Origin of the sequence: Shewanella olleyana, assembly GCF_023283825.1 — a bacterium.
Taxonomy (GTDB): Bacteria; Pseudomonadota; Gammaproteobacteria; order Enterobacterales; family Shewanellaceae; genus Shewanella; species Shewanella olleyana.
This window is the reverse complement of record NZ_JAKILD010000002.1, coordinates 115344-173014: the sequence shown is the minus strand read 5'-3', so window position 1 is coordinate 173014 and position 57671 is coordinate 115344. Positions and strand designations below refer to the sequence as shown.

The window sequence follows — 57671 nt, the reverse complement described above, 5'->3', positions numbered from 1 at the left end:
TGATGTGAAAAATAGCCAGATGAATAATGGTACTACATATCAACAAGCTAGCTGTAATACTAACGACAGTGATCAACAATTCAGTTTTACCCAACTTTCAAATGGTTTTTACACAATTAAAGCTAACGTTAGCAATCTATGCATGGATTTAGCAGCAGGGTCAATGGCTGATGGCGCTAAAATTCAACAATGGGTTTGTAATAGCAATAATCAAAATCAAATGTGGAATCTTATCGACAAAGGCAATGGTCAATATGAAATTCGAAATAAAGTCAGTAATAAGTGCTTAGACATCGCAGGTAAAGCGATCACAGATGGTGCATCCCTCACTCAATGGAGTTGTTATAACGGTGATAATCAGCGATTTTCGTTGAGTAATTAACGTAGCGCTTCACTTAAAACACCCAATGTTAGGGTATTAACATTGGGTGTTTTATTACTAAAACTTCTTTAGCCAACATAACTCATCATCATATTCTTTAAGTCGAGGATACGTTTGGCTACCACTGGTTTGACATAAAGCTACAAATAACAAGCTTTTAGACCGTTTTAATAAGATTTAAATAACTATTGATTAGTAATTTAGTATTTACAATAAACCGCTAGAATAGTGATGCTTTAGGTTCAAGTTATACTGTTAGCTAGCTGAATATACTGAAAATATACAGCCTCTATAAAACCCATAGCTGGATAGGTTTTCTGGCTTGTAGGTCATAAGCAACGACAAATAATGTTTAACCGATAAGATTTATAGCTTGTCAGGTTATATGTAGTAGCTTACCCCAATCAGCATAAAAAAATGATCATTCTTACTAGTTAAAATTGTTTATAACTTCGTTAGAAATTTTGTAGGTAGAGCAACTAGCTAGCTACAATTTCTGCCTTGTTCTAAGTGATTTTGCCTACACAATATCGATCACTTATTTATCCCGATAGTTATTACATAAATCATTCGGTTTGTTAAATTGCAATCAATTTTCAGATGCACTATAGATAAGTCCCGCAGAACTGAAAAGCTAACCTTCATTTCGCATAGCAATCATTTTTTGTATTTGCCCCATGGAACCAGCTATTAAATAACAGGCTTGTAAGTATCCATTTTGATGAAGCTGATTTAATAAATCCCCTGATAAAGCAGCTAATTTTTGTTCATTAATCACGTATAAACCATCAAAGTTTATTTTTTCAATTTGGCGATCACTTTCATTCATGCCACGCTGCAGGCGTTGTTTAATCGACACCCCAAGTTGTATTGATTCAATCAGGTCGTGTTCAACTAAAACAGCAACAAACTGCTCTGTTCTAACGATCCCCTGGGCTAAGTCAAATACCATCTTATTCATTTGCTTCAAATATTCAGTAGGTTGACCATTTCCATCAAATAACAAATGAGCGGCATGCTGTTGCATATCAGTATCAGTATCAATATCAGTATCAGTATTGACCACTCTTTTATTATCCATATCGATAGTTAATACAGTATTTTTAGCATTGGGAGCATCTTCCATACTCGTGTAACCTACCATAAAAGGTTGACGTCGAATATGCAGTGGGATGTATTGACTAGACCATCCTTTATCATTTAGAAATAAATTTTCGCCTGGCTCAAATCCCAATAAAGCATGTAAGCCAAACTGCCCTGTTTGGTTGTTTTTCAACAAACAACATGGGTACTCAAGCATCAGTTGACGTAATTCATCCGCAATGACAGGTACAAAATGAACGTTCTCTCCAAACTCACTGCCATGTCCTCTTATCACTGAGGTGTTTTTATGAATTTTGCTATCTACAATGACATTATTCATGCAAGTTCCTTTTATATTTTTTGTAAACCGTACTGATTAATTAAATTAATTAATTCACGTTGGGAGGGTAATGAGCGAGTTAAGTGTTTCTGTTGCTCATATACACCATTCGATATTTGTTTACCTCTTTGCAATGAAGCTGCTGAATAACCTAAATGTGAAGGCTCAGTTTTAAACCCCATACCATACAAAATATATTGATAGCTCGCTGCTGGGAATACTTCTGTTGCATGAACAAAATCATCATCACTGGGCGCTTGATAACGCCATAACTCTAATAAGCGCTTAAGACTGTCGGGAATCGAGTCTGGGTTACGATTATCAATCCAAAATTGACTATCATTTCGTTGATTTAACATGTAATGCAACTTTAAAAAATCAATAATCCTATTCCATCGATAAAGGAAGGTTTCATTGAAACGACGAGCGACAATATCCATTGAGCCACGATTTGCCGGTAATTGCTGTGCGATCATATTTGCGGATATTTCCACTAGTAATAGTGCTGACGCTTCTAAGGGCTCTAAGAATCCAGCAGACAAACCAATAGCGACACAGTTTTTGTGCCAAAACTTTTCTCTATGTCCAGGGTTTATTGGAATCTTTCTAAATTGAAGTTCATCTACATTTTCAACGCTATCAGTTAAGTAAGTCTTTAACTCTTTTATGGCTTGTTGCTCAGTAATATATTGACTTGAATAAACATGCCCCACACCGCGTCGGTGAGTTAAGCCAATATCCCATATCCAACCTGCAGACTGCGCGGTTGAAATAGTGTGAGATGCTATTGGGCTTTGTACGTTTTCATAAGGGACTTGAACAGCAATAGCATTATCCACAAATAGCACATCTTTGCAGCATTTAAATGGCACTTGATAATGCTCGCCTATCAGTAAAGATTTAAATCCGCTGCAATCAATAAACAAATCACCGCACACATCACCATTATTAGTGGTTGTTAGACTGTGAATATCACCGTAATTGTCATTATGTATCCCTATGACGTCATCCAAAACATGATTGACCCTTAGCTGCTCTGTACAATGCTTTTGTAAAAATGTTGAAAAAGCGCCTGCATCTAAGTGATAAGCGTAATTAGCGACAGCATCATATTCAGCTGTTGTGATAAATTTAGGCGCTAGCCCTGCCTCACAAATAGCTTCTTGTGGGCTAACACACATTGAAAATGAAGGTGTGGCATTATTTTTCACTTGTTGACTAGGTTGATAGGGAAATGAAAGCGAAATCCAATGGGCGGTTGTATCTGCTACTTCCCCTTCAGGTAACATTAAAGGATGGTAGTAATAGTCATCATTTGTTCCAGTTACCCATTTTGAGAACTTGGCACCTTGTTTGAAGCTTACGTAACATTGTTTGATAAAATCTGTTTCTCTAATCCCCATATTTTTAAGGGTTCGGCGCATGGTTGGCCATGTACCTTCTCCTACTCCGATCGGTGGGACATTAGCTGACTCAATTAGCGTTACGCTGTAATTTTTATCATGTTGTTTGTTCAATTTTGCGGCTAAGGTACCAGCGGTTATCCAGCCTGCAGTTCCACCACCAAGAATAACAATTTTGCTAATGTTTTTTTCATATTTTAAGTCTGTGATTGGATTTTTTTCTATATCACTGGTCATATTAACTCCAATTCTTGTTATGAATTTTTTTGTTTGAAAAACTTAGTGGGTCAATAGAAATGGAAAAGCTGCTACATAAAATGCAGCAGCTTGCTTATTCTAATGATGAAATAATTGAATCACATCTAAAAGTAATGCGTTCAAATCAGCATTAAAACTTAGCACTAATACCAACTGTGAATCGTGGACCATACTGCTCAGCTGCGAGCAATTGCTCTTCAAAACGCCCATAACGGCGAACAGTTTCATCAGTTAAGTTAAGACCATCAAGAGATACTGTAAGCATCTCATTAATATCGTAACTTAAGCTCATATCCAGCTGGCCATAAGCTTCCGTAAACGTCGGTTCATTGCCAAGCGCAAGCAAGAACTCATCACGCCAGTTATATGCAAGACGTGCTTGAAAACCGAAGTTTTCATAAAACGCGACCAAGTTTCCTGAATCACTTAAGCCCGTTAAAGCAATAGTTTGATCAAAATTGTAAGGATCAAAAGACTCATCACTGTTCACAATAGTGTAGTTAGCAACGGTACCGAAACCACTCTCACCAAACATGTATTGAGCATTTAACTCCCAACCATCAACTTCACGATTTTGTAAGTTGTCCGGTGTAGCCACTTCCCATGTTATTACTGGATCTGTTGACTGGCTTAGACACGCTGGATTAGGTACATCTGATGCGTCCGGACAACCCGCACGTGGATTTACACTTGGATCACGAAGTGGATCACCATTAACATCATTAATAGAGCGATTCTCGGTACCTGCTCCAATGAAGTTTTCTACATACTTTTTAAAATATCCAATCGATGCAAAGCTGCCGTCATCAAAATACCATTCTAGAGATAAATCAAAGTTATCTGAAGTCACTGGTAATAGATTTGGGTTACCCTGTGAGGCGTTAAATGGCCCCCCCGGACGAGCATCTACATTGGTTGCAGGGAACATTGCACTGATCCCTGCACGTGCTAATGTGCGACTATATGAAAAACGTGTAATAACGTCATCGGTTACCGACATATTAAAATCAAAGTTAGGTAAAATGCGCGTATAACTACCTGTAAGTTCGTCAGACGTTGGCGTATCGTTATACACAGGACGTAACTCTTGAGGATGACGGAAATTCATCGCAATGATGCCGTTTTGGACAGAGTATGCTGTTACGTCTGTATCCTCGTAACGTACACCGACATTCATTTTGACTGGCATATCATTAAATTCAGTATCAAAATCAAATGATAAATATGCAGCTAATGTTTCTTCATTTACGCCGTTAGTTTTAATATTAGGTTCAGCAAATTTACCTTCGCTTTTAACAATATCAATAAACTGATTGACGTCATACTGAGAAATATAAGGGAATAATTGGTCAGCACCAGGGAACTGATCTGCAGTGTCACCTAACGGAACAAAACCTAAATCTAAGTCATCAAGTGGTATATCAACAAAAGAGAAAACTTCACTTAATCGCGTATCAATGGTGTAGTCAGTATTCATCACACCGAAATTGATTTTAGTGAGAGCGCTATCTGATGCTGCGTTTTCCCAAGTACCCGAAATACGGTATTGCTTAACATTGTTTTCCATCGAATAGCCGCGCTTTTGGTATAAGTCAGAAACAATATTGTCTTTGTTATACGCGCCGCCAGGTAAGTTTGAATCATCAACAATAATTGATGGTATATCACCGATAAAATCTGCACCAATCAACCCAACCGACCCAGATGGATTTTTCAAGTTAGCTAGTGTTTCAGCTGTTTGACCGTCAGGGTTCGACTCTGACGTAGAATCATGAATATCCACTTCAAAACTTAGTGTATCTGTTGCTCGCCATTCAATATTGAGTCCTAACGAATCATTCTCTTTTTGTTCGTAGTACTCCCAAGCCCAAAAGTTTAGCTCATCGTCTTGATCGCGTGGGTTCCACAATGTACCGTTAGCATTTGCCGATCCACTTGGATTATCAAACCAGAATGCTGAACGGTTGGTATAACTGGTTTGCTCGAAACGCGATATGGTGTAATCCAATGTCGCGACAACTGATTCAATGGGTTGAAGTTGTAACACAGCCTGTGCATTTTGACGGGTACGCTCTGTATCAACATGTTCTGTTTTGGCAGTCCATGGAGTCCATATGGCCTGTTCAGGATTTCTATCTGTATCGATTGCGCTTAAATCAACATTGTCACGACTGCGGTTTCTAACCCAGCCATCTGTACCGACAATATCGGTATGACTATCCCGTTCTGCATGAGAGGCAGATAATAAAAAGCCAACTTTGTCATCGGCAAATGTTTGGCTGATCATGCCTGACACTTCTGGCGTGACCGAATCACCTTTATCAACACTGGTATCGTATATCCCTTTTGCAGTAACAAATGCTTTAAATCCATCGTAATCAAAAGGTTTTGCTGTTTGGATATCAATGGTCGCGCCAATACCACCTGAAGTAATGTGAGCTTTACCGGTTTTATAAACATTGACGCCAGATACACTTTCAGCAGCTATTTCTCGGAAGTTGAAACTACGTGAAACCCCTTCTGACTGCAGCGCTGATGAGTTTGGCATTTGGCGACCGTTTAACGTTACCAAGTTAAATTCAGGTCCAAAACCCCGGACAGTGACTTTGTTACCTTCATTATTTGCACGGTCAATTGAGACACCCGCTATGCGTTGAAGTGATTCAGCTAAGTTCGTATCGGGTAACTTACCAATATCTTCAGCACTAATGGCATCAACGACACCATCAGAATAGCGCTTTGTGTAAGCTGACTTGGTTAAAGAACTTCTAATACCTTTAACCTGAATGACTTCAGTTTCTTGCGCTTGTGAATCTGAAACTAGTTCTTCAGCTTGTGCCCCAACACTTGCTGCGACCATCATCGCACAATAAACAGTACTATATTTGAACGTTTTTTGTTTCATCTTGAAAAACCTTCTTGTAATGTGATTTTGTCCCCCCAAATCCGTACACCTATCCTTAAATACAATGTAGTTAACAATAAAAAACGTGAACGAATTGTTAACAATCTGCTATTTTTTAACCAATATGTCAACGTTTTTTTGGTTTAAGTTAATTGTTAACAATTCATGATTGGTTATTTATCTTGATTTACAAGGCCTTTAAATAATGAGGAACAATAATTAAATTTATTCAATTAGCTTCAATACACAAAGTAAATTGTACTTTTAGCATGTTTATTTAACGCGTCTTCTAAAGGATGTGCATTTGTTAATACGCTTTTGTACAACAAATATAAAAGGAAACTCCCCAAACATAAGTTCGGGGAGATGATGGATGGATTGTGCTGAGATGAAGATCGTAGTAGATAAAAAGAAAATGTTATGGTGTCTCTTGTGCACCTAGAGCAGAGTTAAAACGTTGATTGTATATATCACGATTAATGGCTTTCGCGGCATTTACAAGTTCTGTATAAGGTTGATCCGTTACCGATACAAAACCCACATTATAGTTTTCACCATCATAAGCCCGCCCCGTTAACGGCGAATCAATATATTGAAACCAGTGAGCCCCAACAAAGTATTTGTTATGGATAACGCTTTTCAAGTAGTCCTGATACATCACCCCTCTATCTTTTTGCGACTCAGCAGGGACAAGTCCTGGGTGTAATAAACCTGAGTCAACAGCGCCATTGTGAAATTCACCAATAATACTTGGACGGTCAATCTCATCTAAAAAGCGCCAAAAGCCTTTATCTAAACCTTCATTGTAATAGTTATAGCTCATTACATCTGCATATTTTGCTGCTGCAGCGCGTACTTCGGGGCTCATGCCCCAGCTGGCAAACCTGGCGCCCATATATAAATGGTTTGGCATATATTCCGTCAAGGCCGCACTCACCGTTTTAAAGTAAGCTTCTGCATATAACGACAACAACATTGATAAATCGACTTCAATGGCTTTATTCACTTCTGCCAATTCAACACCTTGTACTATTTCATCCCAAGAGAAGTGTTGTTGCCATGCACTGTTAAGTGACTCTATGGTGGAATACTTATTTCGCAAAGCCACAACAAATGCCGCTTTAGCAGGGCTTTCTTCCGCGGAGCGGGTTAAGGTGTTGAGCACGATTCCATATTGTCCTTCAAGCGAGTTCATGGTTCCCCAGCTTTTTTCGTTATCAATAAACACCCCCACACACCATGGATTGTTATTCACTTCTGCGGCAATTTGGGCAACGGTTGCTTTAGTTCGTTCAGTAAAAACGGGGTCAAAAGGATCGGGTAACGGACTCCAATAATCATTGCCACTGCTGACCGTTTTGAAGTCACCAATAATCCAACCATTAGCGAAATAAGGAAAACGATTCATTTGATAATATCCTGGATCAACCCAGTTACCAAAAGAGGTAAACCCCCAACTTTGCATTCGATTAATGGTATTGTCTTTCCATTTTTCCACTAATTTTTTAGGGTCATTTTCGGCAAATTTACGTTGTAAATTTGCTCGATAAAAACTAAACGTTTCTCCAGAAGGTACCGGCCCAGTATGAACGCTACGACGATACCCGAAGTTCTGCCCTAATGGGTCATCGTAACTGGGTAACCAGCTAAACATATCACTACGCAGTGCTGACACGAGTTTGCGACTGGGTAAGGCTTGATGATCAACTTGATTTAACCCTAATGAATCTTCTGGTGTTAAATCAGTGGCTAACTTTATATTTATTAATGCAGGATCAAAATCATACCCTGTGATGGTTGAGGTATTAGCCATGCGAATATTGGCAATACCATTTGAAAAGAACAAATAGCCTTCAGGGTCAACTAATGTCCATTTATCTTGATACTTATCAACTCTATAATAGCCTGTAGCAGCTAATTGGGGACCATTAATCCATCCGTTAAACTGACTTCTGTCAGCGAGTCGTGGCGCATTTTTCAATTCGGCAATCTCTTGTGCACTTCGTTGCTGTAATTGTTCAACTGAGTTCACTTTACCGTTGAAATTGTATTTCGCGTTTTGGCCAAACTTATCCACCAAACCCACTAAATAATCACTTACTACCGCTTTAGGTGTAATTAAACGCACATTATCAAATGAGAGATGCTTATCAACTAACGAGCCGCCAACCTGAAACTCAACGGCGGTTATGTGGTGTAAATCTAAGTCTTTTTTACCGCCGCGCCATTCAATTTGTTGGTAGTCTGTGAGCCAATATTTAGGGTTTGAACGAATACCAGTATTTTGTGCTAGTTCGTCACCGCTTAACACGATGTAATAGGTTTGGGAGGAAGAAGCTGGAATAACCGTACTGCGTGATTGATGGTCTTTTTGGTCAAACGCCTTAACATAAAGTGGCGTGGACGCATCAGCATGGTTGGTAATGTCTACTGCAATAGCAACATCTTTATAAGCACTAACATCCCATGGTGATGCGGCCTGCAAAGTAATATTGGCTTTATAATTAATTTCAGATTGAAAGTTAACCTCTAGGGCACTATTACCACCGCTTTTAACTGCGGAAAACTGGGCATTTTTGGCAACAATATTGTGTAACTGATCAATATTTTCAAAGTCGAACAGCATACGTTCTAAATTGACATTATCAGCCGGAAGAATAATCTGTTTTTTAGCCTCAATCACATTCGTTGTTGTGGTTGCCGATGGAGTATTGGGGTTGCAGCCCATTAACGTCAATAAGCTCCCTAATAAAAGCGAGCCACTCAATGCACGCGCTATAGTAGAAATGTTATTAGAAACCTGAATTGAAACCTTATTTAACAAAAGTGTAGACATATCGCCTCCTGCAATATGGTCAGCTAAACAACTACGCTGATAATGGTTAATTAATGCCTTAAGAATTCACTGAATACCTGCCAAATATTAAATCTCAGTTGCCATAACCCATTGCACTGTCTTGCCAGTGAAAAATGTCTAATGATGGAATAAACAGAATGAATTAACTTAAAAATTGAAGCCTTGAGGAGACCCCTCAAGGCTTAGTACCAAATGTTGTTTTATTCGGCTTCGTTCATGTAAACGGTTTTCTTTTCTACGTATTGTTCTAAGCCATACTTACCGTCTTCGCCACCCATACCACTCATTTTCCAACCGTTATGGAAACCTTGATGCTGTTCACCCAGACCACGGTTTACGTACACCTCGCCCACTTCCATTTCAGCAATAGCTTGATGAATATAAGCAAGGTTTTTGGTATATAAATAAGCCGATAAGCCGTATTCACTGTCGTTAGTGTAAGCAATAGCGTCATCAATACAGTTAATTTTTATAATAGGTAATACTGGGCCAAACGTTTCTTCATGAACCAGAATATTATCTTGGGTGACATCGGTTAGTACTGTTGGTTCGTACCAATGCCCGCCTTCAAAACCACTTACAGTAGCGACCTTACCACCGGTTTCTAATGTGGCGCCTTGTGCAATGCTTTTTTGCACTAAGTCATCAATGTTTTTGATTTCATTGGCATTAACTTTAGGCCCCATGTCAGTGGTAGGGTCCATAGGATCACCCACTTTAAGAGCCTTAACTTTAAGTAAAAATTTATCCATAAAGGCGCTGTAAATATCTTGATGAACATACAAACGCTCAGCACAGGTACACACTTGACCACAGTTAGCAAAACGCGCGGTTACGGCATCATCAACGGCTTTGTCTAAATCAGCATCTTCCATGACAATAAAGGGGGCTTTACCACCCAGTTCTAGCATAACGGGTGTGAGGTGCTTCCCTGCTGCTTGATAAATAATTTGTCCGGCACGGGTACTGCCAGTCATGGTAATAAGCTGAGTGATTTCATTTTCACATAAATGTTGCCCAACCACTGAGCCCGTACCATTGACGATATTCAGCACACCTGCAGGAATACCTGCTTCATTAGCGATTCGGCCAAGCTCAAGTGTGGCTAATGGCGTTTCTTGAGTCGGCTTAATAACAATGCTGTTGCCAGTCACCAACGCAGGGCCAATTTTTCTACCCGCCAATGCTAATGGAAAGTTCCATGCGGTAATAGCAACAACCACACCTTTTGGCACTTTATGGATGTAAATTTTTTCGTTTTCATGATCAGATGGCAGAATATCACCTTGCAGCGTTAACGCATTATCACAGGCATACTCTACAAATGTGGCCGTGACATTCACTTCCATCTTTGCCACTTCTAGCAATTTACCTTGCTCTTTAACTAACAATTCGGCTAAACCATCTAAATTGTCGCGAATACCCGCGGCAAATTTACGTAATATTGTCGCACGTTCTCTTGGGGTCAGTTTTGCCCACGATTTTTGAGCATTTTGTGCTACTTCTAACGCATCTTGTGCATCGGCGACACAACCTTCAGGGATTTCACCCACTAACTTGCCTGTACTGGGTGAAAATACTTTAATGACACCCTCGGCTTTTGACGGTACATATTCGCCATTGAGGAAATTTACTTTGTTTCTGACTTGCATGGCTATCTCCCCATCCATCCGCCATCAACCAGTAACACACTACCATTCATGTAGTCTGATGCGGCTGACGCTAAAAATACTGTTGGCCCTTTAAAGTCATCCGGCGTGCCCCATCGGCCTTGTGGTATACGCTCTAAAATAGAAGCCGCACGTGCTGGGTCATTTCGCAGCGCTTCAGTGTTGTCTGTCGCAATATAGCCTGGTGCAATGGCATTCACATTCACCCCTTTACCAGCCCATTCATTCGCAAGCGCCTTAGTCAACTGGCCAATAGCGCCTTTACTGGCCGCATAACCCGGTACAGTAATACCACCTTGAAAAGTTAATAATGACGCAGTAAATATCACTTTACCTGAGCCACGCTCAATCATTTTTTTACCAAACTCGCGACTAATAATAAACTGCGAGTTTAAGTTAATGTCGATGATTTTATCCCAATACTCATCACGGTGCTCTGCGGCTGGCTCACGTAAAATTGACCCTGCATTGTTCACGAGAATATCAATAACATCATGTTTTGCATTCACTTGCTCAATAAAGGCATAAACACTTTTACGGTCTGAAAAGTCACACTGATAAGCTGAAAACTGACGGCCTAATGCGGTAACCGCTTGTTCAATATCAGAGCCAGTTGCTGCTAAACTTGCAGACACACCAATAATATCGGCACCAGCTTCTGCTAACGCTTCAGCCATCGCTTTACCAATACCACGGCTACAACCTGTAACCAGGGCAACTTTACCTGTTAAATCAAATTTGTTTTGCATAACCATTCCTAAATTACAGCGCGATAATTATTGTTGTTCACATGACACTAATGCTTTCATGCCTATAGGATTGTTGTCCATACTAGCAAATGCATCGCCAATGTCAGATAACTTACTGATCGATGTGATAAAAGGTTTTAGATCAACTTTGCCAGAAGCCACTAACTCTACTGCCATTTCAAAATCAGCATGTTCATAAACGCGTGCGCCTAATAGCTCTAATTCTTTCCAGAAAAATTGGAACAGATCAACCTGTGGTTTTTGCGAATGAATCGCCACCATACAAATTCGCCCACGAACTGCCGCTACCTGTACCATTGCATCCACAGCGGGCTGAACACCCGACACCTCAAACACCGCATCTGCACCTTTTTGATTAGACCACGGCTTAACAAATGTTGCGATATCATCAGTGATAGGGTTGATGGTTTCGATGCCATACTGCGCAGCAAACTGGCGACGGTTTTCATTCGGTTCAGAAATAAGCACATGTGCACCTATCGACTTAGCGACTAAAGCAACCAATTGACCAATCGGGCCGCCACCCAGTACCACAACATGCTCGCCAGACTTAACACGCGCTCTGCTTATGTCATGACAGGCTACCGCTAAAGGCTCAATTAACGCGCCTTGTTGTAAGTCAACATTGGCAGGTAATTTATGTAACGTGCGTGCCTTTACTGTCCAAGAGTTTTGGAATGCGCCTGGAGTATCAATACCCATAAACTTGAGGTTATGGCACACATGAGAGTGCCCAGCATGACACGCAGGACAGTCGCCGCAATAGTCGAGTGGACGCACCACAACTCGCTCGCCAACTGCAAATCCGCTGACATTTTTACCGATTTCGGCCACGGTGCCCGATATTTCATGGCCAATAGTGTGAGGAGGCTTAACGCGTGCATCCATCACCCCGTGATAAATATGCATATCTGTGCCACAAATTCCGACAAAGCCAACATTAATACGCACTTCATCGTCTTTAGGCTCGATAGGAGATGCATCAATGATGCTAAAAGTTTTATTACCAATATATTGTGCAGCTTGCATATGTTTTGCCTTATGACTGAAGAATTAGATAGGGATTAAGTAATGTTTGGTCAAATTCAACGCCAGTGCCAATAAGATCAGGCACACACGCTTTACCTTGTTCAATTTTAAGCGGATGGGTTGTATATTGATCGATTGGGAATGAATGTACTTCTAAATAGCCTGCATTAGGTTGAGACGCTAATAATGAAACGTGTAGCTCATGCATGCCATGACTACAAACAGGTAAATTATTGGCATAAGCTAGTTGTGCTACTTGTAACCACCCCGTAATACCGCCAATATTTGAAGCATCGGGTTGTAAAAAACCCAGTTTTGATTGCGCAATTGCATAGGTGAACTCATGAATAGTATGTAAGTTTTCACCCATTGCTAAAGGAATGTTAGTGGCATCAGCAATGTTAGCGTAGCCCATGTAATCATCAGGAATAGTCGGCTCTTCAAACCACTTAATATCACAATGCTCGATAGCGCGAGAAAAGCGAATGGCTTGCTCTGACGTTAGCGAGTAATTAGCATCCACCATAAATGTCACATCAGGCCCTATGAGCTTTCTGACCGCTTCAACACGACGAACATCTTCCTTATAGTCAGCTTTACCTACTTTTATTTTTACAGCTTTAAATCCAAGGTCTAAATAACCTTTAATATTGTCGAGTAGTTTTTGCTCAGAAAAATTCAAATCAATACCACCAGCATAACAATTCACACGCTGACTGACGCCACCAGCAACTTGCCATAAAGGTTGATTAATACGTTTACATTTAATATCCCATAAGGCGATATCCACTGCTGAAATAGCAAAACTAAGCAAGCCACCGCGGCCAACATAGTGAAAATGCCACTGTAACTGATCCCAAATACGATAAATTTCAGCACTGTCCTGGCCGAGTAACAGTGGTTTCATTTCATCATTAAGCAATGAAAATATTGCACGACCACCTTTTCCACTCGTATAGGTATATCCGACACCTTCGAAACCATCGGCTGTTGTTATGCGCATTACAATCAATTCAAAATGGGTATGGTCTCCATGCTTAGCGTCTGAAAGTACTTCTGCTAATGGTACTTGATAGTACTCAACTTTTATCGCTTCAATTTTTGTCATCTCATTAGTCATATGTAGACTCGCCACCTGATATGATTTACGGTTTATTGTTAACAATTTACACTCACACCTGCACAATGTAAAGCATAAGTTAAAAGTTAACGTGCGTTGATTAACAAAAATTCAAACATTAAACCGAGATCCTATGGTGATTATTTTTACCCGTTAATCTTTAGAAACTGTTTACTAATTGCAGCCTCTTGTTTATTGTTAACAAAATAACAGTGAGGTTACCTATGAGTAAAAAACGGATTTCTGAACACATTATCTCTCTTACCCTTTTAACCATTCCCACAATTACAGCGATGAATATTATGCACGCTGTTGCTGCCCAACCGATGACACCTTTTTTTAAAGAAGTGACAGAAAAAAGTCAGCTAAGTTCTTTTCCTGCTTGGAAATATGGTGGGCCAGCGACAGTTGATTTAAATAGAGATGGTAGCTATGACTTACTGTTAACCAATCATGACCAATGGCCAACTCAGTTATTTTATGGCAGCAAGGAAGGCACCTTTACCGCAGGACAACACTTACTTGGTCAAGCTGATGTTCATGGTATTTCAGCCGGCGATTACAACCAGAATGGAGAAGTTGATGTGATAATCACCTTAGGCGGAGGTAATGGTACCAGCCCTCAACCCCCAAGGTTATTCAAACAACATCAAGGACAATTTATTGATGTTACCGCTGAAAGTGGACTGGCAAACATGGGAGCAAGGGGGCGCTCTGCACGTTGGTTAGATGTGGATAATGATGGTGATTTAGACTTAATTCAAATTAACGCAGAAAAAATGGTAAATGAAAATGTCCCTCGTAATTTGTTATTTATCAATCAAGGTAATGGGCAATTTGTATACCATTCTAGCCCGTTGTTTGAAGATATTGATGCCGAAAAAGTACTGGTTACTCAGCTAAATGATGACCAATACCCCGACCTAATAACGTTCAATGCCTATTCCGCATTACAAATATGGTTAGGACAAGCCGAAGGCCAATATATCAATGGTACCTCTCAGTACTTGCCACCACATCTGCAAGACATTGAGTTTGTCACTGCTGTGGCTCAAACAGATATAGACAACGATGGTGATGTTGATTTGTATTTGGCAAGAGGAAAGTCATATTATCAAATAGCGAATAACGCGCTGTCTTTTGACGAAAAACTTACAAGACTGGATATTCGTGATGAAGGCAATAAAAGTCAAGATGGTATCCGTTTTACGAGTAAAGGGCCTATTACCCTAACAGATTTTTACCATTTTCCTCGCGGACCTAAGCTCATCAAATTACCAGTATTTATTGGTGATACCCCAGCCCGTATTAATCCGCCTCAAACACCTGTGATGATCAGTCCAGAGTTAGCAGTAGGCAAAACCAGTATTGATATGTCAGGTTGGTATCTTCAATATTTAGGCATTGTTAAACAAGGGCAAAACTTAGGGCAACATCAATGGCGTCTTGACTGGAAATTAAATGATAATTTAGCTTGGGACATCAGAGCATCTATTGTGGGCGTTACCTCAGTACAACCCAACTGGAAGCCGCAGGAACTCGGGGTCGATGACATATTGTTATTAAATGATAACGGACGCTTTACCGATATATCATCTCGACTTCCGCCTCAATCAAAAGATAATAATTGGGGCGTAATCAGCGCCGATTTTGATAATAATAGTTACCGTGATTTCTTTGTTTATCGCTTTGGTGAATTAAATCAAAGAACTGAAGATATATTGTTGCTCAATAATCAAGGGGAATTTGAACAAATTATTCAACATGGCGCCACAACCTTAGGCACTCAAGCTCATGGCGATATGGGGGCTGCCTTTGATATGAATCACGATGGTTTTGTTGATATTATCAGTGGTGACGATGATAACGGTCAGTGGCATGTGTTTAAGAATCGAGTTAATCATGCCAAATCCATCGAAGGTAAAAGTCATTTTATTAATATAAATGTGGGATACAGCGACAGCGGCATTGATCCAATAGGCGCAAAAGTTGTGATAAATTATCAACACACTGAAGATAATAAACCTGTCACACAAACCTTTACGGTTGGTTCAGTGAGTGCGGCTCATTCACAAAGCTTGATGAACCTAGTCCATTTTGGTTTAGGTGCTACGTCTGTCGTTAATAGTATAAACGTAACATGGCGAGATAATAGCCAGCTGCAACAACACAATATTACCGCTGACCAATGGTTACAAATGGGCAACTAGTGCCGGTCACTCTTCAGTCAGGTAAATTGCCATCGTGTCATTGCTATAGCGTTATTGCCCAAATGTCATTGCGATAGTGTAAAAACAACATTGCCCGATAACTATTCGTTATCGGGCAATCATCTATCCAATGTTAACTATCAGACTTACCTAACAGACAACGACAGCACTTGTGCGCCCTGCTCTGCGGTGCAAATAAATACGGAAGCCGTTAACTGACTTTGCTGGGTATATTGTGCATCAATCGCATTGACGACTCGGTCAACTAGGTTTGCAGGTAATATTGATACCACACAGCCACCAAAGCCGCCACCGGTCATTCTCACACCGCCTAACTCACCCATCTCGGTTTTCATTATGTCGACTAATACGTCAATTTCTGTAACGGTTATTTCAAAATCATCCCGCATTGAAGCATGAGACTCCGCCATTAACTTTTGCAATACGGGCATATTACTGGACTTCAATGCTTCGGCTGCATCAAGGGTACGTTGATTTTCGGTAATAATGTGCTTAGCACGCTTGGCGGTCACAGGGTTTAACTCTGCTTGTCGTAAATTAAATTCATGTATATCAACATCACGAAGCGCCTTTACCCCAAAAAATTCGGCAGCCTGTTCACACTGTAATCGCCGAGTATTGTATTCACTGTCCACTAAACCGCGTTGTTTATTTGAATTAACAATTAATATGCGCCAATTATTAGGAATTATAACCGGGGTGGTGTGTAAAGAGCGGCAATCAATCAGCAATGCATGATCTTTCTCAGCTTGTGCTGAAATTAATTGGTCCATAATGCCACAATTACAGCCAACAAACTGATTTTCAGCTTGTTGTGCATTTAGCGCAATCTCTTGGGATGTCAGAGGTAAATCGTATAGTGATTTAAACGTCATCCCTATCACCACCTCCAACGCAGCTGATGAACTTAACCCTGCACCTTGAGGCACATTACCACTAACCACAATATCAGCACCGCTAAATTCAAGCCCTCTTAAATGCAAGTGCTTAACCACGCCACGAATATAATTAGCCCAAGTTTGATTCGATGGCTCTATGTTTGCACCAATCAAAAACTCATCTTCGGCATTATTATAATCGACCGATATTACCCTAACCAAATTATCATCACGTGGGCTGGCAGCAACTACTGCAGCAAAATTTATTGCGCAAGGCAATACAAACCCATCATTGTAATCAGTATGTTCGCCAATTAAATTAACCCGACCTGGCGCTTGCAATAAATGACTAGCCTGATAACCAAACGCGTTAGAAAAGGTGTTACTGACGATATTTATCAATTCATTATTCATGGTTGGCCTGCCAGTTATCACGAGTGAGATTTATAATGAACAGCAGACACACCTCTTAAGCGTTCTGCTGCTTGTTCTGGCGTGAGATCACGTTGAGATTCAGCCATCATTTCATAACCCACCATAAATTTACGAACCGTTGCTGAACGGAGTAAAGGTGGGAAAAAACTCGCATGTAATGTCCATTCAGCATGCTGGCGGCCATCAAATGGTGCACCATGCCAACCCATAGAATATGGAAATGAACAGTTGAACAAGTTGTCATAACGAGTGGTAATCTGTTTAACAATGTCAGCCAAAGTAACTTGCTGTTCAGTGGTTAAATCGACCATTGTTTGAATTGCAAATCGGGGAAGTAACAAGGTTTCAAAAGGCCACGCGGCCCAGTAAGGAACCACAACAACCCAATCTTCATTACTGACGACAACCCGTGTTTTTTCAGATAGTTCTCGCTCAACATAATCGTTAAGTAAGTTACTATTGTGCTGCTCAAAATAGTTTTTAAAAGCGCTATTTTTTTTGTTCGCTAAAGTCGGAAGTTGGTTTTGTGCCCACACTTGACCATGAGGATGAGGGTTTGAGCACCCCATTACAGCACCTTTATTTTCAAACACTTGTACCCATTGATAATGCTTGCCTAACTCTTCAGTTTGCTGTTTCCACGCTTGTACAACATAGGTTAACTCTTCAACTGAAAGCTGTGGCAAGGTTTTGCTGTGATCAGGAGAAAAACAAATCACTCGACTGACACCCTGTTCAGTATGCGTTTTAAATAACGGGTCATCTTGTACAAACTTTACTGTATCTTTTTTCAAAGCAGCAAAATCATTCTCAAAAACATAAGTTTTAGAATAAGATGGATTAATTTCACCATTGATTCGAACATTACCAGCACATAAGTAACACTCTTGCTCGTAGGGCTTTTTTTCTTCTTCATCCACATTTTCAACCTGCCCTTGCCAGGGGCGTTTTGCACGATGAGGCGACACAAGTACCCACTCACTCGTCATAGGGTTATATCGACGATGAGGGTGTTCTGTTGGGTCAAATAGATTACTTTCTTGCTGCATGATTACCTTCTCAAAATATCAACAAAACATCAATTTTTGTAAAAAAGCCCTTTAGCTATTGAAAACACCCTAGCTATTGAAAGCATGCGTGAAAAATTATTTTTCCTACCCGCTCTCAGAAAGACTGACAAAATTCAGCACTGAATATGACGTACACAAACCGAGTTTACGTTAACTGAACAAAGTTAAATAACTATGATAAACTAGCACAAATAAAACATATTGTTAACAATAAACTTAATACAATTATGTAGTATCGTATCCTAACAAGATACATACCCAAAAATGTTAATCAATTATCGGTGAGTGGGAGTTAACTCCACAATCCCAGCTTGTGAACCGTCATTCTCTGAATTTTGGTTGAATACCCGCTACATTGAGGTTATTTACCATTTACGTATCAAATAAAGGATTAAAAATGAGGATCAGTCATCTCACTAAAGAATTAACGCTATGGCTAATTGTTGTGTTTATTTTAGCTGGCTGCAGCACCAAAACCATCAGTACCAGCTCATCTAGCGCACAACTAACGTCCAAACATACCGAAACTAAGCAGAACCATACGGCGACGATTGAGGGTATATATCAAATATACTCACCCGAATCGCTTAATGTGCTTGATCCCAATCAACCAGTTAAAGTGTTAGCAAGTGGATTTGAATGGGTGGAAGGTCCGGTGTGGTCATCATTGGGCAATTACTTACTTTTCTCAGATATACCGACTCATAAAGTCTTTAAATATGATGAGCAAAATGGGCTCAGTGAATATTTATCAAACAGCGGCTTTTCAAATGGTTTGGTTATCGATCAACAAAACGCGTTAGTCTTATTACAATCACGTAGTCGTCAAATTGCCAAAATGAACGCTTCACTCTCTCAGCCTGCCAATGAATATGAAATTATCATCGACAGTTACCGCAATAAACGACTCAATAGCCCAAATGATGGCGTAATAACGGCTAACGGGAGTTTGTTTTTTACCGACCCACCATATGGACTCGAAGGTAAACTAAATGATCCGGCTAAAGAGCTGAGTTTTCAAGGAGTATATAGGCTAAATAACAACCACCAACTCACTTTAATAGATGACACGATTGTGTACCCTAACGGTATCGCATTAACCAAAGACGAGCGTACACTTTATGTAGCCGCATCTGACCCTAACAAACCAGCTTGGTACCAATATCAACTTGATGAAAACTTGCAAGTGACTCATAAAAAAGTTTTTTATGAACTGCCACCAACCACGGCAGCTGACCACGGTTTGCCAGATGGGCTTAAAATACACCCTTCAGGCATTATTTTTGCGACGGGCCCAAATGGTATATTTCTATTTGATAAAGCAGCAAAATTACTCGCTAAGATCGATTTACCCATCATAGCGGCAAATCTTGCATTTAATGGCGATTATTCAAAACTTTACATTACCGCACATCAAAAAATATTGAGTATTAATTTGAAGATAATGAAATAACGGTTTGCATTTATATTGATGATAATGACTTCATCCTTATCAACATCAACTCTGTACCTTTTTTTCACACATAACTTGACCTGTAAGATGCGGAGCTACCCACTACAGGTTTATTAAGTACAATAAAAATCAACTCATCCTACTGTAATAACTCGGTAAGACTCCGTAATCTAATTCATATACTGCTTGGTTATTAACTGTCGACCGCGTACTAACCCAATACGATCATTATATTGTTAAATATCATTCTGATTCCGGTAAAAAATGACAATCAGTTGGATTGTCACTTTAGAAAGTCGAAACTATTCCCTATTCATACCCATTCGGGTTTGCAGACTGCCAGCGCCAAGTATCAACCATCATTTGTTCTAGTGAACGATTAGCTTGCCAATTTAGTTGCGAATTGGCTTTTTGAGCATTAGCCCAAAATGCGGGTAAGTCACCTGCTCTACGTGGACTGACTTCATACGGGATCTTTTTATCAACGGCTTGCTCGAAGGCATTAACGATTTCAAATACAGACACACCATTACCAGTGCCTAAATTAAATGATTCAACCCCCGTAAAATCTGTATTGGTATTTAACCAATTCATTGCCGCTACATGACCTTCTGCTAAATCCATTACATGTAAGTAATCGCGTTCACAGGTACCATCTTTAGTTGGGTAATCTGAACCGAATATGCTCAGTTTTTCACGCTTACCCACCATGACTTGGGCAACATAAGGCAGTAGATTGTTTGGAATACCTTTAGGCGATTCACCAATTTGACCGCTTTCATGGGCGCCAATGGGATTGAAATAACGAAGAGAAACACCTCTAAATGCAGGGTTAGAAGCCGCAGTATCGGCCATTATACGCTCAACCATCACTTTAGTTGCCCCATAAGGACTTGAAGGTGTACCTAATTTCATTGACTCCACATACGGCACTTCATTTTCTTCGCCATAGACTGTCGCTGATGAGCTAAATATAAAATTATTCACCTGATGTTCAGCCATAGCTTCTAGTAAACAGACGGAGCCGTGTACATTGTTTTGATAATACTCTAAAGGTATTTGGGCCGACTCACCTACTGCTTTAAGTGCTGCAAAATGAATGACTGTATCTATTTTATGCGCTTTTAAAACTGACGATAGTTGCTTTTTATTTCTAATGTCACCTTCAACAAACTCAACAGATTTACCCGTTAGGGTCTCTACTCTTTTAATAGATTCAATGTTTGAGTTAAATAAGTTATCAAAAACAATGACGTCACTGTCATTTTCTAATAATGATAAAACGGTGTGAGAACCAATATATCCTGCACCACCTGTTACTAAAACATTCATCTTTTGTCCCTTTAACAATCACAAATGAAGTGACGTAATTTATCTAAGCCTATGGAGATAATACAATAATACTTTTAGTTGGTTCTAATGCATACCTTAAAACAAACAAAAAAAGGCCTTTTTTAGCCATTATTCTTATAAGTTATCATCCCTCGGGCAGCAGCTTCATCCCTGACATCTTCTTAAACAAATAATTAACATAAGCGTGTCATTACACTTTGCTTATTCAAACTATCGAGTTATTTATTAGGTCAATTTAATACACACTATCGACACAAACTACAATTAAATGACTGTTTTTATGGTTATTCCCTTACAACTAACAACTTATATGAATCAGACACATTAAATTACACATTGAAACAGTAAGGGTTTAACAATCTATGTAACATAACCGTATAATACTATTAACTCATTATCGTCATAGACTCAGTCTGTGATTTAGCTTCAACAAGAGGAAGTGTCGTGGCTACTGCAAAGCAAATTATTCTACCTATTGGGATTATAGGTGTGGGTGTATTGATAACGGGCTTGCTTGTTTCAATGCAAAAACCGCCAGAAGAAAAACCACCTGTAGATAACACCCCGCTAGTATCGGTTGAAACCATTAACTATAAGCCGATGAAATTTACAGTGAGTTCTTATGGTGTTGTCAATGCTAAGTATCACACTGAGTTAGTCGCTCAAGTCAGTGGTGAAATTACTTACCTTTCCGATTCATTTGTTAAGGGTGGTTTCATTAAAAAAGGCGATGTACTCGCACGAATTGACCCTAGTGATTATGAGTCAGCTTTATTAGATGCCCAAGCAAATCTAGCATCAGCAAAAGCAACACTCGTTCAAGAAAAGGCCAACGCTCAAGTAGCAGAACGTGAGTGGGCCGAGATTACTGACAGTAAGCCAAGTGATTTAAGTTTACGTAAACCGCAGCTAGCGCAAGAAATTGCCAAACTTAAAAGTGCAGAAGCTGGATTACTTCGGGCCCAGCGCAATCTCGAACGTGCAATTATCAGAGCACCCTATGACGCATTGATCGGGAGTCGAAATATCGGATTAGGGGCATATGTTAGTAATGGTTCTCCTATCGGTCTGGTATATAGCACAGATAAAGCTGAAGTACGTTTACCGCTTGCAGATAAAGAAATGCAATATTTAGATCGTAAAGGCGCTAATGCCAAAGTGACTCTAGTCGGTAATTTTGCTGGTGAAAAACAAGAATGGGTTGGAACGATTGTTCGCAGTGAAGGCGTTATCGACAGTAAGAGTCGGATGACTTATTTAGTGGCTGAAATTGATGACCCTTATGGACTCAAAAAAGATCACAAAGAACTTCGTTATGGCACTTACGTAACAGCCCACATTGGTGGAACCCATGCTGGTCAAGTGGCTGTTGTACCGCGCCACCTCATAGTTAACGGCCTTGTTGCTACGATGGACAGTGACAAAAAGCTTAGATACCTCCCTGTGAACATCATCAGACAAGATGGCAGTAACGTCATCATTTCAAGTGGCCTAGAAGATGGGATGAACATCATTACTTCAGCGTTAGATTACCCTGTTGAAGGAATGACGGTTGCTTTACCTCAAGATAAGATTTTACAAACCGAGCCTGAAGTAGGAGTCGATTCTGACACTGCTATCGCCATGGATGATAAGGAATAATTCATGGAAGATACTAATAAAGGCTTAATTGCATGGTTTGCACGAAATAGTGTTGCAGCAAACCTATTGATGATCATTATTTTATTAGGGGGTTTATTAACCGCTAATACTATTCGTAAACAATTTTTCCCTGCGGTCGAAATAAACTGGATTGAGTTCAGTGCAGTTTACCCAGGCGCAGCCCCGCAAGAAGTGGAAGAAGGTATTACAGTAAAAATTGAACAAGCGTTAGAAACCGTTCAAGGCTTACAGCGTGTTATTACCTATTCCAATCGCAATCAAGCAAACGGTTATTTCCGTATTGAAGATTCGTACGATCCACAAATCGTACTTGATGAAGTTAAATCTGAAATTGGTTCGGTATCGACCTTCCCTGCTGGAATGGAATTTCCAAAAGTAGAAAGAATTAAAATACGTCAGGAAGTGATGTATTTGAGCCTTTATGGGGATTTATCACAGCGCCAATTAAAAGATTTAGGCGAAAAAATCCATAAAGAAATCATGCAGCTACCTAACGTTAATATTGCAGATTTTTACGGTGGGTTAAATTACGAAATTAGCGTAGAAGTCAGTAAGGATAGACTGCGTGAATTTGGGCTTAACTTTAATGATGTTGCTGAAGCTGTACGTGGGTATTCACGTAATATGTCTGCTGGACAGATTAAAGCCGAAAATGGATATATTAACTTACGTGTAGAAAACCAAGCCTACGTTGGTTATGAGTTCGAAGATTTACCCTTACTCACATTAGATGACGGTACTAATTTACTGTTAGGTGATGTAGCAACCGTAAACGATGGGTTTGAAGAAGGTATTCAATACTCAAAGTTTAATGGTCAAAATGCGGTGACTTTTTTTGTCGGCGCGGCTAAAAATCAAAGTATCACTGATGTCGCTGATACGATGAAAACTTACATTGCTAAAAAACAAGCTTTATTACCTGAAGGCGTCACACTTGAGCCTTGGGTTGATATGACCTACTACCTTGATGGTCGTCTTGATTTAATGCTAGATAGCATGAAAACAGGTGCGGTATTGGTCTTCTTTATGTTGGCGTTATTTTTGCGCGTCAGATTAGCATTTTGGGTGATGATGGGTCTGCCTGTTTGTTTCTTAGGTACCCTGCTATTCATGCCAATGGCATTTATTGATGTCACAATTAACGTTATCAGTTTATTCGCCTTTATTCTTGTTCTGGGTATTGTGGTAGATGATGCCATTGTTATGGGTGAAAGTGCTCATACCGAATGCCAAGAAAATGGCCAAAATATTGATAGTGTTATCCGCGGTGTTAAACGTGTAGCCATGCCTGCAACTTTTGGTGTTTTAACAACCATTGCAGCATTTCTTCCCATTACTTTAGATGACGGCCCTTCCTCTGCTTTCGGCCAAGCAATTGGTTTTGTGGTAATCCTTTGTTTGCTGTTCTCTTTAGTGGAATCCAAGTTAATTCTACCTTCGCATCTAGCGCATATGAACAAGCCAAAAGTCGTTCAACCCGGTTCTAAAAACCCTTTAGATTGGTTACGAAATGGCGTTAACTTTGTTCAGGGTAAAATTGAGAAAAACTTAACGTGGTTTATTGGCAATATCTACAAGCCAAGTCTGACACTGGCAGTGAAATATCGTTATGCGGTTATTTCAACATTTGTAATGCTCATTGTTATTTGTGCAGCGCTTTATATCAGTGGTTTAGTTCGCTTTATTGGCCAACCCAAAATTCCTCATGATTTTCCACGCATTAGTTTAGAAATGAATGTCGATGCCGCAGAAACAGCCACATTGGATGCTGCTCACTCCATTGAAGAAGCATTAAGGAAGGTTGAGTCACAACTAGAAGATCAATACGGACAAGGCATGATTGCTGAGTTACAAGTTGAACTTCAAGGCAGAACTCGTGCAGAAGTCAGAACTAAACTTGTGGATCCTGCAATTAGGCCAATAAACACCTTCGAAGTCGCTGAAATGTGGCGTCAAGCCATGCCTAAAATACCGGGAGTTAAATCCTTTGAAGTTCAAGATAGCCTATTTGGAGGCGGTCGTGACGATGGCGACATTAGCTTTAGACTGGAAGGTAATGATGATGCTCAGCTTATTGCAGCCTCTCAGGCATTAAAAGATAAACTGAATACACTAAAAGGCGTGAGTGATGTAAACGATAGCCGTCAGTCATCGGCTAAAGAAGTTCAGTTTAACTTAAAGCCATTAGCCCATAGTCTTGGACTCACTTTAGCCAATATTGCATCGCAAGTGGGTAACAGTTTCTATGGACTTGAAGCCCAGCGGATCATTCGAAATGGTGAAGAAATAAAGGTAATGCTTCGTTACCCTGAAGCTCAACGTAACTCAATTGCATTAGTACAAGAGGTATTGATTAAAACACCTCAAGGTGCAGAGTTACCTTTATCTGAAGTTGCCAATATTGATGTTGTTCAAGGTGTTAATAGCATTCGCCGTGAGAATGGGAATCGTACTATTAATGTGTGGGCATCGGTTGATGCTGAACAAGCCGAACCCTTTAAATTAGCCAAAGATATTCGTGATAACTTTATGCCGGAATTACTGACTAAATACCCGCGAGTAAAAAGCGAAGTTTCAGGGAATATTCAGGAACAGTTAGACAGTGCAGATACGCAATTGCGAGACTTCATTATTTCAATGTTAGTCATTTATAGCCTGTTAGCAATTCCTCTTAAATCTTATGTTCAGCCGTTCATGATCATGTCTGTGATCCCATTTGGGGTAATTGGCTCAATGCTGGGTCATATTATTTTAGGTATTGATTTAAGTGCACTATCGGTATTCGGCATAATTGCAGCAGCTGGTGTAGTTGTGAATGACTCACTTGTAATGGTGGATTATGTCAATAATTCTCGTAAACGTGGGGTACCGTTAAATGAAGCAGTCATTAACGCGGGTTGTCGTCGTTTTAGAGCGATTATGCTGACTTCATTAACCACATTTATTGGATTAATGCCAATAATGACTGAAACCAGTATGCAGGCTCAAATGGTTATTCCAATGGCGGTCTCACTTGCATTTGGTGTGCTGTTCGCCACTGTAGTCACACTGTGTTTAATTCCGTGTCTTTATATCGCTATTGAGGATATGCGCGGCATTGTAAGAGGCATATGGAGAATGTATGTGCCTGAGCCAACGGAGCAGTCAACGCCTAAATCGGTTCAAGAAATCACTGGGCAAACTTCGTAATAAAATATTAAATTAGTCACAAAATTAAAAAGCCAGTTAAACTTATGTTTACTGGCTTTTATTTTTTAGCTTTCGCGAATTTAGCTATTCTCCGTCGCCATGATTTTATGGTACAGCTTATCTTTCATTTCAACTCGCTGCTGTTTAAGCTCGTGAATTGATTCATCAGAAATAGGCGAGTCTTTTAATTCAAGCTCACGGATCTGTTGATCTAATAAGTCATATTGCTTTAGCACAGCGGCAAAATCAGCATTACTTTTAATGAGTTCAGCAATAGTGTCTATATGGTCTGGAAATTCGTTTCTAAGAGAGTGATTCTCACCTAACATAAAAGCCTCTTTTCGTTGTTAATCAGTGTTTCAAGATAGAAATGGTTGTAAAATTTTGACATTAAAATTCAGCCCGTTAACTAGAAAGTCACTGTAAAATGTAGAGTAATTAGATTATAAATCAAGCTATATTTTAGTTTATAAAAACAACACCACAGAATAAAAATTGAATGTAAGGCTTGTTTTTTAGTCTTTAAATTCGCTTTAGAAGCAAAACATGAGTAATTGATGTCAAAAACGCCTTACAATTATCCAAACCCTTGTAAAAATTGAATTAATAAACCTGACCAATACCTATACACCCAAAGATGAGTGAGTAAAGCAGAACTGTATTATTTTAAATTATTCAAAGTCACTATGAATTTCAATTAGTTATGCAAAATTGCAGTTTTGTATCGACAACAAACTACTTAAGTAGGCAAGAATCCTCTGCACCGATAAATATTATGTAAGTTCAAAATAAAACATCGAGACCCAACCACACAGACTTGTTTAAATTGTTTGTCTCAAATCATACCTGAACAAGTGGTAAACAGTTAATAGGTAAATAAATCAACCAAAAGTAGGCCTCATTTTATGCCTTTTTTTATATACTTAAGTAACTTGTTATTGTTAAACCTTTTGTAAAAATGGAGCTAAATTATTATGGACAATACAAATCATACAATTAGAAGAATCATCAGTTCTTTTATGATTGTTGTAATGTCCTTGCTTTCATTTGTTACAACTCATTGTTCGGCAGAAGAAACCAAATCACTTTGTCGAACCGGTGAACATCAACTATCTTGGTCTGGTGGTGGGGCCTACCCTAAAATTCTAAGTCATAATAACGAGTTGCATCTGATTTCTGATGTGTCGGGTATTTGGAAGTCAGGCTTAAATGATACTAACTGGGCAAGTAAAAATACTGGTTTAGCCAACTTAAGCCTTGCAACATTAATTTATTCAGTTTCAAACCCGTTAATAGGTTATGTAACAACTAAAACAGGTATTTCTAGAACCTTAGATGGAGGCGAAACGTGGAACAGTGTTGAAAACCTTCCTACAGGCTTGAGTTTCAGACGTTGGGATAGTTACAGTAATATCATTATTGATGAAGCAAACGCGATGAATTTCTATTTTGGAGATAATAAAGGTCAAATTTTCTTTTATCACGAGGAAGTAGCTGAATTAATAACTATAGTTCCTGATCAGAACACCATTTCAACTCTACTATTAACAAAGGACAACTACTTAATAGCAGGTACAAACTCAAACAGATATGTTTTTCAAAAAGACCCTTCTACTTCTGAATGGAAGTTAAGCAAACAAGACTCAAACCCAGCTTTAGATTTAGCTTCTATTTTCTTTAATGGCAAAGAACATCTCTTTTCAGTCGGAACTAACGATGTTCTTTTATCAACAGATAATGGCTTAAACTGGTTGCCTTTGAACATCTCAGAATACAGTACACTTAATGAGCAAATTTCGACACACAGAATCTCTGCTGCAGTAAACAACCAAAATGAAATTAGTATTATTATCGCTTGGTATCAAGACTGGCAATCAGGGGTATTGATAAGTAAAGATTCTGGTAAAACATGGTATCAAGAACTAAGTAATCTAGATTACTCAACCAGCAACCCTACCCGTTCATGGAATGACTACAGCATTAATAAAGTCATGTCAGTTGATATAAGTTCTATTGATGACGACACATTTTATTTTTCAACATATTGGGGTATTTGGCAGTCTACTGATTCTGGGTATACATGGAGTGAAAATTTTAAAAATGGTGCTTCAAACACTGTAGGGTCATCTATCGCTTTGACTGATGATGGGGATTTGATTACAGCTTCAATGGACGTTGGCGTCATACGTTACCCTCTAGATAAAAAACCAATATCACTCTTGCCAATGGCAACTGAAGATTATTTCGATGAAGATGTTGCTGGTCACTTTTGGAATATAGTCGTAGATTCTGAAAGGCTGATTGCAACTAGCAGCGCTTGGTCTTCTAAAGCAAATCAGATTTTAATAAGTGAAGATAACGGTCAAACATGGACTAGAGTAAGTGAAGGCTTGCCTTCTTATTATGAAACCTCCTGGCCTATATGGGACAAAGGGTACGCCCGAGCCTTAATTAAAGACAAAAACATTAGCAATAAACTTTATCTCGGAATTGATGGTCACGGATTATTTATATCTACAAATGGTGGATATAATTGGCAGAAATCAGTCACTAAACCCGGCAGCAAACGTATTTATAATGGTTTAGATCAAGATGAAACGACCAATACCTTGTATTGGGGAACCGCTTCTAATGGCGTTTACACTACAGTGGATGATGGTAGGACTTGGATACACGATGGTTTAAAAAGATTATATGTGTATGACTTAGTCGTGAGTAAATCAGGTGTAGTTTATGCAGGAACAGCAAACTCTGAAACTGCAGGTCATGGAGCAGCGATTTACAAAAAAGAATCGTCCATAAGTGAGTGGCAATTAGTTAAGGACTTTGAAGTAATTGGTGCTATAGATGCATTAACAATAGATCCTAAAAACGAAAGAAGAGTCATCGTTAGCCTAATTAATTGGGTAAATAATAATACTGGTGCAATTTATATCAGTGACGATGCTGGTACAAACTGGTCTTTAATTCCTGAATACCAAGGGGTTGGCGCTGCAGATATGTTGATATCTCCTTGTTCAGATGATTTGTTTATCATTGGTTATTCTCAAGGCGTGAAAAAAATTAACTTAACCCCTTTTAATGAACAAATAGATTTAGGAGTTAATATTAACAATTTCAGTATTTTGAAAGATCATTGGGCTTGGAAATACTATGAAAGTGAACAAGCGCGTTCTGTATGGAAAAGTGGTGCTCAAATAGGCTGGACAGTAACAACATCAGCAGTTAGTAATATCAAAATTTTTTTTGAAGCTATAAATAAGCCTGGTGACCGAAAATTACCTTTAAACTACCCTGGTTTTGAATTGCAAATTGTTCTTAATGGAGAGGTTATATCAGAGCAAGTCGTTAAAGCATCTGACACCCAATGGAAAGAGGTAAACTTTCTGCTGCCTGAAGTATCCAAAGGCACGCACACTATCGAAATTCTATGGCTAAATAATGTATCTAGCCCAACGGTGGATACTAACTTTGCATTAAAAAATATCAAGATGATTCAAACGCCAGTTAATTAATGGTTAAATTTATTTTCATAAAAATCTGATAGCTATGTGTCATCACTTCATTATATCTGTGATTAAATTTGTCCTGAGAGTCTTATAGTTTAATTGTAATCAGAAGTTCTAGTACAAAGTACGAACTACTACAAAATCAAATTTGAATTTAAAGCGTACCCCAGGCTGATATGCACCTTTCAGATTTCTCACGTTTGCAACCATGATCACAAATACTGGATTAAATTTTTTCTAAATTTGCTCTAGTGCTCCTTAACAACTTTAATTAAAAAGGTTTACCAAACACTGCATTAGCAACACCTGATTCAAGTAATATTAAGAACAACTGTTCACAAAAAAATTAAATCGAGTGTTTTAATATTGATCTTAATCAATATGATAATTATGAAATCATTTATATTAGATTAACAAATTTTAATCCTCCCACACGGAATAGGTTAATTCATGGATACACATTCAGCTTTATATGAACGGTGTAAAAACCGATTAGCAGAACTACGTGAAACTGCGCCTCGCCAAACCGTTACGTTAGACGAAAAACTAAAAGAAAACGGCATAACAAGACGTGAATTCATGACATGGAGTGCGTCAGTCACCGCTTTACTTGCACTTCCTCTCCCTTTTACCAGCTTAGTTTCTGAAGCCGCTGAACTTGCAGATAGAGTTCCTCTCATATGGTTACATATGGCTGAATGTACTGGTTGTTCAGAGTCTCTTATCAGAACCGATACGCCTAATCTCGATAGCTTGATATTTGATCACATATCACTGGAATATCATGAAACCTTAATGGCAGCAGCAGGTTGGCAGGCTGAAGAAAACCTTGAACATGCGATGGAGGCCTATAAAGGTAACTACCTCTTAGCTGTCGAAGGGGCTATTCCAACGGCCAATAACGGTGCTTTTTTAACTGTTGGCTGTAAAGGTCATACAGGGATGCACATCGTTAAAGAAGCCGCTGAAGGCGCTGCTGCTATTATTTCTGTAGGTACGTGTGCTGCATTCGGCGGTGTACAAGCTGCTGCTCCTAATCCAACGGGTGCGAAAGGTGTTCAGGATGTCATTAACAAACCAGTAATTAATTTAGGTGGCTGTCCACCAAGTGAAAAGAACATCGTCGGCACGCTGATGTACTTCATCATGTTTGGCAAACTCCCAGCTTTAGATATGTTTAATCGTCCTAAGTGGGCTTACGGCGCACGCGTGCACGATAACTGTGAACGACGCGGACGTTTTGATGCCGGTGAATTTGTAGAGACATTTGGCGATCAAGGCGCAAAAGATGGCTACTGTTTATATAAAGTGGGCTGTAAAGGACCATACACATATAACAATTGTCCTACCGAGCGATTTAATCATCACACTAGTTGGCCAGTGCTTGCGGGGCATGGCTGTATCGGTTGCTCTGAACCTAATTTCTGGGATGACATGGCAGATTTCGAAAAACCATTAGGAAGACAGTTATTACATGGGGTTGATGCTACTGCAGATACCATAGGCGCAGTTCTTCTTGGCGCTACCGTTGTCGGCATTGGCGCTCATGCCGTTGCAAGTCTTTTTGCCAAGCCTTTAGAGGAATAACCCATGAACAAACGTGTTGTAATCGATCCTATTACTCGAATTGAAGGCCATCTTCGTGTCGAAGTTGAAGTAGATGAAAATAATGTCATCAAAAAAGCTTGGTCATCTTCCACTCTATGGCGTGGTATTGAGGTTATTTTAAAAGGCCGCACACCTATGGATGTCGGCTTAATGGTGCAACGTATTTGCGGCGTATGTACCTATTCCCATTATCGCTGCGGAACTGAAGCTGTTGAAAATGCCTTAGGTGTCAAAATTCCACTTAATGCCAAATATCTTCGCTCACTGATGCAAACGTCATTACATATGCATGACCATATTGTGCATTTTTATCATTTACATGGCTTAGACTGGGTAGATGTGGTTTCAGCATTAAGTGCCGATCCTGCTCTAGCAGCTCAAGAAGCGCTTAAATATACTGCCAACCCAATTGCTGCAGGTGAAGGTGACTTACGGGCTGCGCAAGAGCGTGTTAAAGGATTAGTGGATACTGGTAAACTTGGCCCTTTTGCTAATGCTTATTGGGGCAATAGAACTTATAAGTTTACCCCAGAGCAAAACTTAATCGCGCTGTCGCATTACTTAAAAGCACTCGAAGTACAACGAGTGGCTGCAGAAATGATGGCAATATTTGGTGGTAAATCCCCTCACCCACAATCACTTGTTGTCGGCGGTGTTACTTCTGTACGAGACATGCTAAGTCCCGCTCGACTTCAAGAGTGGAAACAAAAGCATGCAGTAGTGCAAGACTTCATTCTACGCGCATATAAAGCTGATATCGTTATGGCAGCGGCTGCTTATGGAACCGAGCCTAGTGTTCTTGGTGGCGTTAACGTGAAAAACTTCATGGCGACCAATGACTTTATACTATCAGACGGCCAGTACATGTTTGATCAGGGCGTTATCATGAATGGTGACCTTGCTGGTGTTAGCGATATTGATCCTGATTCCATTAAAGAAGATGTCACCCATGCATGGTATGACGCTGAAAAACCACAACACCCTTATGAAGGAACAACGATTCCAAACTATACAGGTTTTGTTGAACGTGACACTGTTTATGGCAAACTTCCAACCGTTGATGGTGATGGCAAATACTCTTGGGTTAAATCTCCACGATATAAAGGCGAACCGATTGAAGTTGGTCCATTGGCATCATTATTAGTGAGTTATGCTCGTGGCAATAAAGTCGTGGTTGAAGCCGTAAATGACCTTTTAAGCGCTACAGGTTTACCTATTGAAGCCTTATATACAACCCTCGGCCGTACCGCTGCTCGTATGCTTCAAACAGTGATTGTTGCTGAAGAAGGCTTAAAAACCTTTGATGCCATGTTAGCCAATATGCAATCTGATGAAAGTACTTATGTTACCCCTGAAATAGATTCAAGTAAGGATTATGTCGGTCACGCTATGATTGAAGCTCCTCGTGGTATGTTAAGTCATTGGATTAGGATCAAAGGCGGTAAAGTTGAAAACTACCAAGCCATTGTACCGACAACATGGAATGCTGGCCCTGTTGATGTAAACGGAAAAGTTGGCCCCTACGAAGCTTCTTTAATCGGCTTAGAGCTTGAAGATCCAAGTAAACCCCTTGAAGTGATACGCGTTATTCACTCTTTCGACCCTTGTATGGCTTGTGCTGTACACGTGATGGACTATAAAGGGACGAGTTTAGGTGAATTCCGCATTGACCCTAACGGGGTTTAATCGGATTGAATATCTAAGAGGAATTGATTATGACTCAGGTAGCTACCCATCATAGAGAATTAATTTTCTCGCCCGCCATCCGGATTTTTCATTGGTTGAGGGCACTATCGATTGTGGTATTGATTGCAACAGGATTTTATCTTTCTTGGCCATTTTTAGTGGCGCCGGAATCATCTGATGTATTAGTTCAGGGATGGATCCGATTTGCCCACATTATTTTTGGCTTTGCCTTAACCGCCATCACCATCATTCGATTTTATTTGTTTTTCTTTAGTCGCAATAGTGCGAATGAAAGACGCTCTATAAAAGATGTACTTAGTGTGAAAAGCTGGATAGTCCAAATTAAGTCTTACATTTGGATGGGAAATTTAGATAAAGCTGGCATATATGGACCACTACAGTTTGTCACTTATGTCGGGATTTCATTTGCCGCCTTATTTATGTGTATTACTGGCTTAGTGCTATATGCCAATGTTTACCACGAAGGATTTGGTGGTCTTATTTGGGATGTATCGGCTTGGTTTACGGCTCTAATGGGAGGACTGGCAGAAGTTAGAGTTTGGCATCACATTATGACATGGGCATTTATCATATTTATGGTAATCCATGTTTATATGGCCGTATGGTCTGGTATACGCTTTAAACATAATTCTGTTGACTCAATCGTCTCAGGTTATGACTACCACAAGGATCATTAACACTTGTCTACTACCCTACTTATTGGGATAGGTAACGTACTGTACGCCGATGAAGGTATCGGCGTACATTTCGTTAATTATATCCAAGAAAAATATCAATTTAACCACCCTACAGACAAAATTGACTTACTGGACGGTGGCACACTTGCACAAGGGTTAATCCCTATTCTATGTAAATATGATAACTTAATTGTTGTGGATACAGTCAACAGTCCCGGAGTCGGTCCTGGTGAAGTATATTCATTTAACTTTGATCAAGCACCACCTGAAATTGATTGGCAAGGAAGCGCTCATGAAGTTGAGATGCTGCAAACCCTTATCATGATGGAAATGGTTGGCGATAGACCTAATACCCATGTTGTGGGTGTTACACCAACAGTTATCGAACCTATGACGTTGGGACTTACGCCGTCTATCCAAGCTGCGGTTCCCACGATGGAAAAAGTATTACTTAAGCACCTTACTGAGCAAGGATTTACGTATCAGCAAAAAGCTGAAGTTGATATTAACGCACTTATCCCTGATTCATATAAACGCGGAAACTTAGAATATGCCTAAGATTAGTTTTAACTTTTTTTGTCATCGCGATATTCCTCTGTACGCAGATCTATGTAATCTTTATCTCGCAGATGACCGTTTCGATTTTACCATTGGTCACCACATTAATAATGACCTACAAGCTAAGCATGCCCAATTCAGGCCAGTACACACTTACTTTCTTGAAGTAGAAGCTTCTGAGACTGAACTTAGTGCCTTAGCTGACGAAATAGCGGCGAAATTCTTATATTCTATATGGCTTGAAAGTGCAGAAGTCATTTTAATCGAACAAAGAAAAGGCACTAAAACCTGTTTACAACACCAAGCTTTACATCAAGGCTTTTGCAGTGAATGTGAACCTCTCATCTCTAACTTAGATAAAGACATTGAGATATCTACACCTTGCCCTCAGTGTTTTGGTGAACGCAAGCTTCAACAATATGAAATTGGATTAAATCAACAAGATATATCAGATGTAGTTGATAGAATACTGCAAGGTGAAGAAGTTTGGCTAGGTAAACAAACAAGCCAAGTTAGTTTAAGCTTACATCCGATTGTATCCAATCAAACTTCAGCATTATGTGATGGTGATTTACAACAAGTATTAATTACCGACCCACAAGTAATTTCATCATCATTTATTGTAAATCAGCAGCAAGCACTTGCTTTATCTAGCTTCGAAAAGCCATTTTTAAAGCTGCAACCAAATATAAAGCTAGAAAATGAACACACTGTATTAAATCAAGATTTGAATGATAGTTATTACAATGTGGCATTCGCTGACAGCCGATTACTCATTCGTGTAGCTGCACTATTAAAAAGTAAACAAATTGATTGGTTATATATCAAAAAACCACAAAAAAACGTCAGTGTTTCTTGGGTTAATAATGTTTGGGTTCAAAACCAAGCAACCGCAGATATATTCTTTAAAGCGCCGATGCCAAAGCACGATGACAACCGATATCTGCAAGATGATCGTTTATATAATGCATCTTGGCAAAAAAATACTTTAACATGTACTGTCACTGAATCTGATGAAACCTTAGCAAGCAGTCTGATTCAACAAAAACCATTACCGGGTATAGATGCAGCAACTTGTGCATTACACGCTGGATTATTAAGTACCGGTTGCGTTACTAGCAGTAAGAGTTCAATAGAAGCTTCTTCTAGTCTTAAAAAACTAGCTTGTATTTATTTATCAAAAAGCCAATCAAGTTGTGTCATCACACAAACTCAGCAAGGCGACATTGGTTCATTTTTACAAATGCCTACACTGCCACAAAGTGGTAATCAATTAGTTGAAGAACTAGTCGCATCTGATAAAAACACTATATTTAACAAATACTGTGTTGCTTACCCTGAGGTATTCAAATTACTGGCTGACTTTACGTTATCAGCAAGTACTCAAGCTGACAGCTTACAAACCTTTATGGCATATGCGGCGTTAATCGTATTGCCAGATGAAGAAGTCAGAAAAAATGGACCTAATTCTGCAATTTCAACTGTCCCAGAGTTAGCTGATAAATTCCACGCATTAGCACAACGTTATCATGGCAATAATGCCCCAAGAGTCGATTTTCCACTGTGTGCAATTAATAGTGAAGATAACAATGCCCTACATAAACGTTCTATAAATTGGCGCAAAACACTCGCCAGTTTAATGAGCTTTAAATTAGCGGGCGCTAACCCTGCGATTTTAGCATTTGGTTTTTTTGACTCACTAACAGATTATTTAAGTAACTGGGTAGATCATTTAGAGCAAGAACAAGGGATCGATGCAGTTGTGTTAGCTGGGAGCGATTTTAGTTATGAAGTCATGGCAAGCAGATTATGTATACGCCTTGGGAAAAACTATCCATTAATTGTAAATCGTCAACTGGATTTAGAAGGTGCCAATATCGCTGTTGGTGGAATGTACCTTGCTAAACGGCGCCGATAGGAGCGATTAATGGCAATTGATAACAGTTATCGCCAACAAGTCAGGCTAAATATTAACGGCATTGTCCAAGGTGTTGGATTTAGGCCGTTTGTTTACCGTCTTGCCACTCAATCTAATCTTGTGGGTTCTATATTAAACAACCAACAAGGTGTGTGTATTCATTTACAAGGATTGAATACTGATATCAATAAGGTTGTACATCAACTAAAAGTTAACCCGCCTCCTCTAGCACGTATCGATAAGTTGCTAATTAAAGAAGAAGCTATAGATAGCTCACTGCAACATTTTGTCATTGAAACCAGCACCCGTAGTGCTGATTCTGTCGTGTCTATTTCAGCCGACAAAAGTGTTTGTGGTGACTGTTTACTTGAAATGCGCGACCCTAAAAACCGCCATTATCAGTACCCTTTTACCAATTGTACCAATTGTGGACCTCGTTATAGCATCATTAAGAATCTGCCATACGATCGCATTAATACATCAATGGCAGACTTCGTGATGTGTGATGAATGCGCGTATGCTTACAAGGATCCATTAAACCGACGATATCACGCCCAGCCCGTCAGTTGCCCAAAGTGTGGACCACAACTGAGCTATATCGATTGTGCAACTAATTCAAATCTGGAGAATACAGAATATAGTTCTCTCACTAACTCACAAATAATCAGAAAAGTTGTCAGTGAGCTCAATAATGGAAAAATTATTGCGATAAAAGGATTAGGTGGATTTCATATCATTTGTGATGCCACTAATGATGCAGCAGTTAAGCGTCTTCGTCAGCGAAAGCACCGAAAAGCTAAACCATTAGCAGTTATGGCAACGGATATACGTAATGCTCGTCAAATGGTTGAAGGGACACGTAAAGAATGGCAAGTCCTCAGCTCTGCAGAAAATCCTATTACACTAATGAAAAAAAGAAGTGATATGGAGATTAACCTAAGTCCTGCACTTGCGCCGAATATTGATACTTTAGGTATATTTTTGCCATATACGCCGCTGCATCATCTACTCGTAGAAGCCTTTAAAAAACCGCTTGTGGCCACCAGTGCTAATATATCTGGCTTACCTATCATTACCGTGGGTAATGAAATCAACCAAAAGCTTAGCAAAGTGGTAGACGGGATTGTTGATCATAATAGGCCAATCGTTAATGCCTGTGATGACAGTGTGGTGCAAGTTATTGACGATAAAATCCAAGTCATTCGACTCGCAAGAGGTTATGCACCACTTAGCATTCCATTGAGCAATAAATTACAACATCACCTATTAGCTGTTGGCGCTCAACAGAAGAATACCCAGTGTTTCGCATTTAATGAAAGTGCGTTTGTCAGTCCACACATTGGAGACTTACATAATCTAGAAACCAACCAATATTTCGAGCAAACACTCAATACTTTTCACAGGTTGTATCAATTTACCCCCGAACAAATTATCGCTGATAAGCATCCAGAGTATGCTTCATCACAGTGGGCTACAACACAGGCAATCGAACAAAAGATCCCTCTTGCAAATGTTCAGCATCACTATGCTCACGTACTGAGTGTTCTCGCAGCCAACGATTATCAGAAACAAGTGTTAGCGTTTAGCTTTGATGGCACAGGGCTTGGAGATGATAAGCAATTATGGGGCAGCGAATGTATGTTAGCAGATGCGTATACTTTTGAAATTATATCGCACTTTAAAGCCTTTAAACTGATTGGCGGTGAGCAAGCCATAAAGCAACCTGTACGTATTCTGTTAGCCTTGTTATTTGAAACTATGACTGTCGATGAAATCATGACATTGCCAATTAATGCCATTCAGCAAATGGATAAATTAACAGTCAATAATCTGCACAAAATGTGGCTTAATAACAGTGCTTGTATTGAGTGCCGCTCGGTAGGACGTATTTTTGATGCTGTTGCGGTAGCTCTAAACCTAATTATAGAGAATGATTTTGAAGCACAAGCTGGGATGCTGATTAGCACTCACGCAAATATGGCTATTGACTCAAATCAGCAAAACTATGCCAACAGTCTAGTCTGTAATTCTTACACAACTGATAAGCTGTCACTAATTTTAAATGAGGATCTTGCCGATAATTTAACCGGTAATATAAGCCCCCTCATCAATACCAAAACAAACAATATTCAAATGTTTGAACCTTCAAAACTCATCAACCAGTTAATCACTCGCTTAGTTAACACAAAAAATAGCAACGACATTCCAGGTATGACGAACCAACTGTGTTTAGAGTTTATTGAAAGTTTAAGCAAAGTTGTTTGCTATATGGCAGAACAATATCCAAGTCATAAACTGATTTTATGTGGCGGTGTTTTTCAAAATAAATTGTTATATGAGATAACCTTACAGCAATTAAATCATCATTTAAGTTACACACCGGATAAGGTGTTACCCAGTAAATTGGTTCCCATAAATGATGCAGGTATTTCATTAGGCCAAATTTGGTATGCGTACCAACAACTAAACAGATCACAAACACAGCATTAATTCTATTAAGAATTTAATTTTGCTGATGTTAATCAAAGAATTAATTAAGACCCCTGTTAATACTGGATAAAGTCAGATTAAAGTGGTTTTTTAAGGAGTATAACAATGTGCCAAGATTGCGGATGTTCATTAACCGATCACTCAAATTTACATTCTAATCCACAACTTAATGACACTAAAACACTGTCAGTCATTCATAAGATATTGGATAAAAATGATCACGAAGCCCAACATAACCGTGAACATTTTGAAGCGAATAATGTACGCGCTTTCAATCTGATGAGTAGCCCTGGTAGTGGAAAAACAACTTTACTTGAACACTTACATGAATATTTACCTAAGAAATATGCAGTGATCGAAGGCGATCTTGAAACTTCAAGGGATGCTGACAGATTAATAGCTAAAGGAATTGAAGCCTATCAGGTACAGACGGGGTCAGCCTGTCACTTAGATGCCTTTATGGTTCATCAGGCACTTCACCACATTGACTTAAAACCTATTGATGTATGTTTTGTAGAAAATGTTGGTAATTTGGTTTGCCCGGCTAGTTATGATGTTGGCACCCATAAAAATATTGTGTTGTTATCAGTACCCGAAGGTGACGACAAAATAGAAAAGTACCCTGTCATGTTCCGCCGAGCTGACCTTGTGCTCATTACCAAAATGGATTTAGCTGAACACTTTGATTTTTCACTTGTTGAATGTCGCAAACAACTTGAAAAACTCAATCCAGACGTCACGCTTATCCCTGTATCAGTAAAAGACGCACAATCAATTACAGCTGTTGCTAACTGGATACAAAAGTATCAAGGAGAGTTTTAATATGTGTTTATCAGTCCCTTCACAAGTTACTGAAATACATGATGATGCAAGCGTCACTGTTGATACCTTAGGGGTTAAACGCCGAGTAAGCTCACACCTGATGACAGAACCTTTAGCCATTGGTGACTTCGTCCTAATCCACATTGGTTTTGTGATGAATAAAATTGATGAGGTTGAAGCAAACTTAAGTTTAGAGCTATATAAAGAGATTATTGAGAAACTCGAAGCTGAGGAGCAAGCATGATAAAACTTGCTGATCTATACCAGCAGTTCAGAAACCCTGATACGATAAGAGCCTTATCTAATCGTATCAATCAACTTGCCAGTGATATAGATGCTGATATTAACATAATGGAAGTTTGCGGTGGGCACACCCATACCATTATGAAATATGGTCTTAATCAATTATTGCCATCTAACATCAAGTTTATTCATGGACCAGGTTGCCCTGTGTGTATTATGCCAAAGGAGCGAATAGATCACGCCGCTACCTTAGCCCAACTTCCTGATGTCATTTTATTAACGCTCGGCGACATGATTAGAGTGCCGGGCTCTAAAGGTAATCTCGCTAAGTTTCGCTCTCAAGGAGCGGATATTAGACCACTATACGACCCAATGGACGCCATCACTATTGCTCAGGAAAACCCTGATAAAACAGTGATATTTTTTGCTATCGGTTTTGAAACATCAACACCTATGACAGCCGTGTTAATCGATCAGGCAGAAAAGCTTCATATTGATAATTTGTTATTTCATATCAATCATGTACTCGTTCCACCAGCAATAGATGCTGTTATGGCAGATACACAAAGTAAGGTAAATGCGTTTATAGGTCCAGCGCACGTCAGCGTGATAAGCGGCGCAAAAATATATCGACCTGCTGTTGAACAATACAACACCCCTATTGTCGTTTCTGGTTTTGAACCTGTCGATGTTATGGAGTCGATTTTACGCATTGTGCAACAAAAGCATGAAGATAAAGCTGAGCTTGATGTTCAATATAGTCGAGCAGTTTCAGAAGATGGTAACCTGGCCGCGCAGGCGATAATAAACCAATATTTAACAGTTAAAGATAGTTTTAGATGGCGAGGTTTGGGTCCTATACCTAATTCAGCATTACGACTTAAAGATGAATTTAAACATCGTGATGCGGAAGTTATCTTTAAGACTCAATTACCCACCGAAGAAATTGACGATCATAAAGCATGTCAATGTGGCGATATACTTCGCGGATTATCTAATCCACCTGATTGTAAGGTTTTCGGCCGCGGTTGCACCCCAGATAATCCGTTAGGCAGTTGTATGGTGAGTTCTGAAGGTGCTTGTAACGCTTATTATCGTTATGCAGGAGTGTCTCATGCCAATCCAAAAAAATGATCAAGTTCAATTAAGCCACGGTGGTGGTGGCAAAGAGATGAATACGTTAATCAATGACCTATTTTTCAAAGCGTTTTCTAATCCTATTTTAGAGTCTCAAGAAGATGCTGCTCAGTTACAACTGTCAGGCGCAACGGCTTTTACCACTGACTCCTTTACGGTGGATCCTTTGTTTTTTGCCGGTGGTAATATTGGCAAATTAGCGATTGCAGGCACCGTCAACGATTTAGCCATGATGGGCGCAATTCCAGAATATCTAAGTTGTAGCTTTATTATTGAAGAAGGCTTTGCAATTCAAGACTTACAAACCATTGTGAATAGCATGGCAGAAGAAATGCAATACAGTGGTGCTCATATTGTCTGCGGAGACACCAAAGTCGTTCCTAAAGGCTGCGCTGATGGTATTTTTATCAATACTTCAGGTGTAGGCAAAATCATTAAACAAAACATCTCAGTTAATAACTTAGTGGCTGATGATGTGATTATTGTTTCAAGGGATATTGGTAGACACGGCGCTGCAATTTTAATGGCTCGAGACAGTCTATCGTTGGAGTCTGAATTAACCAGTGATTGTGCAACATTATGGCCAATAGTTGAGCAGCTAATTGCCGCTAATATCGATATCCACGCTATGAGAGATGCAACCCGTGGCGGCCTTTCAGCAGTGTTAAATGAATGGGCAACGGCATCTAATGTTGGCATTGATGTGGATGAAAAAAACATCCCTGTTTCATCTGAAGTACAAGGCTTATGTGAGCTATATGGCTTTGAGCCATTTGACCTTGCCAACGAGGGGACTTTTATCATTGCCCTGCCACGAAGTGCAGCAGATAAAGCTTTAGAAGTAATGACTCAATATTGTCAATGCGATCAAGCTGCTGTTATAGGTTATGTAACTGATGAACATAACGGCAAGGTGGTGTTAAATACTCCTTGGGGAAGTAGTCGCTACTTAGATTTACCTCAGGGTGAATTGCTGCCAAGGATCTGCTGATGCACGAATATTCAATTGTGATGTCATTAATGGAGCAAATTGAGCAATTAGCGCAAGATAATAACGCAAATGAAATAATCAGAGTTGATATTAAAGTGGGCGTGTTAAGCGGAGTTGAACCACATTTACTTCAAAATGCATTTGATACGTTCAAGCTAAATACTGTTTGTCATGATGCTCAATTAAATATGCAACTTCAGCCATTAGTGATTGAATGCCGACAATGTCATCACAAAACTGAATTAACTGAAAGAAATGTCATTTGTCCTCACTGTAAAAGCTATGATACGCGTGTCATTGACGGTGAAGATATGATGTTAATGCAGTTAGAAATGAATGCTAGTTAAACTAGATAAAACGAAAGTAAGAAACTGAAGAAATTAAGAAACTGTCTATATCAGTAGTTGAGATCAATACAGTGAGAATCAATGTAGTTGACCATTATTGATTACGATTTGTAAGTTTAAATATTTTATCAATAACCTATTTGTTAAAAGGAAACAATCATGAAAGCAAAACTAACCGCACTAGTATTAGCCGCAGCGCCAACGATCGCATTTGCACACGAAGGACACGGTGGTGTTGGGCTTTTCCATCATATGTATGAATTGGCACCAGCCATTGCATTAGTTGCCGTAGTCGCATTTATTTACTACAAAAAATCTAAGTAACTGTACGGTTTCTTGAATTTCTTGTATAAAAAAGCCCTCATATGAGGGCTTTAATTTATAGCTAAATAGTGAACTTAAAAATTGTCAGCTTATGCTTTTAATGCGGCATCAATCATGACCTGAGCTTGACTGATAATGTCACTTAAATGTGATTCACTAACAAAACTTTCAGCGTAGATTTTAAATAATGCCTCAGTGCCTGAAGGACGTGCTGCAAACCATCCGTTTTCAGTGGTGACTTTAATACCGCCAATGGCGGCATTGTTACCCGGTGCATGTGACAAAATAGCAGTTATGGTTTCACCCGCTAAGGTTTTATCAGTAAAGCTATCTGAAGATAATTTTTCAAATTTAGCTTTCTTCTTCAAACTAATCGGGCTATCGATACGAGTATAAAAACTTTGTCCAAATTGCTCGGTTAATTCGACATAGCGCTGAGCAGGTGTTTTACCCGTTACCGCTAATATTTCAGCTGCGAGTAATGCCAAGATGAAGCCATCTTTGTCAGTACACCAAGTACTGCCGTCTCTATTTAGAAATGCAGCACCTGCACTCTCTTCGCCGCCGAATGCAATTGAACTGTTAGCTAAACCATCAACAAACCATTTAAAGCCCACTGGCACTTCTAAACATTGACGGTTATGTGATTGGCAAATTCTGTCAATAATAGCGCTAGAAACCAAGGTTTTACCAATGGCTAAATCAGCTGACCAATCTTTGCGGTAAGTCAGCAAATAATCGATAGCAACGGCTAAATAATGATTAGGGTTCATTAAACCGAAACCTGGACAGACTATGCCGTGTCTATCGTAATCAGGATCGTTACCGACACACACATCAAAGTTTTCACTATGTTCAAGTAGACCCGCCATGGCATAAGGTGAGGAACAATCCATACGGATTTTTCCATCTTTATCTAAAGTCATAAACCCAAATGAAGGATCAACTTTATCATTGACTAGAGTGATATCTAAACCGTATTGTTTGGCAATGTGTGACCAATAATAAATGCCTGAACCACCTAAAGGATCAACGCCAATACGAATGTTAGCTTTAGCAATGGCTTGCATATCAATCACACTTGAAAGCGAATTAACATATGGTGCAATAAAATCGACTTCATCAATCCAGCCAGACTCAAGTGCTACACCATAATTAACCTTTTTAACACCTGATAATTGTTGTGCTAAATACTCATTCGCTTTAGATTCGATTAATTTAGTAATCTCAGCTTCAGCAGGTCCGCCATGAGGTGGATTATATTTAATACCCCCATCTTGTGGAGGATTGTGAGAGGGAGTAATGATTAAGCCGTCAGTTAATTCAACACCATTTTGAGCGGCGGAATCACTTGCAGCAACATTTGCTGCAATAATGGCTTGAGACACTACTGGCGTTGGAGTGAATCCATCATCTTGCTGAACTTTAACCGCAACTTGGTTTGCCGTTAACACTTCAAGCACTGACATGTACGCAGCATAAGACAATGCATGAGTATCAAAACCAACAATCATAGGTCCTTTGATGCCAGCTTGTTGACGGTAATCAACTACAGCCTGCGTTATCGCCCAAATATGATTTTGATTAAAACTGGCTTTTAACGAACTACCACGATGCCCAGATGTACCAAAAGTGACCTTTTGTTGCACATCCTCGACATTGGGTGTTATGCGATAATAATGACTCATCAACTTTGGTAAGTTGATCAAGTCTGTTTGTAACGCGACTTTCCCTGCTCTATTGTGAATCGCCACCCCGAGTCTCCCTTCTTAGATTTTAAATTCTTTGTGCAATCGATTTTGCCTGCTCTTCATTACAACCTAATTGCAATAACACTTCCGATAAAATGGTGCGTTTTTTAGCGGTATTATTGTTGGTTGTTACCCAATAACCACTGTCTCCAATTTCCTTTGGATTAGCAGATTGGCTTGCTGACAAAAGTTCAGCTTTTGAGCGTGCAAAATACAAACGCCCACGGCCTTGAATCTTTAGTATTTGTTCAAAAGTCGCAGGGGTCAGCTTTGATAAAGATTCTAGTAAGAACATAAAGCGCCCTACAGCACCTTTTTGTTGTGACAACATATGCTCATGTACAACGTCATTGAAGTTGATATTAGTTGCAACAGGTATCGTTTCTTGTTCTACAGCTTCTACTGGCTCGCTACTAGTCACTTCAACGTCATGTATTTCTTCTATTGCAACAGTATTAACAGCTTCTTGAGTCGATTCTAAACTTGGATGACTAATAGCAAGAGGTTCAGCAGGTTCGGTAGTTTCAACAGAAAGATCTAGTAATCGACGTAAAATATCTGATGCACTTTCGCCAATACGTTCCGTTTTACTTGCAATATGACGATAAAGTTCTTCGTCAACCTCAATATATTTCATATTAGTCAATATCCTTTGGTCTTTAAAAGGTAAACCGCCAAGTACTTATTATTCGATTTATACAACAATCGCAAATGTGCTGAATCATTGTTCTATATAGTGGCAGTCAAAAGATCGAGTATGATCGATCGAATTATTATTAACAGTCTACCCATCTGTCGCAATAGTTAAAGGGCAAAAGTCACTAAATCTTTCAAATTTAGTCAATTTCAATAAAACAATGAGCTGGTGGATTGTTTAATGAACATATGATCTTGGCTTAATTAATTTCGCCACTTGAAATTTGGTGTATTTTACAGGCAAAATCACCGCCTCATTGATTGTGATAACGGATAAAAGCCTCATGCATTATGTTTCCTCTGGCGAAGGCCAACCAGTCATCTTGATACACGGGCTATTTGGTAATTTAGATAATCTTAAAAATCTTGCTAGTACTCTAGAAGAAAATTACCAAGTCATTCGAGTCGACTTACCTAATCACGGCAAAAGTGAACACTGGGAATTTATGGATTACCCAAGCCTTGCAAAAGAGTGTGTGAACTTATTGGAAGAGTTAAATCTGTCTGAAGCTCACTTTGTCGGTCATTCTATGGGAGGAAAAGTCGCTATGGCGTTAGCTTTATTACACCCAGAGATGGTAACAAGCTTAGTTGTCGCAGATATTGCTCCAGTATCTTACAGTCCACGCCATCAAAAGGTGTTCGCAGGCCTAACCAGCATGCCAATGGCTGAACTCACATCAAGAAGTGCTGCACTAGAGCACTTAATCAACGCCGACATTGATTTGGGTACTGCACAGTTTTTATTAAAGAACTTACAACGTGCCGATAATGGTTTTGAATGGAAAATGAACCTTGATGGATTGATTGAAAATTACCCCCACATCATTGGTTGGGAAATGCCGGATGCTGTGTATAGCAAACCGTGCTTTTTTATCCGCGGTGGTGAATCAGAATATGTTTTAGCTGAGCATACAAATGCAATTATGAAACAATTCCCTAAGGTCACCGCAAAAACGATAAATGGTACAGGTCATTGGTTACATGCACAAAAACCTGAAATTTTTAATCGCTTGGTCGGAGAGTTTATTGATAAACACCAAAGTTAGCGTTCGATAGATGTGGCATAAGTAAACAACTCAGTAAATTTATAAAAAATGAACTAGGCAGATATAGCCCACGTATCATCATTGTGGTATATTCCCGCCCTCTTTTAGCCTTAAAGTAAAACTGAAGGTAAAAACATGTTGAATCAATACATGGATCAAATTGAGACTCTCGGTCTAAACTTGTTTTTTGCTTTAATTTTTTTCTTTATCGGCATGGCGATTCACGATGTACTCAAACAAGGCAAAGTGCCTAAGTTTGGACGATATATCGTTTGGTTAGTATTATTCCTTGGCTGTGCCGGGTTTGTAGCAAAAGGTATTATTCAGATGACCTGGGAAGGCTCAGGCATCGGTTAAACAAAACGATGGCAAAAGAATCAACAGACAGAACAACGATTGACCTGTTTGCTTCTGAAAAACGTCGTGGACGTCCAAGAAGCAATCCCTTAAGTCGGGAACAACAGCTAAAAATCAATAAGCGTAATCAGATCCAACGGGATCGCGCTAATGGATTAAAACGAATAGAGTTAAAGGTGTCACAAGTTTTGTATGACGCCTTGAACGAACAAGCATTGGCCAGTAACATCAGCCGTAGCCAGTTAATCGAATTAATCCTGCAACAACAAATCGACAACTGAACCATATTTTATAATTCGCAAAGCGAACTAGATATTTAAAGGATAGCCAATGGCAACTGTAGGTCTTTTTTTCGGTAGTGACACTGGTAATACCGAGGCTGTAGCCAAAATGATCCAGAAGAAACTGGGTAAGCAAATGGTTGATGTTAAAGACATCGCCAAAAGCACAAAGGAACAAATCGCTGAATTCGATTTGATTCTATTCGGTATCCCAACTTGGTACTACGGTGAAGCGCAATGTGATTGGGATGACTTTTTCCCAGAACTTGAGCAAGTAGACTTCACTGACAAGTTAGTGGCAATTTTTGGTTGTGGTGATCAGGAAGATTATGCTGAATACTTCCTTGATGCTATGGGCATGGTAGGTGACATTGTTTCTGAACGTGGTGGTATCATCATTGGTCATTGGCCAACTGAAGGTTACGACTTCGAAGCTTCTAAAGGCCTTGTCGATGATAAGCACTTTATTGGCCTAGGTATCGATGAAGATCGTCAACCAGAACTAACAGAAGAGCGCGTAGACGCTTGGGTTAAACAGATTTACGAAGAAATGTGCTTAGCTGAATTAGAAGACTAATCAATTTCTTTAGTGATAAGCGACTTGTTAGATCATCACTAAACAATAAAAAAGCGGCTAAAGCCGCTTTTTTTGAACCTGAGATTTGAATAAAGATTAATTAATACTTTACAGCTTATCCAGTAACTATATTTTGAAAAGCAAATTGTTTAAGGCAAGTCTACATGACCAATGAAACACCAGCAGCTAGCTCATATAAGTCACCACACTGGGATATATTCTGTGTCGTTGTCGATAACTATGGTGATATTGGCGTAACGTGGCGCCTTGCAAAACAATTAGCAGCAGAATATCAAATTGAAATTAATTTATGGGTTGATGACCTAAATAGTTTTTCACATATACTGCCTGAACTCGATAAAACATTATCTCAGCAGCAATTTTTTGGTGTGAATATTTTTAAATGGAATAAACCATTAGATATCCCTTATAGGCCAGGAAGTGTTTTAATAGAGGCTTTTGCCTGTGAATTGCCATCACAGGTTTTATCGACTATTGATGAATTACATCAAGAAAGTAAAACAAATTTTGAACAATCGATAAACACCGCCAGTAAACCGCCTGTATGGCTAAATCTAGAGTATCTATCTGCTGAAGATTGGGTCGATGGTTGTCATGGTTTACCGTCTATGCAAGCAAGCGGCATTAATAAGCATTTTTATTTCCCGGGTTTTACATCTAAAAGTGGTGGGTTAATTTGTGAGTCTGATTTGTTTAATCAACGAGATAAATGGCAATCATCTCCTAGCAACAAATTAGCTTTATTTAAAAAATTAGGCTTAATCGGTATAGAAGCAAATGACATTGTCATTAGTGTATTCAGCTATGAGACGCTTGCCTTAACCGCTTTGTGTAACTACTGGGCGAATATTGAAGTTCAAAATAACTCTGAACAAACAGCCATTCATGCCTTGATACCATTAGGTAAAAGCTTAGCCAGTATTGAAAGCCTCATCAGCACACCACTTAATAAGATTAAAGCTGGGCAACAGTTTACTGTCGGTAATTTAACTATTCATATTCTCCCCATGACAGCTCAAACCCAGTTTGATCGACTACTCTGGAGTTGTGATTTTAATATCGTTCGCGGAGAAGACTCATTTTTGCGCGCACAATGGGCCGCAAAACCGTTTATTTGGCACATATACCCGCAAGAAGATGATTATCATCTAGTAAAATTACAGGCTTTTGTTAATATCTACTGCTTAAACCTTGAAGATGATGCTGCAAATGCTTGGTCTAAAACCAATTTTGCTTTCAATCAACAAGAATCCAATGTCGTAGAACATTGGCAACAACTCATTTGTGCTCAATCGGCGTTACAGCAACATGCTAAACATTGGCCGATTGATGCTAAAAAGGATGCAGATCTTGCTTCTCGACTGGTTGAATTTGTGAAAACCAGCTAAGATACTGCGCAATTAAAAATTAATACCTAAAATATAGGAATAAAGTAATGAAAACTGCTCATGAACTCCGTCCTGGTAACGTGATCATGTTAGATGGCAGCCCGTGGGTTGTTCAGAAAACTGAAACAACTCGCTCTGGCCGTAACGCTGCAATCGTTAAGATGAAGCTTAAAAACGTTCTTCAAGATTCTACCACTGAAACCACCTTTAAAGGTGAAGACAAAATGGAAGATATCATCCTAGAACGTCTTGCATGTACTTATTCTTACTATGCTGATCCTATGTATGTATTCATGGATGCAGAGTACAACCAATACGATGTTGAAGCTGACAACTTAGGTGATGCTGGTGCTTATATTGTTGACGGTATGGAAGAAGAATGTTCAGTTACTTTCTATGAAGGTAAAGCGATTTCTGTTGAACTGCCTGTCACTATCGTACGTGAAGTAACCTACACTGAGCCAGCTGCTCGTGGTGATACTTCAGGTAAAGTAATGAAGCCTGCAACCATTACTGGTGGCGGTACTGTTACTGTTGCTGAATTCGTTAAAATTGGCGACAAAATCGAAATCGATACTCGTACAAACGAATTCAAAAAGCGCGTTTAATCAACCGACTTTTTATCGCTATAGCGAAAAAGACAAAAAGCCAGCTATTGCTGGCTTTTTTATGTTTTTTAATTGCTTAAACATAATTAATCAATAACAGAGACTTGTACTTCAAACTCTCACCTTAAAAGCGTTTTAAACTAATTGAAGGCCACTCATCGAAGTTTAAAACCAATTCAAGGCAGTCCCGAACCCGCTAGCAGAATAAAACCCTAAATAAACTATGAAATCTACTAAATAAACCTTTTATCTACTCAACAAATTCGTTATTGTTCGCAGACTTAAGTCGTATTAGTAAGGTTAAGCAAGTATGCGTCCCATCATCAAATCCAATAAACTCGATAGTGTGTGCTATGACATCCGTGGACCTGTGCATAAAGAAGCACGTCGTCTTGAAGATGAAGGCCACCGTATTTTAAAACTCAATATCGGTAACCCTGCCCCATTTGGATTTGAAGCCCCTGAAGAAATTGTACGTGATGTCATCCTAAACTTGCCAAGCGCACAAGGATATTGCGAATCTAAAGGGTTATTCTCTGCCCGTAAAGCCATTGTGCAGCATTATCAGGCGCAAGGTATTCACGGTATCGATATTGAAGATGTCTATATTGGAAATGGTGCTTCAGAGCTAATTTGCATGGCGCTACAAGGTTTATTGAATACGGATGATGAAGTATTGATCCCATCACCTGATTATCCTTTATGGACTGCTGCTGCTAACCTAGCTGGTGGTAAAGCTGTACATTACCGCTGCGATGAAGAATCAGACTGGTTTCCAGATTTAGAAGATATAAAAAGTAAAATTACACCTCGTACTCGAGGCATAGTGATTATTAACCCTAATAATCCGACCGGTGCGGTTTACAGTAAAGAATTACTGTTAGATGTGATTGAACTTTGTCGTCAACACGACATCATTTTATTTGCCGATGAGATATACGATAAGATTTTATACGATGATGCTGTACACACCCATGCAGCGTCGTTATCTGACGATATTCTAACAGTCACCTTTAATGGTTTATCAAAAGCGTATCGCGCTGCGGGTTTCCGTGTCGGCTGGATGGTGCTTAGTGGTAATTTAAAATCTGCGGCAAACTACATTGAAGGTTTAGACATGCTGGCCTCAATGCGTTTATGCTCAAACGTACCTAATCAACATGCTATTCAGACAGCATTAGGTGGCTATCAGAGTATTAATGAATTAATCCTGCCAAATGGTCGTTTGACCGCTCAACGTGACGTATGTTTTGATGCTTTGAATAGTATCCCAGGTGTTAGCGTTAAAAAGCCTAAAGGCGCATTATATGCGTTTCCTAAATTAGACATGAAAAAGTTTAATTTGCGTGATGATGAGCGCTTAGTTTTAGATTTACTTAAATCTCAAAAAATACTGTTAGTTCAAGGCACTGCATTTAACTGGCCTGAGCCTGACCATGTCCGAGTGGTATTTTTACCTCATAAAGAAGATTTATCAAAAGCATTAACCGACTTTGGTAATTTTTTAGAAGACTATTCTCAGTAACTTAGAAGATAATTATCAGTAACCGCTGCAATTACAATAGCCGTAATAGTTTTCAGGTTCCGATAAAAAGCCACTGTAAAATTTACAGTGGCTTTTTGCTCTTACGATTAAGGTAAATATTCAGTTTTAAAGCAAAGGACTAAATAGGTAAAAAACTTGTTCAATGAATCGCTTGTACATCGGACGTTGCTCCCACTCTTCAACAGTCAAAATATCAGAGTCATCCATATAACTTTGTAATAAAGCCCCTAACCTAGCAGCAAATTTAATGTCATCGACAGCCAAGGTTAATTCAAAATTCAACCACAAGCTGCGCATATCCATGTTTACTGTACCGATCAGGCAGTGCTCATCATCAATAAGCACCGACTTAGTATGTAACAGACCACCATTAAATTGATGTATATTCACGCCTGCATCTAATAATTCAGTAAAGAATGAACTGCTCGCCCACTTCACCATGGTGGAATCATTTTTACGAGGAATAATAATATTCACATCAACACCTCGTAAAGACGCAGTCACCAGCGCATCCAATAATTGCTCACTTGGCACAAAGTAAGGAGTTGTGATCACGATTTTTTGTTGCGCCTGATATAAGCTTTGTAGCAAGACTTGGTGTATCACTTCTTCTGGCATTCCAGGGCCTGAAGGAATGGCCTGAACTAAAGACGAAGTATCGCTGCAATAAGCTTCTGGTGGTTTAGCTGGCATAATCCGCTCGTTCGTTTCAACTTCCCAGTCCCAAGCACTCACCGTATTCATGACAGGGACCACAGGACCAGAAATTCTGACCATCATATCAATCCATTCACCAACACCATCTGATTGCTTAAAGCATTTAGGGTCAACGAGGTTCATTGAACCTGTATATCCAATACTATTATCAATGACGACGATCTTACGATGAAGACGTAAATCCATTCTTCTGAAAAACATTCTTAATGGACTGACAATCAGCGCCGCAACGACATTAATACCAACGGCTTTCATTTGTTCGGGCCATTGAGATTTGAAAAATTGCCGGCTACCTGCGGCATCAAGCAACAACTTTACAGCTATTCCTCGTTTAGCTGCGTTGATCAATGCTAACGCCACCTCATCAGCTAAACCTCCAGGATTCCAGATATAAAACTCTAAATGAATAGCCGTTTTAGCTTCATTTATGTCTTTAATGATGGAAGTTAAGATTTGCTCAGGGGTATGTTGCAGCACTAACTCATTGGCCATCAATGAGGGTATCGATAACTGCACGTCACATAGCTTACTGATTGAATGTGCATAATCACTTTGTTTGTCTGGTTGGTGGGCGTTATGTTGATACAAAGAAGAGAACCACTCACCATAAGGTTTAAACATAGCTTTAGAGCGACTAGAACGTGCTTTTCCTAAATGTAATTCGCCAAACAACAGATAAGCAATCACACCGACAAAGGGTAGGAAATAAATAATCAATAGCCACGAAAAAGATACGCCAACACTCCGCCGTTTAATCACAATTCGTGTTGCTACGCCACCGAGTATTAACCAATATAGGAAAACACCAAGTACAGCAATTATTTGGGTTAAATGATCCATAGGTATCTGATTCGCCCTAAGCTTTATAGTGAAATAGCAATAAATTAATAGTACAGTTTGATTGTACTGAATATTCCGTCAAACGTCATAAATAGAGCATTTAGCTTACTAGTCTTAATGTTGTCGTACACAATAACATTGGTACACGGCGATGTTATACAAAAAAGCTTTCAACGAGGTATCTTGAAAATTAAACATAAATACCTGTTAACTTTTTTGCTTATTAGCGGATTACTATTGTGTTATCACAGCATAATTGCAACTTTTAATGGAAAGCCTGAGGTCATGATGAGTGAACAACCGCCTTTTTTCGTATCCAATTGCTCTGTACAACCTTCTTCAGCATCCATAGATCGGCAAGGACTGTTAAATATTGCGGTTTGGAATATTTACAAGCAGAAGAAACTTAATTGGCAACCTGTACTCACAGAGTTAACCCAAAACAATGATCTAGTTCTGCTACAAGAAGCTAAATTAAACCGCACATTTCAACAATACTTAGAAGAAAAACAGTTTCATGTAGTGATGGCCAAAGGCTTTAAATTGATGAACGTCCCAATGGGTGTCATGAACGTATCGACTCAACCAGCTAATGAGGCCTGTGCTTATCAAACAACCGAACCATTAATTCGCTTTGCAAAATCAACTTTAGTCAGTCGTTATCCATTATCAACAGGTGAACAACTTCTAGTGATTAATTTACATGGAGTTAATTTTGATGTGCGTTTAACAAGCTTTGAGGCGCAATTTAAGCAAATACTCAGTAAAGTAACCGCTCACCGTGGGCCAGTTATTTTAGCCGGTGACTTTAATACTTGGCGTGATGGGAGACTAGATATTGTTAAGCAATTAGCTCATGGATTAAGACTTGAAGAGGCGCAATATAAAGTCGATTTCAGAAAACGCGTATTTGGGCTGCCATTAGACCACCTTTATTACCGTGGCTTAAGCTTAATCAATGCCAATTCGAATGAAACTACCGCATCAGATCACAACCCAATTCAAACTCAGTTTGCACTAAAATAAACACTAATTTTTATTTTAGTTCAGCAAACGTTTGTTGTAGAAACGTCAGAATACTTTAAAGCACATTAAGCGAGATTCATCACAGGTAAAACGATAAAAGTCTTCTTCTCTATCTTGCTCACCGACAAATGCCATTAAGGCTTTCTTATCTGTGCCTTTTACTAATTCTCTAATTTGCGCTAACCGCTCAGTAAACTTAGTTAACACGCTGGCTTGCCAACCTTCAGTATTAATTTCAACAAAGTAAGGTCTTAAATTCTTTTTCTTACCAGCACTTTGTTGCCACCAACCTGCTGAGAGTTTAATTTTAATTATATTGTTGTCTATTTCAGGCTTATCCCAAGACAAAATACTAAAGAAAATCTTGGTTTCAGGTTCAGCAGTTTGAAAACGAAATTTTTGTTTACCGATGGGATTATTGATCTTTTGGAAAATCTGTTGGTACTGATTGCCCTTGATACCTTCAAAAGTTAATTCACGATCACGATCAAACGGAAAATTGAAATATTGATCAACTAAGGTTTGAAAAGAACTGGTGACATAGTTTTGTTTAGTTTTAGTGTGTCCAGCATTAGCTGCAGAAGAAATGTTTTGAGCGCCAATTCGCTTGCTATCACTGGGCTCTTCATTGATAAGCTCTTCATGAATAAATTTAGCTGACTTTACCGCAGCAAGATTGAACCGGTTTGGGTATGCGAGCGGAAAACCTTCTTCGGTCGATATTCGACTCGTTTTAGCTTGCTCACGAATTTTTGCCGTTGCTTTAGCGTAGCAACCTGCTTTGTGTTCAGCATTTTTGCCCGTTTTAAAATACGGTTTGCGCAGGTTTACTGATTTTTTATAGGAGCAAGGAATTAACGACACACCGCATTCATCACAAACAAATTGGTAAGACTTAACATTTTCTAAAACGTATAAGTCTTCATTGGTGACGATTTTATTTAGCTCAATACAACGGGCATCATCCATTTTGCACTCTATAATTAATTCAATAAACTAGATTAAAACTAAGCTAATTTAATTTCAAATTTAAGTTATAAAATATTGAATAAAAACAGATTGATTATCTGGTGATTCAGCAATAACTCAAGTAATGTTGTAGCTATATCAGTATTAGCACATTCCGTATTCAGCGAGTAACGACTCTCTAGGGGACGAAAATGAAACCAAGCACATTTATGGCATGGATCACCCGTATGCCACTTCTCGAACGCTGGGCTTTAATGCACTGCTTTCAAAAAGAGAACGTATCAGAGCATTGCCATCAAGTAGCCGTAATAGCCCATTTATTAGTGGTGATTAAAAACAAACGTTTTGGCGGAAATTTAAACCCTGAAAAAGCGGCTACCATCGCGCTTTATCATGAAGTCTCAGAAACCAAACTTCAGGACATCAATACAAATACCAAATACCACAGCCCTGAATTTACTAAAGCATTTAAAAAGCTTGAAGACTTAGCAGAAAAAGAATGCCTTGCTTCATTGCCAGCTGATTTACGAGAAGAAATGGAGCCATTACTCGTTCAGTCAGAAGTTGACCCCGAATACAAAGCCATTGTAAAAGCTGCTGATATCTTACAAGCCTATGTCAAAACCATGAATGAGCTAAGATTCAATAACGATGAGTTTCATCACGTTAAAGATAATCTAGATAAAAAGCTCAATGAAATTCAGCAACAGCTGCCTGAAGTTAAATGCTTCATTGATATCTTTTTAGATAGCTGTACCTCCACATTAGATAAGTTAACTGAAAACGATCCGCAAATTTAACCCATTGATATGTTGAAGATTAATTAAAATACATTGCGTCGCCTTTAATAAAAGGAAGTGAAATGCCAGATACGATTTCTTATAAAATACCTGATAATGAACAAGCCCATAACCCTTGGCATGACAGACGTTTAGGTGAAGATAAATTAAGGCGCAATGATCACCGCAGCCCTTTTCAGCGTGACCGTGCCCGTATTTTACATTCTGCAGCTTTCAGACGTTTACAGGCTAAAACTCAAGTTCATGGTATTGGCATGAATGATTTTTTCAGAACAAGACTGACTCATTCTTTAGAAGTCTCTCAAATCGGCACAGGTATCGCTGCGCAGCTTAAACGTAAATATCCACAAATAAATGACCTTCTTGATTCAATGAGTTTGATTGAATCTTTATGCCTAGCCCATGATATTGGCCATCCACCTTTTGGTCATGGTGGCGAAGTCGCCCTTAATTATATGATGCGAGATCACGGTGGGTTTGAAGGTAATGGCCAAACCTTTCGTATTCTTGCAAGGCTTGAACCTTACACTCAATACTGGGGAATGAATTTAACCCGAAGAACACTATTGGGGATCTTAAAATACCCAGCTCTTTATAACAAACTGCACGTAGACTTAGGCCAACAAGAAATTAAAAATCATCGTCAACTTAAACCTTCAGAATGGCCGCCTGTAAAAAGTTTGTTTGATGATGATAAAGACATTTACGATTGGGTATTAGCCGGATTAACACCTGCCGATAGAAATCGCTTTATAAGTGCTAAGCCAAGTCCAACAGAGGCCTACCCTCACCATAGAACACAATATAAGTCGTTTGATTGCTCCATAATGGAATTAGCAGATGATATTGCTTACGCTGTACATGATTTAGAAGATGCTATTGTCATGGGGATTGTTACTCCTATTCAGTGGCAGCAAGATGTAGCTAACCATTTATCTGAAAGTGAAGATCCTTGGTTAAGTCATGAGTTTAAAACTATCGCAGATAAACTGTTCTCACATCAACATCACTTGCGAAAGGATGCTATTGGCACACTAGTTAATGGCTTTGTCACTGACATTATTATTTCAGAAGATACTCATTTCGAAGAACCACTTTTAAGATTTAATGCCGAACTTCAACCCGATTTTGCCGACGCATTGGATACGCTTAAAAGGTTTGTCTTCAAATACGTGATACGTAAGCCAGAAATTCAAATGCTCGAATACAAGGGACAGCAAATTGTCATGGAATTATTTGAGGCTTTTGAATCTGATCCTCTTCGCCTTTTGCCATTAAACACTCAAGAGCGTTGGCAACATGCAAAAGACAATAACTTAAATGAAATGCGAATTATTGCGGATTATATTTCTGGGATGACCGATGAATTTGCAGGTCGTCTACATCAACAACTTTTCGGACCAAAATCTGCAGGGATTTTTGAAATCAGCCTTGAAAGATAAATTTGGCAATCTAAACTAAGTCATAAATAAAGGGCTCACTATTTAGCGAGCCCATTAACAACTTTCCAAACTACAGCCTTTCTTTTAGCCTAAATCAGCATTAAGTTGAGCGCTGCAGATATGTGATTTTAATAACACCATTTCATTGTCATAAAACCTTAAACTAATCTCATTATGTTTAAACTGTGAACTACTCGTTAAATTCATCAGCATCTTCGTAATAAACTTACCAATAGAACTCAATTTGTGTCGTTGATCACGATATTCATGCCTCTAAAGAGGTAATTTTATAACAAGGATTAAGAGTTCGTAAAAATAAACAAATTTTACTATTGAATAAGAGTCGTTACCTAAAACTGTTTAGTTAACTATTTTTTAAGGAAGTGATTATGACTGTCACCAATACTGAGCAACTTAACCAACTTGTTGACCGAGTGTCAAAAGCTCAAAAAGAGTTCGCTAATTTTAGCCAAGAACAAGTCGACAACATTTTTAGAGCTGCAGCACTCGCAGCTACTGATGCACGTATTTCATTAGCCAAAATGGCAGCGACTGAAACTAATATGGGACTATTAGAAGATAAAGTGATTAAGAACCACTTTGCTTCTGAATATATCTATAACAAATACAAAGATGATAAAACCTGCGGCATCATTGCCGAAGATGTCACTTTTGGTACCATCACCATTGCAGAGCCTGTCGGTATCATTTGCGGAATTGTACCAACCACTAACCCGACATCTACAGCGATCTTTAAAGCGTTAATCAGCCTTAAAACCCGAAATGGCATTATATTTTCGCCGCATCCTCGGGCTAAACAGTCAACTACAACTGCCGCTAGAATTGTGCTTGAGGCGGCAATTGAAGCCGGTGCACCAAAAGACATTATTGGCTGGATTGATGAACCTTCAGTTGCCCTTTCTAATCAGTTAATGACTCATGAGCAAATTAACTTAATCCTTGCGACAGGTGGCCCTGGAATGGTGAAAGCCGCCTACTCATCTGGTAAGCCAGCTATTGGTGTTGGAGCTGGTAATACACCGATTGTAATTGATGAAACCGCTGATATTAAACGAGCAGTCAGCTCCATTTTAATGTCAAAAACATTCGATTACGGCGTTGTTTGTGCTTCAGAGCAAGCCGTGGTCGTGGTTGATAGCATTTACGAACAAGTTAAAGAACGT

The 57671-nt window shown here is 39.2% G+C and carries 45 protein-coding genes (2 of these 45 cut by a window edge); 29 read left to right on the top strand and 16 right to left on the bottom strand.

The window, feature by feature from the left end; genetic code table 11:
• Positions 1-382, top strand: the end of a protein-coding gene (locus tag L2735_RS02280) for an RICIN domain-containing protein (RefSeq protein ID WP_248983159.1). Its footprint begins 986 nt before the window's first position; only the last 382 of its 1368 coding nucleotides appear in the window; its start codon lies off the left edge, out of view; its stop codon occupies positions 380-382.
• Between the two features lie 634 nt (positions 383-1016).
• Here the strand turns inward: L2735_RS02280 and L2735_RS02275 are convergent.
• The 8 genes from L2735_RS02275 to L2735_RS02240 all read right to left on the bottom strand — a co-directional run bounded on the left by L2735_RS02275 (position 1017) and on the right by L2735_RS02240 (position 13817).
• Positions 1017-1805: a SapC family protein gene (locus L2735_RS02275; RefSeq protein ID WP_248983158.1), complete on the bottom strand. Its 789-nt coding sequence runs from the start codon at positions 1803-1805 to the stop codon at positions 1017-1019.
• Positions 1806-1816: 11 nt separating this feature from the next.
• Positions 1817-3445, bottom strand: a complete 1629-nt coding sequence (locus L2735_RS02270) for a tryptophan halogenase family protein (protein WP_248983157.1) — start codon at positions 3443-3445, stop codon at positions 1817-1819.
• A 151-nt stretch (positions 3446-3596) separates the two neighbouring features.
• Positions 3597-6371 carry a TonB-dependent receptor gene (locus L2735_RS02265; RefSeq protein WP_248983156.1) on the bottom strand — a complete coding sequence of 925 codons (2775 nt, stop codon included), beginning with the start codon at positions 6369-6371 and terminating at the stop codon, positions 3597-3599.
• A 418-nt stretch (positions 6372-6789) separates the two neighbouring features.
• Positions 6790-9207 carry a beta-galactosidase gene (locus L2735_RS02260; protein ID WP_248983155.1) on the bottom strand — a complete coding sequence of 806 codons (2418 nt, stop codon included), beginning with the start codon at positions 9205-9207 and terminating at the stop codon, positions 6790-6792.
• A 221-nt stretch (positions 9208-9428) separates the two neighbouring features.
• Positions 9429-10880: an aldehyde dehydrogenase gene (aldA, locus tag L2735_RS02255; RefSeq protein ID WP_248983154.1), complete on the bottom strand. Its 1452-nt coding sequence runs from the start codon at positions 10878-10880 to the stop codon at positions 9429-9431.
• 2 nt (positions 10881-10882) lie between these two features.
• Entirely contained in the window at positions 10883-11647 is a 765-nt protein-coding gene (locus L2735_RS02250) for an SDR family oxidoreductase (protein ID WP_248983153.1), read from the bottom strand.
• Between the two features lie 27 nt (positions 11648-11674).
• Positions 11675-12697 (bottom strand): zinc-dependent alcohol dehydrogenase, encoded by a 1023-nt coding sequence (locus tag L2735_RS02245; RefSeq protein WP_248983152.1) that lies wholly within the window; start codon positions 12695-12697, stop codon positions 11675-11677.
• 10 nt (positions 12698-12707) lie between these two features.
• On the bottom strand, positions 12708-13817 hold the full coding sequence (locus tag L2735_RS02240) for a mandelate racemase/muconate lactonizing enzyme family protein (RefSeq protein WP_248983151.1): 1110 nt from the start codon (positions 13815-13817) through the stop codon (positions 12708-12710).
• 224 nt (positions 13818-14041) lie between these two features.
• Between L2735_RS02240 and L2735_RS02235 the strand changes: the two genes are divergently transcribed.
• Complete coding sequence (locus L2735_RS02235) at positions 14042-16027, top strand: CRTAC1 family protein (RefSeq protein ID WP_248983150.1); 1986 nt, start codon at positions 14042-14044, stop codon at positions 16025-16027.
• A 146-nt stretch (positions 16028-16173) separates the two neighbouring features.
• Here L2735_RS02235 and galK read toward each other — a convergent pair whose 3' ends face one another.
• Both galK and L2735_RS02225 read right to left on the bottom strand, forming a co-directional pair.
• The gene (gene galK / locus L2735_RS02230) at positions 16174-17340 is read right to left on the bottom strand and encodes a galactokinase (protein ID WP_248983149.1); all 1167 of its coding nucleotides are present in this window, start codon (positions 17338-17340) and stop codon (positions 16174-16176) included.
• A gap of 17 nt (positions 17341-17357) precedes the next feature.
• Positions 17358-18410, bottom strand: a complete 1053-nt coding sequence (locus L2735_RS02225) for a UDP-glucose--hexose-1-phosphate uridylyltransferase (RefSeq protein ID WP_248983148.1) — start codon at positions 18408-18410, stop codon at positions 17358-17360.
• Positions 18411-18828: 418 nt separating this feature from the next.
• Between L2735_RS02225 and L2735_RS02220 the strand changes: the two genes are divergently transcribed.
• A complete protein-coding gene (locus L2735_RS02220; RefSeq protein WP_248983147.1) occupies positions 18829-19884 on the top strand; it encodes an SMP-30/gluconolactonase/LRE family protein in 1056 nt (351 codons plus the stop codon).
• 309 nt (positions 19885-20193) lie between these two features.
• Here the strand turns inward: L2735_RS02220 and galE are convergent, their stop codons facing one another.
• A complete protein-coding gene (gene galE, locus L2735_RS02215; protein WP_248983146.1) occupies positions 20194-21216 on the bottom strand; it encodes a UDP-glucose 4-epimerase GalE in 1023 nt (340 codons plus the stop codon).
• 465 nt (positions 21217-21681) lie between these two features.
• On the opposite strand from galE, the gene L2735_RS02210 reads away from it, so the two are divergent.
• Both L2735_RS02210 and L2735_RS02205 read left to right on the top strand, forming a co-directional pair.
• Positions 21682-22878: an efflux RND transporter periplasmic adaptor subunit gene (locus L2735_RS02210; RefSeq protein ID WP_248983145.1), complete on the top strand. Its 1197-nt coding sequence runs from the start codon at positions 21682-21684 to the stop codon at positions 22876-22878.
• A gap of 3 nt (positions 22879-22881) precedes the next feature.
• Complete coding sequence (locus tag L2735_RS02205; protein WP_248983144.1) at positions 22882-26088, top strand: efflux RND transporter permease subunit; 3207 nt, start codon at positions 22882-22884, stop codon at positions 26086-26088.
• A gap of 80 nt (positions 26089-26168) precedes the next feature.
• Here L2735_RS02205 and L2735_RS02200 read toward each other — a convergent pair whose 3' ends face one another.
• Entirely contained in the window at positions 26169-26417 is a 249-nt protein-coding gene (locus L2735_RS02200) for an HP1242/YdcH family protein (RefSeq protein ID WP_248983143.1), read from the bottom strand.
• Positions 26418-27062: 645 nt separating this feature from the next.
• On the opposite strand from L2735_RS02200, the gene L2735_RS02195 reads away from it, so the two are divergent.
• The 13 genes from L2735_RS02195 to L2735_RS02135 all read left to right on the top strand — a co-directional run bounded on the left by L2735_RS02195 (position 27063) and on the right by L2735_RS02135 (position 42419).
• Entirely contained in the window at positions 27063-29603 is a 2541-nt protein-coding gene (locus tag L2735_RS02195; RefSeq protein ID WP_248983142.1) for a sialidase family protein, read from the top strand.
• Between the two features lie 444 nt (positions 29604-30047).
• Positions 30048-31184 (top strand): nickel-dependent hydrogenase small subunit, encoded by a 1137-nt coding sequence (hyaA, locus tag L2735_RS02190; RefSeq protein WP_248983141.1) that lies wholly within the window; start codon positions 30048-30050, stop codon positions 31182-31184.
• A 3-nt stretch (positions 31185-31187) separates the two neighbouring features.
• Positions 31188-32891 carry a nickel-dependent hydrogenase large subunit gene (gene hyaB, locus L2735_RS02185; protein WP_248983140.1) on the top strand — a complete coding sequence of 568 codons (1704 nt, stop codon included), beginning with the start codon at positions 31188-31190 and terminating at the stop codon, positions 32889-32891.
• Between the two features lie 29 nt (positions 32892-32920).
• Positions 32921-33589, top strand: a complete 669-nt coding sequence (cybH, locus tag L2735_RS02180; RefSeq protein WP_248983139.1) for a Ni/Fe-hydrogenase, b-type cytochrome subunit — start codon at positions 32921-32923, stop codon at positions 33587-33589.
• A gap of 3 nt (positions 33590-33592) precedes the next feature.
• A complete protein-coding gene (locus L2735_RS02175) occupies positions 33593-34147 on the top strand; it encodes a HyaD/HybD family hydrogenase maturation endopeptidase (RefSeq protein WP_248983138.1) in 555 nt (184 codons plus the stop codon).
• The gene (locus tag L2735_RS02170) at positions 34140-36065 is read left to right on the top strand and encodes a Kae1-like domain-containing protein (protein WP_248983137.1); all 1926 of its coding nucleotides are present in this window, start codon (positions 34140-34142) and stop codon (positions 36063-36065) included. Before L2735_RS02175 ends, L2735_RS02170 begins: the two co-directional genes overlap by 8 nt.
• A gap of 9 nt (positions 36066-36074) precedes the next feature.
• On the top strand, positions 36075-38555 hold the full coding sequence (hypF, locus tag L2735_RS02165) for a carbamoyltransferase HypF (RefSeq protein WP_248983136.1): 2481 nt from the start codon (positions 36075-36077) through the stop codon (positions 38553-38555).
• A 105-nt stretch (positions 38556-38660) separates the two neighbouring features.
• Positions 38661-39377: a hydrogenase nickel incorporation protein HypB gene (gene hypB / locus L2735_RS02160; protein ID WP_248983135.1), complete on the top strand. Its 717-nt coding sequence runs from the start codon at positions 38661-38663 to the stop codon at positions 39375-39377.
• A 1-nt stretch (position 39378) separates the two neighbouring features.
• Entirely contained in the window at positions 39379-39621 is a 243-nt protein-coding gene (locus tag L2735_RS02155) for a HypC/HybG/HupF family hydrogenase formation chaperone (protein WP_248983134.1), read from the top strand.
• Positions 39618-40754 carry a hydrogenase formation protein HypD gene (gene hypD / locus L2735_RS02150; RefSeq protein ID WP_248983133.1) on the top strand — a complete coding sequence of 379 codons (1137 nt, stop codon included), beginning with the start codon at positions 39618-39620 and terminating at the stop codon, positions 40752-40754. Before L2735_RS02155 ends, hypD begins: the two co-directional genes overlap by 4 nt.
• Positions 40735-41748 (top strand): hydrogenase expression/formation protein HypE, encoded by a 1014-nt coding sequence (gene hypE / locus L2735_RS02145; protein WP_248983132.1) that lies wholly within the window; start codon positions 40735-40737, stop codon positions 41746-41748. Before hypD ends, hypE begins: the two co-directional genes overlap by 20 nt.
• Complete coding sequence (gene hypA / locus L2735_RS02140) at positions 41748-42095, top strand: hydrogenase maturation nickel metallochaperone HypA (RefSeq protein WP_248983131.1); 348 nt, start codon at positions 41748-41750, stop codon at positions 42093-42095. Before hypE ends, hypA begins: the two co-directional genes overlap by 1 nt.
• A gap of 159 nt (positions 42096-42254) precedes the next feature.
• Positions 42255-42419, top strand: coding sequence for a hypothetical protein (locus tag L2735_RS02135; protein ID WP_248983130.1), 165 nt, complete (start codon positions 42255-42257; stop codon positions 42417-42419).
• A gap of 89 nt (positions 42420-42508) precedes the next feature.
• On the opposite strand, the gene pgm is transcribed toward L2735_RS02135, so the two are convergent.
• Positions 42509-44173 (bottom strand): phosphoglucomutase (alpha-D-glucose-1,6-bisphosphate-dependent), encoded by a 1665-nt coding sequence (pgm, locus tag L2735_RS02130; RefSeq protein WP_248983129.1) that lies wholly within the window; start codon positions 44171-44173, stop codon positions 42509-42511.
• Between the two features lie 22 nt (positions 44174-44195).
• Positions 44196-44807 (bottom strand): replication initiation negative regulator SeqA, encoded by a 612-nt coding sequence (gene seqA / locus L2735_RS02125; protein WP_248983128.1) that lies wholly within the window; start codon positions 44805-44807, stop codon positions 44196-44198.
• Positions 44808-45150: 343 nt separating this feature from the next.
• On the opposite strand from seqA, the gene L2735_RS02120 reads away from it, so the two are divergent.
• From L2735_RS02120 to L2735_RS02090, 7 genes are all read left to right on the top strand, one after another.
• Entirely contained in the window at positions 45151-45915 is a 765-nt protein-coding gene (locus L2735_RS02120; RefSeq protein ID WP_248983127.1) for an alpha/beta fold hydrolase, read from the top strand.
• 135 nt (positions 45916-46050) lie between these two features.
• Entirely contained in the window at positions 46051-46272 is a 222-nt protein-coding gene (locus L2735_RS02115) for a DUF2788 domain-containing protein (RefSeq protein ID WP_102527253.1), read from the top strand.
• 8 nt (positions 46273-46280) lie between these two features.
• Positions 46281-46553 carry a LexA regulated protein gene (gene ybfE / locus L2735_RS02110; protein WP_055023987.1) on the top strand — a complete coding sequence of 91 codons (273 nt, stop codon included), beginning with the start codon at positions 46281-46283 and terminating at the stop codon, positions 46551-46553.
• 49 nt (positions 46554-46602) lie between these two features.
• A complete protein-coding gene (gene fldA, locus L2735_RS02105; protein WP_248983126.1) occupies positions 46603-47130 on the top strand; it encodes a flavodoxin FldA in 528 nt (175 codons plus the stop codon).
• 164 nt (positions 47131-47294) lie between these two features.
• Positions 47295-48539, top strand: coding sequence for an elongation factor P maturation arginine rhamnosyltransferase EarP (earP, locus tag L2735_RS02100; RefSeq protein WP_248983125.1), 1245 nt, complete (start codon positions 47295-47297; stop codon positions 48537-48539).
• A 47-nt stretch (positions 48540-48586) separates the two neighbouring features.
• Positions 48587-49147, top strand: a complete 561-nt coding sequence (gene efp, locus L2735_RS02095; RefSeq protein ID WP_220754467.1) for an elongation factor P — start codon at positions 48587-48589, stop codon at positions 49145-49147.
• 310 nt (positions 49148-49457) lie between these two features.
• Positions 49458-50672 (top strand): pyridoxal phosphate-dependent aminotransferase, encoded by a 1215-nt coding sequence (locus L2735_RS02090; protein ID WP_248983124.1) that lies wholly within the window; start codon positions 49458-49460, stop codon positions 50670-50672.
• 126 nt (positions 50673-50798) lie between these two features.
• On the opposite strand, the gene cls is transcribed toward L2735_RS02090, so the two are convergent.
• Positions 50799-52250, bottom strand: coding sequence for a cardiolipin synthase (gene cls, locus L2735_RS02085; protein WP_248983123.1), 1452 nt, complete (start codon positions 52248-52250; stop codon positions 50799-50801).
• A 138-nt stretch (positions 52251-52388) separates the two neighbouring features.
• Between cls and L2735_RS02080 the strand changes: the two genes are divergently transcribed.
• The gene (locus tag L2735_RS02080) at positions 52389-53276 is read left to right on the top strand and encodes an endonuclease/exonuclease/phosphatase family protein (protein WP_428848284.1); all 888 of its coding nucleotides are present in this window, start codon (positions 52389-52391) and stop codon (positions 53274-53276) included.
• A gap of 45 nt (positions 53277-53321) precedes the next feature.
• Here the strand turns inward: L2735_RS02080 and L2735_RS02075 are convergent, their stop codons facing one another.
• A complete protein-coding gene (locus tag L2735_RS02075; RefSeq protein ID WP_248983121.1) occupies positions 53322-54245 on the bottom strand; it encodes a hypothetical protein in 924 nt (307 codons plus the stop codon).
• A 191-nt stretch (positions 54246-54436) separates the two neighbouring features.
• Between L2735_RS02075 and yfbR the strand changes: the two genes are divergently transcribed.
• The 3 genes from yfbR to adhE form a co-directional block, all read left to right on the top strand.
• On the top strand, positions 54437-55045 hold the full coding sequence (gene yfbR, locus L2735_RS02070; protein WP_248983120.1) for a 5'-deoxynucleotidase: 609 nt from the start codon (positions 54437-54439) through the stop codon (positions 55043-55045).
• A gap of 62 nt (positions 55046-55107) precedes the next feature.
• Positions 55108-56487, top strand: a complete 1380-nt coding sequence (locus L2735_RS02065) for an anti-phage deoxyguanosine triphosphatase (protein WP_248983119.1) — start codon at positions 55108-55110, stop codon at positions 56485-56487.
• Between the two features lie 389 nt (positions 56488-56876).
• On the top strand, positions 56877-57671 hold the 5' end (the start) of the coding sequence (gene adhE, locus L2735_RS02060; protein ID WP_248983118.1) for a bifunctional acetaldehyde-CoA/alcohol dehydrogenase. It continues 1824 nt past the right edge of the window; only the first 795 of its 2619 coding nucleotides appear in the window; the start codon lies at positions 56877-56879; its stop codon lies beyond the right edge, outside the window.

Coding starts and splice junctions, on each gene's coding strand:
- L2735_RS02275 (WP_248983158.1), bottom strand. CDS start 1,805: ATGAATAATGTCATTGTAGATAGCAAAATTCATAAAAACACCTCAGTG.
- L2735_RS02270 (WP_248983157.1), bottom strand. CDS start 3,445: ATGACCAGTGATATAGAAAAAAATCCAATCACAGACTTAAAATATGAA.
- L2735_RS02265 (WP_248983156.1), bottom strand. CDS start 6,371: ATGAAACAAAAAACGTTCAAATATAGTACTGTTTATTGTGCGATGATG.
- L2735_RS02260 (WP_248983155.1), bottom strand. CDS start 9,207: ATGTCTACACTTTTGTTAAATAAGGTTTCAATTCAGGTTTCTAATAAC.
- aldA (WP_248983154.1), bottom strand. CDS start 10,880: ATGCAAGTCAGAAACAAAGTAAATTTCCTCAATGGCGAATATGTACCG.
- L2735_RS02250 (WP_248983153.1), bottom strand. CDS start 11,647: ATGCAAAACAAATTTGATTTAACAGGTAAAGTTGCCCTGGTTACAGGT.
- L2735_RS02245 (WP_248983152.1), bottom strand. CDS start 12,697: ATGCAAGCTGCACAATATATTGGTAATAAAACTTTTAGCATCATTGAT.
- L2735_RS02240 (WP_248983151.1), bottom strand. CDS start 13,817: ATGACTAATGAGATGACAAAAATTGAAGCGATAAAAGTTGAGTACTAT.
- L2735_RS02235 (WP_248983150.1), top strand. CDS start 14,042: ATGAGTAAAAAACGGATTTCTGAACACATTATCTCTCTTACCCTTTTA.
- galK (WP_248983149.1), bottom strand. CDS start 17,340: ATGAATAATGAATTGATAAATATCGTCAGTAACACCTTTTCTAACGCG.
- L2735_RS02225 (WP_248983148.1), bottom strand. CDS start 18,410: ATGCAGCAAGAAAGTAATCTATTTGACCCAACAGAACACCCTCATCGT.
- L2735_RS02220 (WP_248983147.1), top strand. CDS start 18,829: ATGAGGATCAGTCATCTCACTAAAGAATTAACGCTATGGCTAATTGTT.
- galE (WP_248983146.1), bottom strand. CDS start 21,216: ATGAATGTTTTAGTAACAGGTGGTGCAGGATATATTGGTTCTCACACC.
- L2735_RS02205 (WP_248983144.1), top strand. CDS start 22,882: ATGGAAGATACTAATAAAGGCTTAATTGCATGGTTTGCACGAAATAGT.
- L2735_RS02200 (WP_248983143.1), bottom strand. CDS start 26,417: ATGTTAGGTGAGAATCACTCTCTTAGAAACGAATTTCCAGACCATATA.
- L2735_RS02195 (WP_248983142.1), top strand. CDS start 27,063: ATGGACAATACAAATCATACAATTAGAAGAATCATCAGTTCTTTTATG.
- hyaA (WP_248983141.1), top strand. CDS start 30,048: ATGGATACACATTCAGCTTTATATGAACGGTGTAAAAACCGATTAGCA.
- hyaB (WP_248983140.1), top strand. CDS start 31,188: ATGAACAAACGTGTTGTAATCGATCCTATTACTCGAATTGAAGGCCAT.
- cybH (WP_248983139.1), top strand. CDS start 32,921: ATGACTCAGGTAGCTACCCATCATAGAGAATTAATTTTCTCGCCCGCC.
- L2735_RS02170 (WP_248983137.1), top strand. CDS start 34,140: ATGCCTAAGATTAGTTTTAACTTTTTTTGTCATCGCGATATTCCTCTG.
- hypF (WP_248983136.1), top strand. CDS start 36,075: ATGGCAATTGATAACAGTTATCGCCAACAAGTCAGGCTAAATATTAAC.
- hypB (WP_248983135.1), top strand. CDS start 38,661: ATGTGCCAAGATTGCGGATGTTCATTAACCGATCACTCAAATTTACAT.
- L2735_RS02155 (WP_248983134.1), top strand. CDS start 39,379: ATGTGTTTATCAGTCCCTTCACAAGTTACTGAAATACATGATGATGCA.
- hypD (WP_248983133.1), top strand. CDS start 39,618: ATGATAAAACTTGCTGATCTATACCAGCAGTTCAGAAACCCTGATACG.
- hypE (WP_248983132.1), top strand. CDS start 40,735: ATGCCAATCCAAAAAAATGATCAAGTTCAATTAAGCCACGGTGGTGGT.
- hypA (WP_248983131.1), top strand. CDS start 41,748: ATGCACGAATATTCAATTGTGATGTCATTAATGGAGCAAATTGAGCAA.
- L2735_RS02135 (WP_248983130.1), top strand. CDS start 42,255: ATGAAAGCAAAACTAACCGCACTAGTATTAGCCGCAGCGCCAACGATC.
- seqA (WP_248983128.1), bottom strand. CDS start 44,807: ATGAAATATATTGAGGTTGACGAAGAACTTTATCGTCATATTGCAAGT.
- L2735_RS02120 (WP_248983127.1), top strand. CDS start 45,151: ATGCATTATGTTTCCTCTGGCGAAGGCCAACCAGTCATCTTGATACAC.
- L2735_RS02115 (WP_102527253.1), top strand. CDS start 46,051: ATGTTGAATCAATACATGGATCAAATTGAGACTCTCGGTCTAAACTTG.
- ybfE (WP_055023987.1), top strand. CDS start 46,281: ATGGCAAAAGAATCAACAGACAGAACAACGATTGACCTGTTTGCTTCT.
- fldA (WP_248983126.1), top strand. CDS start 46,603: ATGGCAACTGTAGGTCTTTTTTTCGGTAGTGACACTGGTAATACCGAG.
- earP (WP_248983125.1), top strand. CDS start 47,295: ATGACCAATGAAACACCAGCAGCTAGCTCATATAAGTCACCACACTGG.
- efp (WP_220754467.1), top strand. CDS start 48,587: ATGAAAACTGCTCATGAACTCCGTCCTGGTAACGTGATCATGTTAGAT.
- L2735_RS02090 (WP_248983124.1), top strand. CDS start 49,458: ATGCGTCCCATCATCAAATCCAATAAACTCGATAGTGTGTGCTATGAC.
- cls (WP_248983123.1), bottom strand. CDS start 52,250: ATGGATCATTTAACCCAAATAATTGCTGTACTTGGTGTTTTCCTATAT.
- L2735_RS02075 (WP_248983121.1), bottom strand. CDS start 54,245: ATGGATGATGCCCGTTGTATTGAGCTAAATAAAATCGTCACCAATGAA.
- yfbR (WP_248983120.1), top strand. CDS start 54,437: ATGAAACCAAGCACATTTATGGCATGGATCACCCGTATGCCACTTCTC.
- L2735_RS02065 (WP_248983119.1), top strand. CDS start 55,108: ATGCCAGATACGATTTCTTATAAAATACCTGATAATGAACAAGCCCAT.